The sequence below is a fragment of the Pseudoduganella aquatica genome, from assembly GCF_009857595.1.
Classification (GTDB): domain Bacteria; phylum Pseudomonadota; class Gammaproteobacteria; order Burkholderiales; family Burkholderiaceae_D; genus Rugamonas; species Rugamonas aquatica_A.
The window spans coordinates 278,225-334,627 of sequence record NZ_WWCU01000001.1; the positions used below are offsets into that span (position 1 = coordinate 278,225).

At 64.7% G+C, this 56,403-nt stretch carries 56 protein-coding genes (2 of these 56 only partly in view); 41 read left to right on the plus strand and 15 right to left on the minus strand.

The features are described 5' to 3' along the window. Together dacB and GTP77_RS01355 are read right to left on the minus strand one after the other, a co-directional pair. Window positions 1-498, minus strand: partial view of a D-alanyl-D-alanine carboxypeptidase/D-alanyl-D-alanine endopeptidase gene (gene dacB, locus GTP77_RS01350; RefSeq protein ID WP_161070359.1) — the 5' end (the start) only. 1,119 nt of this gene lie to the left of the window's left edge; the window shows 498 of its 1,617 coding nt (coding positions 1-498); the start codon lies at window positions 496-498; its stop codon lies off the left edge, out of view. A gap of 2 nt (window positions 499-500) precedes the next feature. Continuing rightward, window positions 501-1,745 carry a spore maturation protein gene (locus GTP77_RS01355; protein ID WP_161070360.1) on the minus strand — a complete coding sequence of 415 codons (1,245 nt, stop codon included), beginning with the start codon at window positions 1,743-1,745 and terminating at the stop codon, window positions 501-503. A gap of 208 nt (window positions 1,746-1,953) precedes the next feature. On the opposite strand from GTP77_RS01355, the gene GTP77_RS01360 reads away from it, so the two are divergent. The 4 genes from GTP77_RS01360 (at window position 1,954) to GTP77_RS01375 (ending at window position 8,849) form a co-directional block, all read left to right on the plus strand. Then, the gene (locus GTP77_RS01360) at window positions 1,954-3,759 is read left to right on the plus strand and encodes an ABC transporter substrate-binding protein (RefSeq protein ID WP_161070361.1); all 1,806 of its coding nucleotides are present in this window, start codon (window positions 1,954-1,956) and stop codon (window positions 3,757-3,759) included. A gap of 215 nt (window positions 3,760-3,974) precedes the next feature. Then, entirely contained in the window at window positions 3,975-6,674 is a 2,700-nt protein-coding gene (locus tag GTP77_RS01365; protein WP_228894135.1) for a TonB-dependent receptor, read from the plus strand. Between the two features lie 10 nt (window positions 6,675-6,684). Next, on the plus strand, window positions 6,685-7,785 hold the full coding sequence (locus tag GTP77_RS01370; protein ID WP_228894134.1) for a S66 peptidase family protein: 1,101 nt from the start codon (window positions 6,685-6,687) through the stop codon (window positions 7,783-7,785). A 146-nt stretch (window positions 7,786-7,931) separates the two neighbouring features. Beyond that, entirely contained in the window at window positions 7,932-8,849 is a 918-nt protein-coding gene (locus GTP77_RS01375; RefSeq protein WP_161070364.1) for a YihY/virulence factor BrkB family protein, read from the plus strand. On the opposite strand, the gene GTP77_RS01380 is transcribed toward GTP77_RS01375, so the two are convergent. After that, window positions 8,830-10,131 (minus strand): ATP-binding protein, encoded by a 1,302-nt coding sequence (locus GTP77_RS01380; RefSeq protein ID WP_161070365.1) that lies wholly within the window; start codon window positions 10,129-10,131, stop codon window positions 8,830-8,832. The genes GTP77_RS01375 and GTP77_RS01380 overlap by 20 nt on opposite strands. A 132-nt stretch (window positions 10,132-10,263) precedes the next feature. Between GTP77_RS01380 and GTP77_RS01385 the strand changes: the two genes are divergently transcribed. From GTP77_RS01385 to GTP77_RS01395, 3 genes are read left to right on the plus strand one after another with little or no spacing between them, the layout of a single operon-like run. Further along, a complete protein-coding gene (locus GTP77_RS01385; RefSeq protein ID WP_161070366.1) occupies window positions 10,264-11,184 on the plus strand; it encodes a hypothetical protein in 921 nt (306 codons plus the stop codon). 9 nt (window positions 11,185-11,193) lie between these two features. Beyond that, complete coding sequence (locus GTP77_RS01390; protein ID WP_229202026.1) at window positions 11,194-12,078, plus strand: MipA/OmpV family protein; 885 nt, start codon at window positions 11,194-11,196, stop codon at window positions 12,076-12,078. A gap of 26 nt (window positions 12,079-12,104) precedes the next feature. Next, on the plus strand, window positions 12,105-12,773 hold the full coding sequence (locus GTP77_RS01395) for a hypothetical protein (RefSeq protein ID WP_371869306.1): 669 nt from the start codon (window positions 12,105-12,107) through the stop codon (window positions 12,771-12,773). Here the strand turns inward: GTP77_RS01395 and GTP77_RS01400 are convergent, their stop codons facing one another. From GTP77_RS01400 to GTP77_RS01430, 7 genes are all read right to left on the minus strand, one after another. Continuing rightward, window positions 12,774-13,487 (minus strand): response regulator, encoded by a 714-nt coding sequence (locus tag GTP77_RS01400; RefSeq protein WP_161070368.1) that lies wholly within the window; start codon window positions 13,485-13,487, stop codon window positions 12,774-12,776. Then, the gene (locus tag GTP77_RS01405) at window positions 13,487-14,614 is read right to left on the minus strand and encodes an acyl-CoA dehydrogenase family protein (protein WP_161070369.1); all 1,128 of its coding nucleotides are present in this window, start codon (window positions 14,612-14,614) and stop codon (window positions 13,487-13,489) included. Before GTP77_RS01405 ends, GTP77_RS01400 begins: the two co-directional genes overlap by 1 nt. 119 nt (window positions 14,615-14,733) lie before the next feature. After that, entirely contained in the window at window positions 14,734-15,429 is a 696-nt protein-coding gene (locus tag GTP77_RS01410; RefSeq protein ID WP_161070370.1) for an SDR family oxidoreductase, read from the minus strand. Window positions 15,430-15,431: 2 nt separating this feature from the next. After that, on the minus strand, window positions 15,432-16,631 hold the full coding sequence (locus GTP77_RS01415) for an acetyl-CoA C-acyltransferase (RefSeq protein ID WP_161070371.1): 1,200 nt from the start codon (window positions 16,629-16,631) through the stop codon (window positions 15,432-15,434). Further along, the gene (gene aceK / locus GTP77_RS01420; protein ID WP_161070483.1) at window positions 16,624-18,456 is read right to left on the minus strand and encodes a bifunctional isocitrate dehydrogenase kinase/phosphatase; all 1,833 of its coding nucleotides are present in this window, start codon (window positions 18,454-18,456) and stop codon (window positions 16,624-16,626) included. The genes GTP77_RS01415 and aceK overlap by 8 nt, the downstream gene beginning before the upstream one ends. A 34-nt stretch (window positions 18,457-18,490) precedes the next feature. Continuing rightward, window positions 18,491-19,675, minus strand: coding sequence for an isovaleryl-CoA dehydrogenase (locus GTP77_RS01425; RefSeq protein WP_161070372.1), 1,185 nt, complete (start codon window positions 19,673-19,675; stop codon window positions 18,491-18,493). A 69-nt stretch (window positions 19,676-19,744) separates the two neighbouring features. Continuing rightward, window positions 19,745-20,143, minus strand: coding sequence for a MerR family transcriptional regulator (locus GTP77_RS01430; protein WP_161070373.1), 399 nt, complete (start codon window positions 20,141-20,143; stop codon window positions 19,745-19,747). 377 nt (window positions 20,144-20,520) lie between these two features. Here GTP77_RS01430 and GTP77_RS01435 point away from each other — a divergent pair, with 377 nt between their 5' ends. Both GTP77_RS01435 and GTP77_RS30160 read left to right on the plus strand, forming a co-directional pair. Continuing rightward, entirely contained in the window at window positions 20,521-20,928 is a 408-nt protein-coding gene (locus GTP77_RS01435) for a hypothetical protein (RefSeq protein WP_187358568.1), read from the plus strand. A 189-nt stretch (window positions 20,929-21,117) separates the two neighbouring features. After that, window positions 21,118-21,285 (plus strand): hypothetical protein, encoded by a 168-nt coding sequence (locus GTP77_RS30160; protein WP_187358569.1) that lies wholly within the window; start codon window positions 21,118-21,120, stop codon window positions 21,283-21,285. 6 nt (window positions 21,286-21,291) lie between these two features. Here the strand turns inward: GTP77_RS30160 and GTP77_RS01440 are convergent, their stop codons facing one another. Beyond that, a complete protein-coding gene (locus GTP77_RS01440) occupies window positions 21,292-21,870 on the minus strand; it encodes a UbiX family flavin prenyltransferase (RefSeq protein ID WP_161070374.1) in 579 nt (192 codons plus the stop codon). Further along, window positions 21,863-22,174 (minus strand): Grx4 family monothiol glutaredoxin, encoded by a 312-nt coding sequence (gene grxD, locus GTP77_RS01445; protein ID WP_132134412.1) that lies wholly within the window; start codon window positions 22,172-22,174, stop codon window positions 21,863-21,865. The genes GTP77_RS01440 and grxD overlap by 8 nt, the downstream gene beginning before the upstream one ends. A 146-nt stretch (window positions 22,175-22,320) precedes the next feature. Between grxD and GTP77_RS01450 the strand changes: the two genes are divergently transcribed. Beyond that, a complete protein-coding gene (locus GTP77_RS01450; protein WP_161070375.1) occupies window positions 22,321-22,656 on the plus strand; it encodes a PadR family transcriptional regulator in 336 nt (111 codons plus the stop codon). Beyond that, window positions 22,653-23,195 (plus strand): DUF2812 domain-containing protein, encoded by a 543-nt coding sequence (locus tag GTP77_RS01455; protein WP_161070376.1) that lies wholly within the window; start codon window positions 22,653-22,655, stop codon window positions 23,193-23,195. Before GTP77_RS01450 ends, GTP77_RS01455 begins: the two co-directional genes overlap by 4 nt. Before the next feature lie 5 nt (window positions 23,196-23,200). Here GTP77_RS01455 and GTP77_RS01460 read toward each other — a convergent pair whose 3' ends face one another. After that, on the minus strand, window positions 23,201-25,549 hold the full coding sequence (locus tag GTP77_RS01460) for a Tex family protein (RefSeq protein ID WP_161070377.1): 2,349 nt from the start codon (window positions 25,547-25,549) through the stop codon (window positions 23,201-23,203). A gap of 187 nt (window positions 25,550-25,736) precedes the next feature. On the opposite strand from GTP77_RS01460, the gene GTP77_RS01465 reads away from it, so the two are divergent. From GTP77_RS01465 to GTP77_RS01495, 7 genes are all read left to right on the plus strand, one after another. After that, window positions 25,737-28,865 carry a DEAD/DEAH box helicase gene (locus tag GTP77_RS01465; RefSeq protein WP_161070378.1) on the plus strand — a complete coding sequence of 1,043 codons (3,129 nt, stop codon included), beginning with the start codon at window positions 25,737-25,739 and terminating at the stop codon, window positions 28,863-28,865. 3 nt (window positions 28,866-28,868) lie between these two features. Beyond that, entirely contained in the window at window positions 28,869-29,912 is a 1,044-nt protein-coding gene (locus GTP77_RS01470) for a PAS domain-containing sensor histidine kinase (RefSeq protein ID WP_161070379.1), read from the plus strand. Window positions 29,913-30,002: 90 nt separating this feature from the next. Further along, complete coding sequence (locus GTP77_RS01475) at window positions 30,003-30,683, plus strand: response regulator transcription factor (RefSeq protein ID WP_161070380.1); 681 nt, start codon at window positions 30,003-30,005, stop codon at window positions 30,681-30,683. Window positions 30,684-30,816: 133 nt separating this feature from the next. Further along, a complete protein-coding gene (locus tag GTP77_RS01480) occupies window positions 30,817-32,400 on the plus strand; it encodes a methyl-accepting chemotaxis protein (protein ID WP_161070381.1) in 1,584 nt (527 codons plus the stop codon). Between the two features lie 104 nt (window positions 32,401-32,504). Continuing rightward, window positions 32,505-33,215, plus strand: coding sequence for a transposase (locus GTP77_RS01485; protein ID WP_161070382.1), 711 nt, complete (start codon window positions 32,505-32,507; stop codon window positions 33,213-33,215). A 132-nt stretch (window positions 33,216-33,347) separates the two neighbouring features. After that, complete coding sequence (locus GTP77_RS01490) at window positions 33,348-38,069, plus strand: glutamate synthase-related protein (protein ID WP_161070383.1); 4,722 nt, start codon at window positions 33,348-33,350, stop codon at window positions 38,067-38,069. A 24-nt stretch (window positions 38,070-38,093) separates the two neighbouring features. Next, a complete protein-coding gene (locus GTP77_RS01495) occupies window positions 38,094-39,557 on the plus strand; it encodes a glutamate synthase subunit beta (RefSeq protein WP_161070384.1) in 1,464 nt (487 codons plus the stop codon). A 66-nt stretch (window positions 39,558-39,623) separates the two neighbouring features. On the opposite strand, the gene mazF is transcribed toward GTP77_RS01495, so the two are convergent. Together mazF and GTP77_RS01505 are read right to left on the minus strand one after the other, a co-directional pair. Further along, the gene (gene mazF, locus GTP77_RS01500) at window positions 39,624-39,965 is read right to left on the minus strand and encodes an endoribonuclease MazF (RefSeq protein ID WP_371869308.1); all 342 of its coding nucleotides are present in this window, start codon (window positions 39,963-39,965) and stop codon (window positions 39,624-39,626) included. Beyond that, the gene (locus tag GTP77_RS01505; RefSeq protein WP_161070385.1) at window positions 39,962-40,204 is read right to left on the minus strand and encodes an AbrB/MazE/SpoVT family DNA-binding domain-containing protein; all 243 of its coding nucleotides are present in this window, start codon (window positions 40,202-40,204) and stop codon (window positions 39,962-39,964) included. The genes mazF and GTP77_RS01505 overlap by 4 nt, the downstream gene beginning before the upstream one ends. 239 nt (window positions 40,205-40,443) lie before the next feature. On the opposite strand from GTP77_RS01505, the gene GTP77_RS01510 reads away from it, so the two are divergent. From GTP77_RS01510 to tatB, 23 genes are all read left to right on the plus strand, one after another. Further along, window positions 40,444-41,247 carry an ABC transporter ATP-binding protein gene (locus GTP77_RS01510; RefSeq protein WP_161070386.1) on the plus strand — a complete coding sequence of 268 codons (804 nt, stop codon included), beginning with the start codon at window positions 40,444-40,446 and terminating at the stop codon, window positions 41,245-41,247. Further along, window positions 41,244-42,026: a lipid asymmetry maintenance ABC transporter permease subunit MlaE gene (mlaE, locus tag GTP77_RS01515; protein ID WP_161070387.1), complete on the plus strand. Its 783-nt coding sequence runs from the start codon at window positions 41,244-41,246 to the stop codon at window positions 42,024-42,026. Before GTP77_RS01510 ends, mlaE begins: the two co-directional genes overlap by 4 nt. A 44-nt stretch (window positions 42,027-42,070) precedes the next feature. Then, window positions 42,071-42,541, plus strand: coding sequence for an outer membrane lipid asymmetry maintenance protein MlaD (gene mlaD / locus GTP77_RS01520; protein WP_161070388.1), 471 nt, complete (start codon window positions 42,071-42,073; stop codon window positions 42,539-42,541). Between the two features lies 1 nt (window position 42,542). Continuing rightward, window positions 42,543-43,358 carry an MlaA family lipoprotein gene (locus tag GTP77_RS01525; RefSeq protein WP_161070389.1) on the plus strand — a complete coding sequence of 272 codons (816 nt, stop codon included), beginning with the start codon at window positions 42,543-42,545 and terminating at the stop codon, window positions 43,356-43,358. A gap of 32 nt (window positions 43,359-43,390) precedes the next feature. Then, entirely contained in the window at window positions 43,391-44,053 is a 663-nt protein-coding gene (locus tag GTP77_RS01530) for an MlaC/ttg2D family ABC transporter substrate-binding protein (protein ID WP_161070390.1), read from the plus strand. A gap of 14 nt (window positions 44,054-44,067) precedes the next feature. Beyond that, window positions 44,068-44,409, plus strand: a complete 342-nt coding sequence (locus tag GTP77_RS01535; RefSeq protein ID WP_161070391.1) for an STAS domain-containing protein — start codon at window positions 44,068-44,070, stop codon at window positions 44,407-44,409. Window positions 44,410-44,596: 187 nt separating this feature from the next. Next, on the plus strand, window positions 44,597-45,508 hold the full coding sequence (locus tag GTP77_RS01540; RefSeq protein WP_161070392.1) for an ABC transporter ATP-binding protein: 912 nt from the start codon (window positions 44,597-44,599) through the stop codon (window positions 45,506-45,508). Next, the gene (locus tag GTP77_RS01545; RefSeq protein ID WP_161070393.1) at window positions 45,505-46,266 is read left to right on the plus strand and encodes an ABC transporter permease; all 762 of its coding nucleotides are present in this window, start codon (window positions 45,505-45,507) and stop codon (window positions 46,264-46,266) included. The genes GTP77_RS01540 and GTP77_RS01545 overlap by 4 nt, the downstream gene beginning before the upstream one ends. Window positions 46,267-46,279: 13 nt before the next feature. Continuing rightward, window positions 46,280-46,516 carry a BolA family protein gene (locus GTP77_RS01550; protein WP_056400003.1) on the plus strand — a complete coding sequence of 79 codons (237 nt, stop codon included), beginning with the start codon at window positions 46,280-46,282 and terminating at the stop codon, window positions 46,514-46,516. An 11-nt stretch (window positions 46,517-46,527) separates the two neighbouring features. Beyond that, window positions 46,528-47,778, plus strand: a complete 1,251-nt coding sequence (gene murA, locus GTP77_RS01555) for a UDP-N-acetylglucosamine 1-carboxyvinyltransferase (protein ID WP_161070394.1) — start codon at window positions 46,528-46,530, stop codon at window positions 47,776-47,778. A 10-nt stretch (window positions 47,779-47,788) separates the two neighbouring features. Further along, window positions 47,789-48,466 carry an ATP phosphoribosyltransferase gene (gene hisG / locus GTP77_RS01560; protein ID WP_161070395.1) on the plus strand — a complete coding sequence of 226 codons (678 nt, stop codon included), beginning with the start codon at window positions 47,789-47,791 and terminating at the stop codon, window positions 48,464-48,466. Then, window positions 48,463-49,782 (plus strand): histidinol dehydrogenase, encoded by a 1,320-nt coding sequence (gene hisD / locus GTP77_RS01565; protein WP_161070396.1) that lies wholly within the window; start codon window positions 48,463-48,465, stop codon window positions 49,780-49,782. Before hisG ends, hisD begins: the two co-directional genes overlap by 4 nt. Next, window positions 49,782-50,738, plus strand: coding sequence for a DNA-methyltransferase (locus tag GTP77_RS01570; RefSeq protein ID WP_161070397.1), 957 nt, complete (start codon window positions 49,782-49,784; stop codon window positions 50,736-50,738). Before hisD ends, GTP77_RS01570 begins: the two co-directional genes overlap by 1 nt. A gap of 18 nt (window positions 50,739-50,756) precedes the next feature. Next, entirely contained in the window at window positions 50,757-51,848 is a 1,092-nt protein-coding gene (gene hisC, locus GTP77_RS01575) for a histidinol-phosphate transaminase (RefSeq protein ID WP_161070398.1), read from the plus strand. 19 nt (window positions 51,849-51,867) lie between these two features. Then, window positions 51,868-52,458: an imidazoleglycerol-phosphate dehydratase HisB gene (hisB, locus tag GTP77_RS01580; protein WP_056399982.1), complete on the plus strand. Its 591-nt coding sequence runs from the start codon at window positions 51,868-51,870 to the stop codon at window positions 52,456-52,458. A 58-nt stretch (window positions 52,459-52,516) separates the two neighbouring features. Next, entirely contained in the window at window positions 52,517-53,155 is a 639-nt protein-coding gene (hisH, locus tag GTP77_RS01585; RefSeq protein ID WP_161070399.1) for an imidazole glycerol phosphate synthase subunit HisH, read from the plus strand. A 39-nt stretch (window positions 53,156-53,194) separates the two neighbouring features. Further along, on the plus strand, window positions 53,195-53,974 hold the full coding sequence (gene hisA, locus GTP77_RS01590) for a 1-(5-phosphoribosyl)-5-[(5-phosphoribosylamino)methylideneamino]imidazole-4-carboxamide isomerase (protein ID WP_161070400.1): 780 nt from the start codon (window positions 53,195-53,197) through the stop codon (window positions 53,972-53,974). A gap of 7 nt (window positions 53,975-53,981) precedes the next feature. Beyond that, a complete protein-coding gene (gene hisF / locus GTP77_RS01595; protein ID WP_161070401.1) occupies window positions 53,982-54,743 on the plus strand; it encodes an imidazole glycerol phosphate synthase subunit HisF in 762 nt (253 codons plus the stop codon). A gap of 36 nt (window positions 54,744-54,779) precedes the next feature. Further along, entirely contained in the window at window positions 54,780-55,217 is a 438-nt protein-coding gene (gene hisI, locus GTP77_RS01600; RefSeq protein WP_161070486.1) for a phosphoribosyl-AMP cyclohydrolase, read from the plus strand. Continuing rightward, window positions 55,214-55,552, plus strand: coding sequence for a phosphoribosyl-ATP diphosphatase (locus GTP77_RS01605; protein WP_161070402.1), 339 nt, complete (start codon window positions 55,214-55,216; stop codon window positions 55,550-55,552). The genes hisI and GTP77_RS01605 overlap by 4 nt, the downstream gene beginning before the upstream one ends. 16 nt (window positions 55,553-55,568) lie before the next feature. Continuing rightward, on the plus strand, window positions 55,569-55,940 hold the full coding sequence (locus GTP77_RS01610; RefSeq protein ID WP_161070403.1) for a histidine triad nucleotide-binding protein: 372 nt from the start codon (window positions 55,569-55,571) through the stop codon (window positions 55,938-55,940). A 129-nt stretch (window positions 55,941-56,069) separates the two neighbouring features. Continuing rightward, window positions 56,070-56,306: a Sec-independent protein translocase subunit TatA gene (gene tatA, locus GTP77_RS01615; protein WP_161070487.1), complete on the plus strand. Its 237-nt coding sequence runs from the start codon at window positions 56,070-56,072 to the stop codon at window positions 56,304-56,306. Window positions 56,307-56,323: 17 nt separating this feature from the next. Beyond that, a protein-coding gene (gene tatB / locus GTP77_RS01620) for a Sec-independent protein translocase protein TatB (RefSeq protein WP_161070404.1) crosses the window boundary here: on the plus strand, window positions 56,324-56,403 show its beginning. Its footprint extends 412 nt past the window's final position; the window shows 80 of its 492 coding nt (coding positions 1-80); its start codon is at window positions 56,324-56,326; its stop codon lies beyond the right edge, outside the window.

Below are 56,403 nucleotides of genomic sequence, written 5' to 3' on the forward strand. Positions count from 1 at the left end.
GATGATGTTGTAGTAGGCCTCGGGCGATTCGTCGAACGGCGCCACGCCCAGGTCCGTGCGGGCCGGCTGGAACAGCTGGCGGTCCAGCACCAGGTCACCCCGGATCTTGCGGATGCCCTGGGTGCGCAGCTTCTCCAGCATGTGCACCAGCACGTCCTCGTTGAAATCCGGGTCGGCGCCGCCGCGCAAATAGAGGTCGCCTTGCAGCACGCCGTTCACCACCTCCGCGCTGCTGCGCAGTTCGGTGCGCGCCTTGAACACCGGCCCCAGCTGGTCCAGGCCCACCATGGTGGTGACCAGCTTCATGGTGGAGGCCGGCTGCATGGGGCGGTCCGGGTTGTGCGACACCAGCGGCGTGCCGCCGCGCAGCACAATGGCGCCCATCGCGCTCTCGGGAATGCCGGCTGCCTGCAGCGCGCGCGCCACCGGCTCCGGCAGCTGGGCGTGGACAGCGCCGGCGGCGGCCAGCAGGGAAACCAGGATCAGGCGACGTAACATAATTATCCTTGATGGAAGAATACGTAAGACACGCCGATGGCGGTGAGCACACCGGCCAGGTCGGCAATCAGGCCGCAGGAAATAGCATAGCGCGTCTTGCGGATGCCAACCGAGCCGAAGTACAGCGCCACGATGTAGAAGGTGGTGTCGGCCGAGCCCTGGAACACGCAGGCCAGGCGGCCGACGAAGGAGTCCACGCCGTAGGTGTTCATGGCGTCTATCATCATGGCTTTCGAGCCGCTGCCGCTGAGCGGTTTCATCAGCGCGGTGGGCAGCGCCGGCACGAAGTCGGTGTTGACGCCGATGGCGCTGAAGATCCAGTTGAAGCCGCTCATGACAAAGCCGAACACGCCCGCGTTGCGGATCACGCTGATGGCCACCAGCATGCCCACCAGGTAGGGAATCACGGTGAGCGAGGTCTGGATGCCGCCCTTGGCGCCCTCGATAAAGGCTTCGTACACATTCACCTTCTTGCGCAGCGCGCCGACGATGAAGATGGTGATGACCCCGATCAGCACGGCGTTGCTCACCACCTTGGAGACGGTGGCGATCTCGGCCTTGCTCAGATACTGCGTGAAGTACCAGATCAGCGCGACGATGGCCGAGGTCATGCCGCCCAGCCAGGACAGCACCACGCTGTCGAACAGGTTGATGCGCTGGCGGATGGACACGGCGATAATGCCCGCCACCGTGGCCACATAGGTTGCGATCATGCAGGGAATAAAGATGTCGGCCGCGTCCGCCGCGCCGAGGATGGAGCGCTGCGCCATGATGGCCAGCGGGATCAGGGTCAGGCCGGAGGTGTGCAGCACCAGGAACATGATCTGCGCGTTGGTCGGCTCGTCCTTGCTGGGGTTGAGCGTCTGCAGGCTTTCCATGGCCTTCAGGCCGAAGGGCGTGGCGGCGTTGTCCAGGCCCAGCAGGTTGGCGGAAAAATTCATCACCATGTGGCCGTTGGCCGGGTGGTCTTTCGGCACTTCCGGGAAGATGCGCGAGAAGAAGGGCGCGATCACTTTCGCCAGCCAGCCCACCACGCCGGCTTTTTCGCCGATGTTCATAATGCCCAGCCACAGCGTCATCACGCCGGCCAGCGGCAGGGCGATGTCCATCACGCCCATCTTGGCCGAGTCGAAGGTGCCGTCGATGACTTTCTTGAAGATCTCGTTATCGCCCAAAAACAGCCACTGCGCCAGGGCGGCGGCAAAGCCCACCAAAAAGAAGCCGGACCAGATGTAATTAAGCGACATGGGCGATATTTCCGATAACAAGGTAACAGGATGATTTTGCAGGCAAAGTATAGAGCTACGGCATTATGCTGCGATGAAAGAATGCACGCCGCGCATGCAAAAAAGTTATAAGCGGCGGGTCCGATTTCATGGTCAGCCAGCCGTGCGATGCCGTATCCTGTGGCCGAACGGGGAATCACCCAGGGAATCACCAGGAACGAGGGAATACATGACGGGTAAATGGAAACTGGCGCTGGGCGCCGTGATGCTGGCGCTGGCTGGCGCCGCCGGTGCCGCTGCACCCGGCGCGGCCGGCGAGCCCAAGGTGCTGCACGCCTTTTTGTCCACCGGCGAAACCGGCCTGGACCCGGCCGTCGCGTCCGACATCGCCACCCTGGCCCTGCTGGAAAACCTGTACGACCCCTTGCTGCGCTACGACTACCTGGCCCGCCCCGTCAAGCTGCAGCCCAACACCCTGCGCGCCATGCCGCAGGTGGACGCCGCCGGCCTGACCTACACCTTCCAGCTCATCCCCGGCATCCACTTCACGCCCGACCCCGCCTTCAAGGGCAAGCAGCGCGAAGTCACCGCCGAGGACTACGTCTACAGCCTGAAGCGCCTGTACGACCCGGAACTGAAGTCGCCCTGGTTGTTCCTGCTGGAAGGCAAGCTGGCGGGCGACGAGGCCCTGAAAGCCAAATTCAGCTACGCCACCGCCATTCCCGGCCTGCAGGCGGTGGACAAATACACCCTGCGCATCCGCCTGAGCGCGCCCGACCCCAATTTCCTCTACTACCTCGCCATGCCCGCCACCGCCGTGGTGGCGCGCGAAGTGGCCGAAGCCTATGGCGCCCAGATGGGCAACCACCCGGTCGGCACCGGCCCCTTCGTGGTGGGCGAGTGGAAGCGCAGCGACAAGATCACCCTGCAGGCCAACCCGGACTTCCGCGCTACCGTTTTCCACGCCGGTCCCGAAGTGGCGCCCGAGTTCCGCGCCACCGCCGCCGCGCTGGAAGGCAAGCGCCTGCCGCTGGTGGACCGCATAGAAGTGAAGATCATGGAGGAGTACCAGTCGCGCGTGCTGGGCTTCCTGAACGGCGAATTCGACTATATCGAGCAAGTGCCGGAGTCGATGAAGGACATGGTGCTGCGCGCGGACTCCACCGCGCCCGCGCTCAAGCCCGAGCTGGCGAAAAAAGGCATGCAGCTGTCGCCCTTCCCGGTGCTGCAGACCTACTACATGTGGATGAATATGGAAGACCCGGTCATCGGCGGCTACAGCAAGGACAAGGTGGCGCTGCGGCGCGCCATTGCGCTGAGCTACAACAGTCCGGAGGACGTGGCGCTGCTGAAGAAAGGGCTGGCGCTGCCGGCCCAGTCGCCGCTGCCGCCCAATGTGCTGGGCTATGACCCCAATTACCGCAGTCCCATCAGTTACAACCCGGCCCTGGCGCGCGCGCTGCTGGACCGCTACGGCTACCGCACCGGCAAGAACGGCTACCGCACCCTGCCCGGCGGCCAGCCGCTGCTGCTGACCATGCATTCCGAGCCGTCCATGGTGGGCCGGCTGCGCGACGAGCTGTGGCGCAAGAGCCTGAACGCCATCGGCCTGCAGGTGCAGTTCAAGAGCGACAAGAAGACCGAGATCATCAAGGCTTCGCGCCTGGGCAAGGTGATGATGTTCGAAACCAACTGGATCGCCGACTTCCCCGATGGCGACAACTACTTGCAATTGTTGTACGGCCCCAACAGTGGCCGCGCGAATTATGCCCGCTTCAACCTGCCGGACTACAACCGCCGCTACGAGCAGGCGCGCAAGCTGGGTGACACGCCGGAGCGCCGCGTGCTGTACCGCGAGATGAACCAGCTGATCCACGCCTATAACCCCTGGGTGCTGCTGACCCATCCGATTTCGGCCGATATCCAGCAACCGTGGCTAAAAAACTACAAGCGCCACCCGGTGGAGTTCACAAATTGGCGTTATGTGGATTTGGACATTGCAGAGCGGAATCAGCTCACTAAAATGGCGCCCTGATTGAAAATATCTTATTCATTCCTAAAAGTTATGGTTAAGTGAGGTATTTTCATTGGATAGCGTGGAGTGCAAAGCGCTACTCTGAATTTTCAATGCGGCGCGCAAGACGCCGTGCCCGGTGCGGGCGGTCAAGAGTTTGTTTAAATAGGGAGAGTACGGTGAAGGTTAAAAAACTCGCGCAGATGATTGCGCTGATAGGTGTAGTAGGCCCTGTGATGGCTCAGGAAGCTGCCCCGCAGCAAATCCAGCGGGTGGAAATCACCGGCTCCAGCATCAAGCGCGTGGCCAAGGAAGGCGCGCTGCCGGTGCAGGTGCTGACTTACGACGCGATTGAAAAAGCCGGCATCACCGATACCGAGCAGCTGCTGCGCACCATTTCGGCCAGCGGCACCGGCGCCGACAATATGACTTCCGGTAATAACGTGTTCGGCGCCGACGCCGACCGCGTCTCCGGCGGCGCTTCCTTCGCCTCGCTGCGCGGCCTCGGCCCGAACGCCACGCTGGTGCTGCTGAACGGCCGCCGCGTGGGCAACCACGGCGCCTCGGGCAAGGCGGTCGACCTGAACTCGATCCCGCTGGGCGCCATCCAGCGCGTGGAAATCCTGAAAGACGGCGCCTCGGCCATCTACGGCACCGACGCCATCGGCGGCGTGGTCAACTTCATCCTGCGCACCGACTACAAGGGCCTGGAACTGTCCACCACCCTGAACGGCACCGAGCACGGCGGCGGCATGAACCGCCGCGTCTCCGCGCTGGGCGGCCTGGGCGACCTGCAAAAAGACGGCTGGAACATCATGGTGTCCGCCACGCACGACAACAACGACAAGCTGAGCTCCAAGCAGCGCGACTTCGCCAACGGCTTCCAGCCATCGCGCGGCCTGTCTCCGGACACCACCGGCACCCCGTTCGCCAACATCCTGACCGGCGCCGGCACCGCGCTGGGCACCGGCTTCAAAATGCCGGGCGACGCCACCACCTATCTGCAGGCCGGCCTGCTGAGCCTGCAAGGCAAGTGCGATTCCATTCCCGGCATGTCGCAGTACCAGAGCGACCTGTGGAAGGACGTTACCGCCGTCACCCGCTCCAAGTATTCCTGCGCCTACGACTACGGCGCCGACTACGTGATCAGCTTCCCGGTCGAGCGCACCAACGCCGTGTCGCGCGGCACGCTGAAGATCAACGACGACCACAAGGTCTTCTTCGAAGTGCTGGGTTCGCGCACCGAAGCCACCGCCTCGCTGACCCCGGTGCAGATCTCCACCAGCCTGGCCAACGGCAACGCCTACCCGGTCAACGGCCCGTACTACCAGGACCTGTCGCAGTACATTCCGACCTACGACAAGACCAAGCCCATCATCTACAAATGGCGCAGCACCCCGTGGGGCGACCGCACCCAGAACAACGTGACGGAAAACTTCCGCGTGCTGCTGGCCGCCGAAGGCCAGATCATGGGCAAGTGGGACTACAAGCTGGGCCTGTCGCGCGCCGAGAGCACCACCAAGACCGCGCTGATCGACGGCTACGGCTACACCGACAAGATCTACGCAGCCCTGGGCACCGGCAAGATCAACCCATGGCTGGCGCCTGGCCAGAGCCAGACCGCCGAAGCCATGCAGCTGATCGAGTCGACCAAGTACATCGGCGCCTTCCAGCACGGCAAGACCACCATGACCCAGTTCGACGGCTCGGTCTCGGGTGAAATCTTCCAGCTGCCCACCGGCGCCGTGTCGATGGCGGCCGGCTTCGACCTGCGCAAGGAAACCTATGACTTCGGCCAGGACGTGGACGCCACCAAGATCCTGCTGTCGCCGGGCAATGCCGCGCTGAGCGGCGCCTCGCGCGACGTGCGCGCTTTCTACGCCGAGATGCTGGTGCCGGTGATGAAGGACCTGGAAGTGCAGCTGGCCGTGCGCCGCGACGATTACAGCGTGATCGGCGCCACCACCAACCCGAAAGTGTCGTTCCGCTACCAGCCGACCAGCAACCTGGTGCTGCGCGGTTCGGCCAACAAGGGCTTCCTGGCGCCGAGCTTCACCCAGCTGTACGCCGGCCGCCTGTCGCAGGAACTGCCGAACGGCATTATCGACCAGGAAGGCTGCGCCAAGAATCCGGGCAATCCGCTGTTCTGCGCGATTCCTCGCCTGAACTACAACACCGGCGGCAATCCGAACCTGAAACCGGAAACCTCCAAACAGGGTACCCTGGGTATCGTGGTGGAACCGGTGCGCGGCTTCTCGGCCTCGCTGGACTTCTGGGCCATCAACATCCAGGACCGTATCCTGAACCGTACGCCGCAAGTGGTGCTGGCCAACTGGCAATATCTGCCTGAGTACATCATCCGCAACTCGGCCGGCGTGATCGACCACGTGGAAGCGGGCTGGATCAACGCTGCCGGCCTGAAAACCCGCGGCGCCGACCTGGGCCTGCAGGCCGACGGCAAATACGACGGCTACAAATGGGTTGCCAAGCTGGACGGCACCTACATGAAGAGCTTCAAGTTCGCCGAGTTCGAAGGCCAGCCGTTCAAGGAGAACGTCGGCATCTTCAACAGCCGCGACATCTACCTGCGCTGGAAGCACAACGCCAGCATCAGCGTAGCGAAGGGCGACTGGAGCGCGCTGTTCACGCAGAACTTCTCCACCGGCTACAACGACCAGGTACCGAACGGCGGCAAGGGCACCCCGCCGGCCGGCTTCGTGCCGCGCGTGAAGCACTACGAGAAGTATGACCTGAGCGGCACCTACACCGGCTACAAGAACACCACCATCACGGTGGGCATCTTGAACCTGTTTGACAAGACTCCGCCGTTCACCGCGCACAACGTGGATGAAGTAGTGGGCGCAGGCTGGGATCCACGCGTGGCGGATGCACGCGGCCGTTCCCTGTCGGTCAACCTCAAGTACAAGTTCATGTAAGTGCATAGCGGTGCCGACTAATTCCTCCCTCAGCCGGCGCCGCTTTGGCGGCCTGGTGGCCTCGGCCGCCGGGGCCGCTTTTGCCGCCGTGTCGCTCCCCGCCACGGCGGCTACCCGCCGCCGCCCCCCCTCGCAAGGAAACAACGCCATGACCAAGCCGCAGCTGACCAAGCCGCCGCGCCTGGAGCCGGGCGACCTGGTCGGCATCATCGCGCCAGGCGGCCACACCAGTCCCAAGTCCATAGAAAAAGCCGTGCGCAACATCGAGTCGCTGGGCCTGCGCGTCAAGCTGGGCGAGCACATCAACGCGGTGCACGGCAACTACGGCGGCACGGTGGAGCAGCGCCTGGAAGACCTGCACGGCATGTTCGCCGACCCGCAAGTGAACGCCATCTGGGCCATCCGCGGCGGCTCGGGCTGCATTTCGCTGCTGCCCCATATCGACTACCAGCTGATACGCGCCAATCCCAAGGTGCTGATCGGCTATTCCGACATTACCGCCCTGCACCTGGCCATCAACAAGCATGCCGGGCTGGTGACTTTCCACGGGCCTGTGGCCTCGTCCACCTTCTCCGAATACGCGGTGACGCAGCTGAAAAACGTGCTGATGACGCCGCACCAGCGCTACACCATCTCCATGTCGCAGGACAACGCCCACAAGGCGGTGGCCGAGCCGCAGTACACGGTGCGCACGGTGCACGGCGGCCAGTGCACCGGCCATCTCACCGGCGGCAATATGTGCCTGGTGACGGCGCTGGAAGGCACGCCGTATGCGGCCGACATCAAGGGCAGCATCCTGTTCCTGGAAGAAGTGAACGAAGCGCCCTACCGCATCGACCGCATGCTGATGCAGTTGCAGCTGAGCCAGGGCCTGAAGAACACCGCCGGCGTGATGCTGGGCATCTTCGAGAACTGCGAAAACCAGGACGACGATATTTCGCTCACGCTCAACGAGACGGTGGACCAGCATTTGCTGCCGCTGGAGCAGACCGCCGTGGCCGGCTATTCCTTCGGCCACATCCGCCACCAGTTCACCATCCCCATGGGCGTGCGCGCCACGCTGGACGCGGAGCAGCAGACGCTGACCCTGCTGGAGCCGGCGGTCAGCTGAGATGGCGGGTTACGGTGCTCCGCGCCTAACCCGCCCTACGGCTGCCGCCTTGTTCGTAGGGCGGGTTAGGCGCATGGCGCCGTAACCCGCCGCCGCGCCGCCGCTGTTGCGCGCCAGCCATTGCAGCTCGTGCGTAGAATGGCCCCATGCGCATCCTCACAAGCAAGGCCGCCGCCTGGGTGGCCAGCCATCCCCTGGACTTCGCGCTGCAATGCATCCGTGGCTTCCGCGCCAACCAGGGGCTGCTGCTGGCGGGCGCCGTCGCCTATTACTCCCTGCTGTCCATCGTACCGCTGCTGATGCTGGTGGTGGTGGTGCTGTCGCACTGGCTGGACCCGGCCGAACTGCTCGACACCATAGGCCACTACCTCGAATGGCTGGTGCCCGGCCAGTCGCGCGCCATCGTGGCGGAAGTGGGCCAGTTCCTGGCGCAGCGCAGCGTGATCGGCTGGCTGCTGGCGCTTACCATGCTGTTCTTCAGCTCGCTGGCCTTCACGGTGCTGGAAAACGCCATGTGCGTGATCTTCCTGCACCGGGTGGCGGTGCGGCGCCGCCATTTCCTCATCTCCGCCATCCTGCCCTACTGCTACATCCTGTCGCTGGGCATCGGCATTTTGCTGGTCACGCTGGTGGCCGGCAGCCTGCAGGTGATAGGCGAGGAGGAGCTGCAGTTCCTCGGCTACCGCTGGTCGCTGCACGGCGTGTCCGGCGTGCTGCTCTATATGCTGGGCGTGATCGGCGAAGTGCTGATGCTCAGCTCGATCTACCTGGTGATGCCGGTGGGCCGCCTGTCCTATGCGCATGCGCTGATCGGCGGCGTGACGGCTGCGCTGCTGTGGGAAGCGGCGCGCCATGTGCTGGTCTGGTACTTCAGCACCCTGTCCCAGGTCAATATCGTGTACGGCTCGCTGACGACCGCCATCGTCGTCATGTTCAGCCTGGAGATTGCCGCCGCGCTGCTGCTGTTCGGCGCCCAGGTGATTTCGGAATTCGAGCGGGTCGGGCGCAACGAGCAGGACGAGGCGGAGCGGCCGCTGCGCACCTTCAGGCCGGCAGGCAAATAAGGAAGCGGGCGCCGCCCAGTTCGCTGTCCTCGACGCGCACCGCGCCGCCATGCAAAGCCACGGCCTTGCGCGCGATGGCCAGGCCCAGGCCGAAGCCGCCGCTGGCGCGGCCGCGGCTGCGGTCCAGCCGGTAGAAGGGCTCGAACACGCGCTCGCGTTCGGCCACGGGTATGCCGGGGCCGTCGTCCTCCACCGCAATGACGATGGCGCCGCCTTCGCGCGCGGCGCTGAGCCGCACCTGGCCGGCGCCGTATTTGGCCGCGTTGGCGAGCAGGTTCGCCACCGCGCGCAGCAGCAGGCGGCTGTCGCCGTCGAGCTGGCCCAGGCTGTCGTCGCTGATGCGCAGGGCAATGCGCGCGCTGTCCGGCTGGGCGGCCACGCAGCTGCGCAGTGCGGGCGCCAGTTCGAAGGGCTGGCGCTGCATGGCCTGGCCGCTGTCCAGCCTGGCCATGCCGAGCAGCTCGCCGATCAGCGCGTTCAGTTCCCGCAGATCCAGCTCCATGGCGGCGATGCGCGGCTCCAGCGCCGGATCATCCGCCGCCGCGCGCAGCAGCTCCAGGCCGAATTCCAGCCGCGCGATGGGCGTGCGCACCTCGTGCGACACCGAATGCAGCAGCGCGCGCTGCGCCTCCATCAGCTGCTCGATGCGGTCCGCCATCAAATCCATGCGTTCGGCCAGCGGATAGATGCTGGCGCTGGCCGGCATGCGCGCCCGCGCCGACAGCTGGCCGGCGCCGAAGTCGTCCGCCACGCGCGCCAGCGCCTGCATGCCGCGCCAGTGCGCGCGCGACCACAGCGCAATCGGCACCAGCAAGGCCAGCGCCACGATGGCGTAGCGCAGCGCCTCCTGCTGCAAGGCCTGCGCGATATTGATCGGCAGGCCCTCGGCGCGCAGCACGTCCGCCTCGCTGCCGATGTAGCGCGCGCCGGCCAGGTCCACGCGGCGCAGGAAGGCCTTGTCCGCCACCCGGAACACCATGCCGCCACGCTGCAGCAGGGCCGCCTCTGCGGACGACAGCGCCGCGCTCGCGTCGTCCAGCGGCAGCAGTTCGTAGCGCACCGTGGACACCTCGCGCACCTTGTTCAGCCTCACCAGCCATTCGTCGGCCGGGGCCTGGTCGATATAGTGCTCCAGCAGGAATACCTCGGCCGCCGCCTGGCGCCGGGCGATGTCCTCCAGCGGATCGCCGTACAGGCGGCTGATCGCGAAATAGATGGCAAAGGTCGCCGCCGTGATGGCCAGCATGACCAGCACGAAGAAGCGGAAGAACAGGCGGTTCATGGTCTTAGTTTATAGGCAATGCCGCGACGCAGCCCGCGTGCTTACAAATTGATGACAATTGACCGACATGGCAAGGAGGAAGCAAACCGGCGGCTTGCCTAAGATGGCATTATTACCAATCAAGGAGCCACCATGAACAAATTGTTGAGCACAGCCGTCGTTGCCCTGGGCGCAGTCCTGCTGGCCGCGTGCGGCAGCGGCAGCGGCGGCGCGGAAGGCGCCCCGGCCGCCGGCCAGACCGCCCCCATCGCCGTGGGCGAACCGGCGCCCTCCGCCAGCCTCGGTTTTGAAATCCTGTGGCAGAACGCCTTTACCGCCATCGACGACGAACGCACCGTGGTGCTCTCCGACACGGCCTCCTTCGAAGCGCTGTGGAACGAAGGGCACAGGAACCTGAGCAGCCTGCACCCGCCGCCGAAGATCGATTTCAGCCGCAAGGTGGTGGTCGGCGTGTTCACCGGCAAGCAGCAGAACGGCTGCCGCTCCGTCACCATCAGCCGTACCGCGCTGGCGGACGGCAAACTGGCGGTGGAATACGACCTGGGTCGCCTGGTGACCATCGCGCTGTGCAAGCCGGAGTTCACCAGCCCAGGCGTGCTCGCCGTGCTGGACCGCAGCGACGCGCCCGCCAGCGCCAAGGTGCAGTTCACCCGCATCGAGCCGCAGCCGCTGGTCAACAGCCGCATCGCGCTCAGCCTGAACCCGGCCGTGACGGACCGCCAGCCGACCACCGTGGTGGTGAAGGACGCCGCAGCCTGGACCCAGCTGTGGACGCGCTACAGCGTACCCGGCACGCCGCTGCCGCCGGTGGACTTCGGCAAGTCCATGGTGCTGTTCGCCTTCTACGGCGTGGAGAGCGGCTGCGACGGCAACCAGCTGGAGGACGTCTCGCGCGTGAACGGCAAGCTGTACGTCACCAGCACCTACACGCCGCCGGGCCCCGCCGTGCTGTGCATCGCCGCTTTCACCGCGCGCGGCGCCGCAGTCACGGTGGACCGCAGCGACGAGCCGGTGGTGTTCATCAGCAAGCGCCTGCCCGCACCGACCATATAGAATGGCGGCATGCACGCGTCCATTTCCCCCACCCTGATCTCGGCAGCCATGCTGGCCGCCTGTGTTTGCAGCGGCGCGGCCGCGCAAACGCCTGTCGCCAATCCCATGCCGGACGGCAGCCGGGACATGTATGTGGGCCTGGGCCTGCAAAGCGCCAGCCGCTACGAGGGCGGCACGAGCCGCCACCTGATGCTGATGCCGGTGCTGCAGGCGGAATGGAGCAACGGCGTGTTCATTTCCGGCGCCACCGCCGGCATGCACTGGTCGGACCGCGCCGGCCTGGAATACGGGCCGCTGCTGTCGCTGCATCCGGGCCGCAGCGAGCGGGGACGCGCGCTCACCGGGGGCGGCTTGAGCGGCTCCGGCAGCAACACCGCCCTGCCGCCGCTGGCCATGGGGCCGGACGGCCGCCTCACGCGCCTGAGCGGCATGCCGGACGTGCCGAGGCGGCTGGAGGCGGGCGCTTTCCTCACCTGGTATCTGTCGCCCGAGTGGCGCCTGGCCAACAGCGTGCTGTACGGCGCCGGCCAGGAGCGCGACGGCCTGCGCGCCACGCTGGACGTGCAGCGCATCGCCACCACCGTCGCGCCCTACCACACGCTGTCCTTCACCGCCGGCGTCACGCTGGCGGACGCCAGCTACAACCGCGCGCTGTTCGGCGTCAGCCCGGCGCAAGCGCTGGCCACCACGGCGCTGACGCGGCCGGCCTATGCGCCGGGCGGCGGCGTCAAGGACGTCCATGCCGGCGTGCGCTGGAACTGGGCGCTGGCGCCGTCCTGGATGCTCACCAGCGGCGCGCATGCCGTGCGGCTGACGGGCGACGCCAAAGCCAGCCCCGTGGTTGAGCGTCCCGCCACCGTCACGGTGTGGTCGGCGCTGGCCTACCGCTTCTGAATATGAACCCCAGGCGACTCCTGTGCGTGTGCGCGCTGCTGCTGCCGGCCTGGCTGGCGGCGCAAGTGCCGGACGGCGAATGGTTCAGCTACCGCGACGCCTACCGCAGCATGGTGGTGTTCGAGAAGTACGGCAAGCCCAAGCACTTCCTGCAAAACCACTTCCAGATTAGTCCCAGGGACGGCGCCGGCACGCTGGACGGCCTGCGCCTGACGCTGAACGCCAGGGGCAGCCAGCTCAATCTGCCGCTGGACCCGCTCGGGCGCACCGTGTTTCCGCTGCTGAAGGCGGCCTATGACGACAACGCGGTGCTGGTGCTGAACCGCAAGCTGTCCGGCTATGTGCTGCGGCCGCGCGTCTCCATCGTGGTGCGTGCGGACGGCGTCTACGAAGCGGCAGACCTGCGCGCCGCCTGCGAGCAGGCGCAGGCCTACCAGCGCGCCACGGACGCTGCGTTCCGCGGCGGGCAGTGCGTGGGGGTGAGGTTTGTTTTTGCGCGCAAGGGCGAGGCGCAATTGCGGCTGCGGCAAGGCGCGCAGGACAGCGCACCGCTGCCGGTGAGCGACGGCCCGGCATTCCCCGACGAAGCCGGCGCCGGCTTCAGCGTCGTCAACTACCGCTTCGATGCGGCGCCGGCCCAGGGCCAGGTGGTCAGCGCCAGCGCGCCGCTGGCGATCGTGCCGCTGTACCAGTAGCTAGATCCAGGCGGACGGCGAGAACAGATAGCCCTCGCCGCGCACCGTCTTGATTCTTTCCGCGTCGTGGTCGTCGAAGCGGCGGCGCAGCTTGGAGATGCTGTTGTCTATGCTGCGGTCCATGCCGTCGAACTCCAGGCCGCGCAGTTTTTTCAGCAGCGCGTCGCGCGACAGCACCGTGCCCGCCGCCTCGGCCAGCACCAGCAGCAGCTTGTATTCGCTCCCGCTCAGCAGCACCGGCGTGCCGCGCCAGCGCACCTCGCGGTCGCTGGTGGCGATGCACAGCGCGCCGAATTGCAGCGTGCCCGGCGCGGCGGCTGGCAGCGCCGCGCCAACGCCGTTGGCCGCAGACCCGGCGCGCCGCAGCAGCGCGCGCAGGCGCGCCAGCAGCACGCGCGGCTGCACCGGCTTGTTGATGAAATCGTCGGCGCCGTGTTCCAGCAGCGCCACCTGGTCGTAGTCATCCTCGCGCGCCGTCAGCACCAGGATGGGCGTGGCGCCCAGTGCGCGCAGCTGGCGGCACACGTCGGCGCCGTCCATGCCGGGCAACATCAGGTCCAGCACCACGATGTCGGGCGCGAAGGCGTGGAAGCGCGGCAGCGCCTGGTCGCCGCGCGCCACCACCTCCACCTCGAACTCATACGCGGCCAGGTACTCCGCCACGAGGGACGACAGGCGCGCGTCGTCCTCCACCAGCAGCAGCCGCGTCGCCATTACAGCGCCCGCGCGATCAGCAGCTTCTGGATGTCGCTGGTGCCTTCGTAGATCTGGCACACGCGCACATCGCGGTAGATGCGCTCGACCGGGAAGTCGGACACATAGCCGTAGCCGCCGTGCACCTGGATCGCATCCGAGCACACGCGCTCCGCCATTTCGGAGGCGAACAGTTTGGCCATGGCCGCCTCTTTCAGGCAGGGCTGGCCGGCGTCCTTGAGCGAGGCCGCGTGCAGGATCAGCTGGCGCGCCGCTTCGATCCGGGTCGCCATGTCGGCCAGCTTGAACTGCACCGACTGGTGCTCGAAGATGGTCTTGCCGAAGGTCTCGCGTTCGCGCGCATACTTCAGCGCCGCCTCGTAGGCCGCGCGCGCCATGCCCACCGACTGCGAAGCGATGCCGATGCGGCCGCCCTCCAGGCCGGACAGGGCGATCTTGTAGCCCATGCCCTCCTCGCCGATCAGGTTCGCGGCCGGGATGCGGCAATTCTCGAACAGGATCTGCGCCGTGTCCGAGGAGTGCTGGCCCATCTTCTGCTCCAGGCCCGCGACGATGTAGCCGGGCGCGCTGGTCGGCACCCAGAAGGCGCTGATGCCCTTTTTGCCGGCCGCCTTGTCGGTGACGGCCATGACGATGGCCACGTCGGCGTATTTGCCGCTGGTGATGAACTGCTTCACGCCGTTGATCACGTACTCGTCGCCGTCGCGCGTGGCCGTGGTGCGCAGCGCCGCCGCGTCCGAGCCGGTGTGCGGTTCGGTCAGGCAGAACGCGCCCAGCATGTCGCCTTGCGCCAGGGGCCGCAGCCACTGCTGCTTCTGCTGCTCGTTGGCGTACATCATGGCGATGCTGCACACCGGGCAGTTGTTGACCGAGATGACGGTGGACGTGCCGCCGTCGCCGGCCGCGATTTCCTCCAGCACCAGGGCCAGGGACACGTAGTCCAGTCCCGCGCCGCCCAGTTCTTCGGGCACCGCCACGCCGAAGGCGCCCAGCGCCGCCAGCTCCTTCAGTTCCTCTTTCGGAAAGTGGTGCTCCTTGTCCCAGCGCGCCGCGTTGGGCGCCAGGCGTTCCTGCGAAAAGCTGCGCAGGGCGTCTCGTATCATTTGGTGTTCTTCGCTCAGTATCATTCTGTGCTTTCGTTGTTGGCGGGTTACGCGCTGCGCGCTAACCCGCCCTACATATTGGTTGTTGAATGTGGAGAAAGCGTAGGGCGGGTTAGGCGGCACGCCGTAACCCGCCATGCGTGCTACCAGGCGATAGGCGTGCCATCGTAATTGCGGAACACGGCTTGCGTGGAGCCCTGCAGCGTATCGAGCGTGTGGCGGATGCCGCTGGCGCTTTCTTCAACGGCGATGTCCGCGCCGCCGCCGCCCATCTCGGTGCGCACCCAGCCCGGATGCAGGGCCACGCAGGTGCAGCCCTTGTTGCCGAAGGTGAGCGCGGTGTCGATCAGCACGGAGTTCAGCGCCGCCTTGCTGGCGCGGTACAGCGAGCCGCCCGCGCTGCCGCGTTCCGCCAGGGAGCCCATGCGCGAGGACAGCACCGCCAGCTTGCCGCCGGCCGGCTTGCCCGCAGTTCGCTTCCCTGCGGCGCACACCAGCGGCGCCAGGATGGGCAGCAGCCACATCGCCGCCAGCACATTGGTGTGCATCACCATGTCGAAGTCGGTCTGGACCGGAAAGCCGTCATGGCGCGGGCCGTACACGCCCGCGTTCAGGATGGCCACGTCCAGCTGCTCGCCGTCCAGCTTCCAGCCCAGGCCGGCCACCGCTTCCACATCGGTCACGTCCAGCGTGTGCGTTTCCGCACCCATGCCGGACAGCTCCGCGACGTCGTCCGGCTTGCGGGCGGTGGCGATCACGCGCCAGCCGTCCGCCAGGTACTGGCGCGCCAGCTCGTGGCCTATGCCGCGCGAAGCGCCGATAATGAGTACGGCCGGCATGCTTACACCAGCTCGATGGCCATGGCGGTGGCTTCGCCGCCGCCTATGCACAGCGCCGCCACGCCGCGCTTGCCGCCGGTGCGCTTGAGCGCGCCGATCAGCGTGACCACGATGCGCGCGCCGGAAGCGCCGATAGGGTGGCCCAGCGCGCAGGCGCCGCCGTGCACGTTCACCTTGCTGTGCGGGATGTCCAGGTCGCGCATGGCGGCCATGGGCACGGCCGCGAAGGCTTCGTTGATCTCGAACAGGTCCACGTCCCTGGCGCTCCAGCCGGTCTTCTTGAACAGCTTCTCGATGGCGCCGATCGGGGCCACCGTGAACTGGTCCGGCGCCAGCGCGTTGGTGGCGTGGCCCAGCACCTTGGCGATCGGGGTCAGGCCCTGCGCCTTGGCGGTCGATTCGCGCATCATCACCAGCGCGGCGGCGCCGTCGTTGATGGACGAGGACGAGGCGGCGGTGATGGTGCCGTCCTTCTTGAAGGCGGTGCGCAGCGTCGGGATCTTGTCGATCTTGGCTTTCAGCGGACCTTCGTCTTTTTCAATCACGGTGTCGCCTGCGCGGCTGGTCACGGTGACCGGCGCCATTTCCCACTTGAACCAGCCCTCATTGGTGGCGGCCTGCGCGCGCTTGACCGATTCGATGGCGAAGGCGTCCTGCTCTTCGCGCGAGAACTGGTACTTGGCCGAGCACTCTTCGGCGAAAGTGCCCATGGAGCGGCCTTCGCCGGTCTTGTCGTTGCGCGAGTAGGCGTCTTCCAGGCCGTCGTACATCATGTGGTCGAACATCATGCCGTGGCCGATGCGGTAGCCGCCGCGCGCCTTGGGAATGAGGTAGGGCGCGTTGGTCATGGACTCCATGCCGCCCGCCACGATCACGTCGGCGCTGCCGGCCGCCAGCGCGTCATAGGCGTAGATGGCGGCCTGCATGGCCGAGCCGCACATTTTCGACAGCGTGACCGCGCCGGTGGACGTGGGCAGGCCCGCTTTCAGCAGCGCCTGGCGCGCAGGCGCCTGGCCCTGGCCCGCCATCAGGCAGTTGCCGAAGTAGACGTGTTCGACGGCGGCAGGCGCCACGCCGGAACGCTCGACGGCGGCCTGGATGGCGACCGCGCCCAGGTCGTGCGCGCTCTTGGCCGAGAAGTCGCCCTGGAAGGCGCCCATGGGGGTGCGGGCTGCGCCCACGATAACGATAGAATCATTCATTTTCACTGGTCTCCAGTAAGGTCGGCGCAACATGCGCCGCGGATGGGATGGCAGGGGTGCCCTGATAAGAAAAACGGATGTGCTGCGGATAGGGGAATACGTCTTCCACGATGCCGGCCTGGATGCGCTCCTTGCGCCGCTGCCAGAACTCGCGCGTGAACAGGTCGGCGTGGTGCAGCATGAAATACTTGCGGATCTTCGCGTTGCCCAGCAAGAAGCGGCCGAACTGCTCGGGGAACACGTCGTGCGGGCCGACGTGGTACCACGGCTCGGCCGCCATCTCCTCCTCCTCGGTGCGGGCCTCGGGGATGTCGCGGAAATTGCAGTCGGTGATGTACTCGATTTCGTCGTAATCGTAGAACACCACGCGCTTGTGGCGGGTCACGCCGAAGTTCTTGTACAGCATGTCGCCGGGGAAGATATTGGCCGCCACCAGCTCCTTGATGGCGTTGCCGTATTCCAGCACGCCGTGCTCGATGCGGGCGTCGTCGCCCTGCTGCTCGGCGTGCGTCAGCCAGATATTGAGCGGCACCATGCGGCGCTCGATGTACAGGTGCTTGATGACGATGTTGTTACCGTCCTCCTCCAGCAGCGACGGCGCGTGCTGGCGGATCTCGGCGATCAGCTCCTCCTTCATGCGGTGGCGCGGGAAGGCCACGTTGGAGTACTCCAGCGTGTCGGCCATGCGGCCCACGCGGTCGTGGTGCTTCACCAGCAGGTATTTTTCCTTCACCAGCGCGCGCGTGGTGTCCTTGGGCGCCGGGAAGAAATCCTTGATCAGCTTGAACACATAGGGGAAGGACGGCAGCGCGAACACCAGCATCACCAGGCCGCGTATGCCGGGCGCCGCGCCGAACTGGTCGGACGAATGCTTGAGGTGCTGCAGGTAGTCGCGGTAGAACAGCGTCTTGCCCTGCTTCTGCAGGCCGAGGATGGTGTAGATCTCGCTGCGCGGCTTGCGCGGCAGCAGGGTGCGGATGAACTGCACATAGGCCGACGGCACTTCCATGTCCACCATGAAGTAGGCGCGCGTGAACGAGAACAGGATGATGATCTGCTCCTGGTCGAACAGCACGGTGTCCAGTATCAGCTCGCCGTTGCGGTTGTGCAGGATGGGCACCACGAAGGGATATTCGCGCGCCCCGTTGATGCCCTTGCCGACGATGTAGGCGCCCTTGTTGCGGAAGAACAGCTTGGACAGCACCTGGATCTGGTGGTTGGGCTCCAGCGCCTCGGCGCCGAACAGCTGGCGCAGGCGGGCTTCGACCTGTTCCACGTCGCGGTCCAGGTTGGCGAAGCGCGCGTCCAGGCTGAAGTCGGTGACGATGCGCCGCAGCGTGCCGCTCAGGCCGTCCGTGCCGGGGTAGTACATGCGGTAGGTGGGCGCCGCTTCCTCGGTTTCGATGTACTCGGTGGACACCACCGGCCGCACAAAGATGAACTCGTTGTGGAAATAGCTGCGGTGCAGGATGTTGCAGCACACCGAGTTGAAGAAGGTCTCGGCCAGCTCCGGCTGCTTGTGGCCGGACAGCAGGCCGATAAAGTGCAGCTTGCATTCGCGCCACACCTCGTCGGTCAGGTCTTCCGGCGCGTACTCGTCCTCCAGCATGTGCACGCACTCCTGCACCCGCTTGTCGTAGAAGCCGATGCGCTCGCGCGCCGCCTGCTGCGCCACTTTCCATTCGCCGCGCTCGAAATGCAGCTTGGCCTGCTGGCTGGTGGCGCGGAACAGGCGGTAATGCTTGTCGAAGCCGTCGCGGATGGTGAGCGCGATGTCGAACGCTATCTGGGAAGACAGCAGTTTCGGGAATGCAGCCTGGTTCATCATGGACGGGCCGGCAACATCGCGCTCTGGCAGCTTACTTGGTTTCCGCGAACAGTTCGCGGCCGATCAGCATGCGGCGGATTTCGCTGGTGCCCGCGCCGATCTCGTACAGCTTGGCGTCGCGCCACAAACGGCCGACCGGATACTCGTTGATGTAGCCGTTGCCGCCCAGGGTCTGGATCGCCTCGCCGGCCATCCAGGTGGCTTTCTCGGCGCTGTACAGGATGGCGCCGGCGGCGTCCTTGCGCAGCTGGCGCACCGCTTCCGGCGACTTGGCGCGGTCGCAGGCCTGGCCCACGGCGTAGACATAGGCCTTGCAGGCCATCATGGTCGAGTACATATCGGCGAGCTTGCCCTGCATCAGCTGGAATTCGCCGATAGGCTGGCCGAACTGCTTGCGGTCGTGGATGTAGGGCACGACGGCGTCCATGCAGGCCTGCATGATGCCCAGCGGGCCGCCGGACAGCACGGTGCGCTCGAAGTCCAGGCCGGACATCAGCACGTTCACGCCCTTGCCCAGGCCGCCCAGCACGTTCTCGGCCGGCACTTCGCAGTCCTCGAACACCAGCTCGCCGGTGTGCGAACCGCGCATGCCCAGCTTGTCCAGTTTCTGCGCCACCGAGAAGCCCTTGAAGCCTTTTTCGATCAGGAAGGCCGTCATGCCGCGCGGGCCGGCTTCCAGGTCGTTCTTGGCGTACACCACCAGCACGTCCGCGTCGGGGCCGTTGGTGATCCACATCTTGGTGCCGTTCAGCACCCAGCGGTCGCCCTTCCAGTCGGCGCGCAGTTTCATGCTCACCACGTCGGAACCGGCGTTCGGCTCGGACATGGCCAGCGCGCCCACGTGCTCGCCCGAGATCAGCCTGGGCAGGTATTTCTGCTTCTGCTCTTCGGTGCCGTTGCGCTTGATCTGGTTCACGCACAGATTGGAATGCGCGCCGTAGGACAGGCCCACCGAGGCGGACGCGCGCGAAATCTCCTCCATCGCCACGATATGGGCCAGGTAGCCCATATTGGCGCCGCCGTATTCCTCGCCCACGGTGATGCCCAGCAGGCCCAGGTCGCCCATCTTGCGCCACAGGTCCATGGGGAACTGGTCGCTGCGGTCGATCTCGGCGGCGCGCGGCGCGATTTCGGCGGCGGCGAACTCCTGCACGGCGGAGCGCAGGGCGGCGATGTCTTCGCCGTGGTCAAAGGTCAGGCCTGGGAGATGGAGCATGTCGTCCTCATTCTTCTGGTTGGAGTGGTGAAGCGCCCATGATACGCCGATGTGACGTTAACGTAAACGTCAAGTGGCCTGGGGTTCCGTGATGGCGGCCAGCAGGCGCCGGCATTCGTCCTCGTGGGCGGTCAGCTCGGACAGCGCCATTTCGATGTCCTCGCGCTGCTGTTCCAGCGTCACGCGGTGCTGGTTCAGCACGCCCAGGAAACGGTGCATCTGGGCGCTGGTGTCCTTGGGCGACTCATACATGTCGACCAGGCTCTTGATTTCGGACAGCGACAGGCCGAGGCGCTTGCCGCGCAGCGTCAGCTTGAGGCGGGTGCGGTCGCGCGGCGTGTAGACGCGGTTGCGGCCGCCGGCGCCTTCGCGCGAGGGGCTCAGCAGGCCCTGGTCTTCGTAAAAGCGGATGGCGCGCGCCGTGATGTCGAATTCGCGGGCCAGTTCGGTGATGGTGTAGGTTGGCATTTTAATAAAATCGGCTTCAACTTCCGTTTACGTAACGTCAAATACATTGTAGCCCATCGCGGCACGTACAGTCGGTGGCAATTGACGACTGCTTATGGCGTATCGTGCGACGGCCTAAATCGCGTGTCGTCATGATATGTTACAAAGCAAGCGCCAAGACCGGGTAAGATCCGTGTCGAACGAACGTTCAATCTATAAATTCAACGTCTAAATTCAATTTGCCGTATCATTCGTTATCACAAATTAAATTTGGACAATATGCGGGCGCCCCTGGCGCCAATGAATGAGCAATGTTAAATTTCAAGTTCTCTGTTGACACAGTTCGTCTGACATGTCGAGAGACTGACTTTCATTGCATGATATGAAATAGTGCAACTATGAATTCTTCTAACGAACGCGAAAGTTTTAGCCAGCGCTTGCAGCAGGCTCTGAAAAACGCCCACTACTCTCCCGACAGCCCAACCCGTCTGGCCCGCGAATTTAACATTCGTTTTGACGGACGCCCCATAACGGTGCACGCAGCGCGCAAATGGCTGGTTGGCGAAGCCATCCCCACTCAGGAAAAGCTGCGCATGATCGCCCAATGGCTGGGTGTGCCGGCCGACTGGCTGCGTTTCGGCGGCCCGGAAGCGGCGGCCCCCGCCAGCGACAGCGGCAGCGGCCTGTCCCGTTTCGAGTCGGCCGACGTGAAACTGATCGCCGATTTGCAGCGCCTGGACGAGCATCACCGCCAGATCGCGCGTGAATTTATTCGCATGCTGGTGCGGGTGAACTACCAAAAGTAACAAAACGGCGCGCCGTTCTTGATAGATTCATAAATTAAAGAACGAGTGTGCCACAATCAAGCGTATCCGTGCGTTTCCACCGAATGTTCGGGCTCCGATAGCGAATTGTCACAGTTTCGAAACGGAATTGGTGCACAATAGGGCTGCGCAATGCACGCGCTATTTCAGGAGTCCGGATTGAGCCGCTTGATGAGAAACAACTACAGCAATGTAGCGCAGCTGAAAGACCTGATGACCGCCCCGCCGATGACGGCCGCCCGCCATGCCGAACTGATGCGTAAGCGCATCGCGCAGCGGCGCATGCTGGAAGAAGCGAGGGAATTGAAGCGTGCCAGCGGCAGCTTCGAGAAGAGTTAAAGCAGGCTAGCTCAAGCCGCCCCAGCGCGGCGCCAGCTGGTGTTCCAGGCCGAACAGGTCGAGCACGCGGGCCACCGTGTGGTCCACCATGTCGGCGATGCTCTGCGGCTGGTGATAGAAACTGGGCAGGGGCGGGAAGATAATGCCGCCCATTTCAGTGACGGCCGTCATATTGCGCAGGTGCGCCAGGTTGAACGGCGTTTCGCGCACCATCAGCACCAGGCGGCGGCGCTCCTTGAGCACCACGTCCGCCGCGCGCGCGATCAGATTGTCCGACAGGCCGTGCGCCACCGACGCCAGCGTCTTCATCGAGCATGGCGCGACTATCATCCCATCCGACTGGAAAGACCCGCTGGCGATGGACGCGCCGATATTGTGCTGCTTGTGCACCACGTCGGCCAGCGCCTCCACTTCCTTGCGCTGCAAGCCGGTTTCCTGGTGCAGGGTCAGCACGGCCGCGTCCGATACCACCAGGTGGGACTCCACCTGGGGCAATTCCTTCAACACTTGCAGCAGCCGCACCCCATACACGGCGCCCGTGGCGCCGGTGATGGCGATGACCAGCCGCCGCCGGCGATCAGGCATCCAGCAGGGCCTTCAGTTCGCCCGACTCAAACATCTCGTTCATGATGTCCGAACCGCCGATGAACTCGCCCTTCACGTAGAGCTGCGGAATGGTAGGCCAGTTCGAGTATTCCTTGATGCCCTGGCGGACTTCAGGATCGTCCAGCACGTTCACGGTGGCGATATTCTCCACGCCGCAAGCTTTCAGGATCTGGATGGCGCGGCCGGAAAAGCCGCACTGCGGGAACTGGGCGGTGCCCTTCATGAACAGGACCACAGGCGTGTTGGTCACGGTTTCTTTGATCCAGGTTTGTACGTCGCTCATTGCTGCCTCGGGGGAAATTGAATAGATGCCGACATTTTATAAGAAATGCGGCCCCCGCGTGCTTGACACGGCGAAATTCCGCGCTATTATGTCGTTAATCGCTATATCGATAGTCGATATAGCGAAATACGATACAAGGACTGGCGATGCCGGACATTCATTATTCGAAGTATCTGCCCCTGTCGGAAGCGACTTTCTACGTGATGCTGGCGCTCAACGAACCTTTGCACGGCTACGCCATCATGCAGAAGGTGGAAGCGATGAGCGGCGGCAGCGTCACGCTGGGGCCGGGCACGCTGTACGGCGTGTTCGGCACCCTGGAAAAGCAGGCGCTGATCGTCAAGGTGGCGGAGGAGGAGCGGCGCAAGGTGTACGCGCTGACGGAACTGGGCAGGGCCGTGCTGGCGGAGCAGGTGCGGCGCCTGGAAATCATGGTGGGCAATGCACGCGCATTGCTGGACGCGGCTGGGGAGACGAAATGAGCGCAAGCATCGTACGGAAGTACAAACTGTGGTTCGTGTGGCAGGACGAGGAGCACCAGCAGTGGCTGGAGCAGATGGCGCGCGAGGGCCTGCACCTGCGCGACACCAACGCCATCGGCATGCACACCTTTGTGCGCGGCGCGCCGGCCGACATGGTCTACCGCTGGGACGTGCGGAAGGGCACGCCGGACTACCTGCAGCTGTTCCGAGACGCGGGCTGGGAGCACGTGGCCAGCACGGTGGGCTGGCACTGCTGGCGCAAGGCGCGCCAGCCGGGCGCGACGCCCGAAATCTTCACCGACACGGCCGGCAAGCTGGCCAGGAACGGCCGCATCCTGCTGCCGCTGGGCCTGGCGCTGATTGCGCAAGTGCCGATGATCGCTTCCCACCGCAACTATCTGGCGGCGCTGGCCGGCCAGGACGCCGCCTTCCAGGGCACCGCCCTGGCGGCGCTGTGGGTGGGCGCCGCCGCCGCGCTGCTATGCCTGTTCGGCTGCATCAAGCTCGGCCTGCGCATGGCTGCGCTCAAGCGCCTGTAAAGCGCCTAGCCGCGCAGCTTGGCGAAGGCGGCGGCCATGGAGCCGGCGATCGCCGGTTCGCGGCTTTGGTTCTTCTGCTGCTGCCCCATGGCGCGGCGGTCGCCGCGGTCGGCGCGCTGCTCGGGCTTGCTGCCGGCGGCCGGCGCGCTGTCGCTCAGCCGCATGGTCAGCGCGATGCGCTTGCGCTTGGGGTCGACTTCCAGCACTTTCACCTTCACCACCTGGCCGGCTTTCACCACCGTGTGCGGGTCTTTCACGAAGGTGTTGGACAGCGCGGAGATGTGCACCAGGCCGTCCTGGTGCACGCCGATGTCGACGAAGGCGCCGAAGGCGGCCACGTTGGTGACCACGCCTTCCAAAATCATATCCGGACGCAGATCGCTGATTTCCTCCACGCCGTCTTTAAAGGTGGCGGTGGTGAACTCGGGGCGCGGGTCGCGGCCGGGCTTTTCCAGTTCCTTCAGGATGTCGGTCACGGTCGGCACGCCGAATTTGTCGTCCGCGTACTTGGCCGGGTTCAGCGACTTGATCAGGCCGCTGTCGCCGATCACGCCCTTGATGTCTTTCTTGATATCGCCCAGGATTTTTTCCACCAGCGGGTAGGATTCCGGGTGCACCGCCGAGGCGTCCAGCGGGTTGTCGCCGCCCACCACGCGCAGGAAGCCGGCCGCCTGTTCAAAGGTCTTGTCGCCCAGGCGCGGCACGTTCTTCAGGCCGGCGCGCGAGGTGAAAGCGCCCTTGCTGTCGCGGTAGGTGACGATGCTTTGCGCCACGCTGGCCGACAGGCCGGACACGCGCGCCAGCAGCGGCGCCGAGGCCGTGTTGACGTCCACGCCCACCGCGTTCACGCAGTCCTCCACCACGGCGTCCAGCGAGCGCGCCAGCTGGGACTGGCTCACGTCGTGCTGGTACTGGCCCACGCCGATGGATTTCGGGTCGATCTTCACCAGCTCGGCCAGCGGGTCCTGCAGTCGGCGCGCAATCGACACGGCGCCGCGGATGGACACGTCCAGGTCCGGCAGCTCGCGCGAGGCGAATTCGGAGGCCGAGTACACCGACGCGCCCGCTTCGGACACGACGATCTTGGTCAGCTTCTGTTCCGGCAGCATCTTGATCAGATCCTGCGCCAATTTGTCGGTTTCGCGCGAGGCGGTGCCGTTGCCGATGGAGATCAGCGACACATTGTGCTTGGCGGCCAGCTTGCTCAGCGTATGCAAGGCGCCATCCCAGTCGTTGCGCGGCTGATGCGGGTAGATGGTGGCATGTTCGACGACTTTGCCGGTGGAATCGACCACGGCCACCTTCACGCCGGTGCGCAGGCCGGGGTCCAGGCCCATGGTGGCGCGCTGGCCGGCCGGGGCCGCCAGCAGCAGGGCTTTCAGGTTGGTGGCGAAGACATTGATGGCGTCGGTCTCGGCACGTTCGCGCAGCGCGCCCATCAGTTCGCTTTCCAGGTGCATAAAGCTCTTCACGCGCCAGGTCCAGCGCGCCGTGTCGGCCAGCCATTTGTCGGCCGGGCGGCCGGCGTTCTTGATGCCGAAACGGGCCGAGATGCGGCTTTCGCAGGGATTGTGCGGCGCGTCCCACTTCGGTTTCTCGGCTTCCGTGTCCAGGCGCAGGGTCACATCCAGAATGCCTTCGCGGCGGCCGCGCAGCAGCGCCAGGGCGCGGTGCGAGGGCACGGTGCCTATGGTTTCCGAGTAGTCGAAGTAATCGGCGAATTTTTCGCCTTCCTCCTGCTTGCCTTCCACGACTTTGGACTCAACTATACCGTGATCGGTCACATATTCGCGCAGCGACTGCAGCAGCGTGGCGTCCTCGGCGAAGCGCTCCATCAGCACCTGGCGCGCGCCGTCCAGCGCCGCCTTGGTGTCGGCCACGCCCGGATTGTTGCCGTCCGGCGTGGTGAACGGCTCGCGCAGATAGGCGGCGGCTTCCGTTTCAGGCGTCAGTTCCGGGTTGGCCAGCAGGGCGTCGGCCAGCGGCATCAGGCCCGCTTCGATGGCGATCTGGGCCTTGGTGCGGCGTTTTTGCTTGTAGGGAAGATACAAGTCTTCCAGGCGGGTCTTGTCCTCGGCGTGCATGACGGCGTCCAGCAGGGCCGGCGTCATTTTGTTCTGCTCGGTGATCGAGGCCACGATGGCGGCGCGGCGGTCCTCCAGCTCGCGCAGATAGCGCAGGCGCTCCTCCAGCAGGCGCAGCTGGATATCGTCCAGGCCGCCGGTGGCTTCCTTGCGGTAGCGCGCGATAAAGGGCACGGTGGCGCCTTCGTCCAGCAGGGCGACGGCGGCGGCAACCTGGGCCGGCTTGGCGGCCAGTTCGATGGCAAGGCGTTGTTCGATGGTAGGCAGCATGAGCGGATTCCTGTGGTGACCAGGCCGGAATCATACTCAAACCCGGCCCATGCGCCAAATGCTACGCCCTATGTTGGAAGAAACACAAACAAGAGTTCGGCTAAACCGGATAATATTGCATGTTGCAGTTTTTGAACCGCCTTCAAACCGTCATCGATCAGTAATATTTGTACAGATAATGCGCACTATGGATTTGACCCGCGACGAAACCCGCGAAACCCCCACCGCTCCCGCCCCGGCCCCCGCTCCGGCATCGGCGCCTGCTCCGCAGCTGCCCTATGCCGTGGCCACCTGGCTGCAGCGGGTGGACGCTGCTGCGCATCCGAAAGCCAAGCTGCTGGCCGCCGAACCCGATCCCAAGCAGGCGCAGCCCCAGTACAAACTGATTTACGTGCTGGCGCCCACCAGCGGCGGCCGCCACGTGGCGCTGTGCCTGTACAAGGCGCGCCTGCGGCCTAACGGCGACGTGGCCGCCGCCACCCCGGTGAGCGAAGTGTTCTCGCTGCTGTCGGCCCCGCCCAGCTTCCTGGCGGCCGGCGATGACGATTTGATACGTTTCTTCGTTGCCATGCGCAGCGGCCCGAATTCCCAGACCGGCACCGCCACCGAGCCGCGCGGCAAGATAGGCGCGGCCCTGCTGACCATGCTGGCCGAGCAGGACAAGCTGCTGTGGGCCAATTCCTGGGCCGACGTGGGCAACGGCCTGGTCTATCCGATGAAGTTCGGCCCCCTGCGCCAGGCCAACCTGGCGTGGCGCGAGGAGGGCAAGGGCCTGCGCCTGGGCTGGGCGGTGGAGCCGCCCGAGGGCGCGCGCCACCACGGCGCCGACCAGATCGACTACATGCTGCCGACCGAACCGCCGTGGTATATCGACAACCTGTCGTGCGGCGAGCTGTTCCTGAACCAGGGCGGCGCCGAGATTCCGCTGGCCGAGCTGCAGGCGCTGGTGGCGCAGGCGCCATTGCTCACCAGTAACGACAAACTGCGCGTGTCCCAGCTGCTGCTGGCCCACGGCCTGCAGCAGCTGATGCCGCTGCCGCAGCCGCTGCCGCAGCGCATCCGCCAGGACGTCAAGCCGCGCCCCATCCTGGTGCTGGACGCGGCCATGCTGTCGGACGGCAGCACCCAGCGCTGGCACGACTACGCGGTGCTGTCCTATGACTACGACGGCGAGCGCGTCTCCTTCGACCCCTCGCAGCGCGTGGTGCGCCAGCGCGGCGAGGTCACCGAGGTGATACAGCGCGACGAGCAGGCCGAGGCGGACGCCCTGGCCACCTTGAACGCGCTCGGCTTCCGCAAGCCCGGCGCGCTGCCGCTGTCGAGCGTGCGCGGCGGCCTGTTGCTGGCCGGCCAGGCCGACTGGCTGCGCTTCGCCGCCGACGGCGTGGACGAGTTGCTGGCCCAGGGCTGGCAGGTGGAAAAATCGGCCAAGTACCGCTATGACGTGAGCGCGGTGGACGGCTGGTACGCCGAGGTGGAGCCGGACGAGGCCGACGGCGGCAACGCCTGGTTCGACCTGGAACTGGGCATCACGGTCGACGGCGAGCGCATTCCGCTGCTGCCGGTGCTGGTGCACATGATACGCAACGCCCCGCTGGACTTCAGCCTGAAGACGCTGGCCGGCCATGCCGAGGAAGACCAGATGCTGGCCACGCTGCCCGACGGCACCCGCGTGGCGCTGCCGTGGAACCGGGTCAAGCCCATCCTGGCAACGCTGGGCGAGCTGTACTTCAACGACAAGATCAAGCATGCCGTCCACATGGCCACGCTGGACGCGGCCCGCCTGGACGAGCTGGCCCGCAGCGTCGACTTCGAGTGGACCGGCGGCGAGGAATTGCGCGACATGGGCCGCAAGCTGAACCAGTTCACCACGGTGAAGCGAGTGCCCACTCCGGCTGGACTGCGCGCCACGCTGCGCGATTACCAGGCCGACGGCCTGGCATGGATGCAGTTCCTGCGCGAATACAACCTGGCCGGCATCCTGGCCGACGACATGGGCCTGGGCAAGACGGTGCAGACCCTGGCCCACATCCTGGTGGAAAAAGAGGCCGGCCGGCTGACGCATCCGGTGCTGGTCATCGCGCCGACCAGCCTGATGGGCAACTGGCAGGACGAGGCCGCGCGCTTCGCGCCGGACCTGCGCGTGCTGCTGCTGCAAGGCAAGGACCGCATGCAGCAGTTCGAGCAGATCCAGCAGTCCGACCTGGTGCTGACCACCTACGCGCTGCTGCCGCGCGACGAGGAAAAGCTGCGCGAGCAGGAATTCCACATGGTGATCCTGGACGAGTCGCACTACATCAAGAACACCCGCTCCAAGGCGGCCCAGAGCGCCGGCCTGCTGAAGGCCAGGCACCGGCTGTGCCTGTCCGGCACGCCGCTGGAGAACCACCTGGGCGAGCTGTGGTCGCAATTCCATTTCCTGCTGCCAGGCCTGCTGGGCGACGAGAAATCGTTCAACGCCCAGTTCCGCCACCCCATCGAGCGCCAGGACGATCCGCAGCGCCGCGCGCTGCTGAACCGCCGCATCAAGCCTTTCCTGCTGCGCCGTACCAAGGACAATGTGGCCAAGGAACTGCCGGCCAAGACCGAGATGGTGCGCAAGGTGGAGCTGACCGGCGCCCAGCGCGACCTGTACGAGACCGTGCGCCTGGCCATGGACCAGAAAGTGCGCGAGGAAATCGACCGCAAGGGCGTGGCGCGCAGCCAGATCGTCATTTTGGAAGCGCTGCTCAAGCTGCGCCAGGTGTGCTGCGACCCGCGCCTGGTGAAGTCGCTGCCGTCGAAAAAGCAGACCGCCGGTTCGGCCAAGCTGACCGATTTGATGCAGATGGTGGAGGATTTGCTGGAAGAAGACCGCAAGATCCTGGTGTTTTCGCAGTTCACCTCGATGCTGGAGCTGATCGAGGAGGAGCTCGAGCTGCGCGACATCCCGTATGCGCTGCTGACCGGCGAGACCAAGGACCGCAGCGCCCAGGTGGCCGCCTTCCAGCAGGGCGCGGTGCCGATCTTCCTGATCAGCCTGAAAGCCGGCGGCGTGGGCCTGAACCTGACGGCGGCCGACACCGTTATCCACTACGACCCGTGGTGGAACCCGGCGGCCGAGAACCAGGCCACCGACCGCGCCTGGCGCATCGGGCAGGACAAGCCGGTGTTCGTGTACAAGCTGATCGCCAAAGGCACGCTGGAGGAGAAGATCCAGGTGCTGCAGCAGAAAAAGTCCGACCTGGCGCAATCCATCCTGGCCGAGGGCGAATCGCAGAAGATGGCGCTGACGCAGGAAGACCTGCAGCAGATCTTCGCACCGCTGGCGGACTAGGCCATGGACAGCGCCGGCGAACTGCACAAACTCATACTCGACCACAGCAGCGAAGTCCACTTCCTGCTGGACCTGCGGGACGGCAGCCACGGCCGCATCCAGTACCTGAGTCCGGCGGCCGGGCGCCGCTTCGGCTACACGCTCGAGCAGGTACAGGCGCTGTCGGACCAGCTGGTGCACGACCTGCCGCTGCGCCTGGAGCGCTTTGCCGCCGGCGAGCGCAGCCGCGTGCGCGTCACGCGCGAGCTGGACCTGCCGCACGCGGACGGCCATCTGATCCCGGTGGAAATCGAGTCCGCGCTGGTGCTGGACCCGGTCGGCAGCCCCATCGCGCTGGCCGGCTCGGTGCGCGACGTGAGCGAGCGCCGGGACTGGCAGGCGCAGCAGAAGAAGTTCGCCTCCATGCTGTCGCACGAGTTCCGCACCCCGCTGTCCACCATAGACGGCGCCATCCAGCGCCTGGAGATGACGGGCGCGCACCACGACGAGGCCACCCGCAAGCGCTACACCAAGATCCAGTCGGCGGTCGACCGCCTGCTGGGCATGCTGGACGAATACCTGTCGCCCGAGCGCATGGCCAGCATAGGCCGCAAACGCCAGCCGAACGAGGTGTCGCCGCTGGCGCTGCTGGAGAATGCCGCCGAGCAGGCCAGTCCGCGCCGCGCCACCGTCCGCGTGGTGGACCAGGGCCTGCCGCAGTGGATGCGCTGCGATCCCGCCGGCATGCGCCTGGTGCTCGATATCTTGCTCGACAATGCTATTAAATACACGGAAGATGGCTGCGAGATAACGCTTGTCGGCAAAAAAGCAACAGAAGGCGGCATAGAGTTGTCGGTATCGGACCTGGGGGCTGGCATACCGGAGGACGAAGTCGGTAAGCTGTTCGAGAAGGGCTTCCGTGGCCGTGACGCCGCCGGCACGCCGGGCTCCGGCCTGGGCTTGTACATGGCGCGCGCGGTGGTGGAAGTCCATGGCGGCACGCTGACAGTGGAAAATTTTGCTGAAAGCGGCAAGAAATTTCGGATTTGGCTGCCTGTACCGGCGTGAGCCGGGAAAAACCTTGCGCCGCGCGATTGCAACCGTGATAATTCTCGCACGCAAGCTTCGGCTTGCAACCATTTTGAGATTGGCGCATCAATGACGCAAATACTGATCGTGGAAGACAATCTGGACTACGCCGAAGAAATGGCGGAGTTCCTGACTGAGCTTGAACACGAAGTCCACATCACCAACAACGCCGGCGACATGTGGTCGGCCCTCAGCCAAGGCAACGTTGGCGTGGTGGTGCTCGACCTGGGCCTGCCCGACGAGGACGGCTTCAACGTCATTCCGCGCATGCGCCAGCTATACCCGCACATCGGCCTGCTGGTGCTGACCGGCCGCGTGGCCTTCGACAACCGCATCCTGGGCCTGCGCCTGGGCGCCGACCATTATCTGACCAAGCCCATCAAGTTCCCGGAACTGGCCGCCCATATCGAGGCGCTGGACCGCCGCGTCGGCCCGCAAGAGCCCGCGCCCGTGATCAACAAGTGGACGCTGAAAGTCAGCGCCCGCCTGCTGGAGCTGCAGGGCCAGGCCATCACGCTGACTGAAAAAGAGTGCAACTTCCTGCACCTGCTGACGATTAACACCCGTCCGGTGCCGCGCCAGGTCATCGTGGCCGGCATAGGCGGCGACGATCCGGACGCCGGCCGCCGCGTGGACATGCTGGTGTACCGCCTGCGCAAGAAGGCGCGCAGCGGCCTGGGCGAGGACCTGCCCCTGCGCAGCGCCTACGGCGAAGGCTACAGCTTGTCCGCCAGCTTCAATCTCTCCTGAGTATGTGACGCCGCCGATGCGCGGCGTGACATTTCGATAGTTTCCAGTAGTCACTTTTCATCTACTATGGGTTTCCAGGCGCCGCCTGTGGTCCGGGTGTGGTTGCGGCGCGTCCTCACGGGAGACGGGTGTGATGAAACTACGGAATCTGAAAATCGGTACGCGCCTCGGCGGCGGCTTTGGCGTCGTCATGCTGATGATGCTGTTGATGGCGGCGGCGGGCATCTGGCGCCTGCAGACGGTGGGGCAGCTGAGCGAGGAGATGGTCGGCAGCGCCATGCTCAAGGAGCGCCTGACCGCCGAGTGGCACAACCTGATCAGCGTCAGCGGCGTGCGCGTCATCGCCTTTGCGCGCAATACCGAGCAGGTGGAATCGAAGGCCGAAGCCGATAAGGCCGCCGCCACCCGCGCGCGCGTCAACGCCATCCAGAAGCAATTGGAGCCCCTGCTGTCCAGCGGCGAGGAATTGCGCCTGCTCGAGGCCGTGGCGGTGGTGCGCAAGCGCTACGCCGCCACCCGCGACGCGGTGTTCGCCCTTAAAAAGGGCGGCGACGCCGACGGCGCCCGCAGCATGGTCGAGAGCCAGCTGGAGCCGCAGTTCGCGGCTTACCAGGAGGCCGTCGAGCGCATCGGCCAGCACGAGGCCGGGGTCGGCCGCGTGCTGGCGGCCCAGGTGCAGCAGCAGTTCCGCGACGGCCGCCTGTTCCTGCTGGTCACGGCCGGCGGCGTGCTGCTGCTGGGCAGCTGGTTCGCCGTCATGCTGACGCGTTCGATCACGGCGCCGCTGGGGCAGGCGGTGCGCGTGGCGCAAACCGTGGCGGCCGGCGACCTGAGCAGCGATATCGCGGTCGCCAGCCGCGACGAAACCGGCCAGTTGCTGCAGGCGCTGAAGGACATGAACGCCAGCCTGGTGCGCATCGTCGGCCAGGTGCGCGGCGGCACCGAGACCATCGCCACCGCGTCCGGCGAGATCGCCAGCGGCAACCTGGACCTGTCGGCGCGCACCGAGCAGCAAGCCAGTTCGCTGCAGCAGACCGCTTCCTCCATGGAGGAGCTGACCGCCACCGTCAAGCAGAACGGCGACAATTCGCGCCAGGCCCACACGCTGGCGCTGTCCGCCTCGGACGTGGCGCAGCGCGGCGGCGCAGTGGTCAGCCAGGTGGTCGACACCATGGGCTTGATCAACGCGTCCGCGCACAAAATCGTCGACATCATCGCCGTCATCGACGGCATCGCTTTCCAGACCAATATCCTGGCCTTGAACGCGGCGGTGGAAGCGGCCCGCGCCGGCGAGCAGGGCCGCGGCTTCGCCGTGGTGGCCTCCGAGGTGCGCAATCTGGCCCAGCGCAGCGCGGCGGCGGCGCGCGAAATCAAGGTGCTGATAGGCGATTCGGTGGAAAAAGTGTCCACCGGGGCGCGGCTGGTGAACCAGGCCGGCAGCACCATGGAGGAAATCGTGGTCAACGTGCAGCGCGTGAGCGACATCATCGGCGAGATCACGGCCGCCAGTGTGGAGCAGACCAGCGGCATCGAGCAGATCAACCGCGCCATTTCGCAAATGGACCAGGTGACGCAGCAGAACGCCGCCCTGGTCGAGGAAGCCGCCGCCGCCGCCGCCGCCCTGCAGGACCAGAGCCAGGCGCTGGCCTATGCCGTGAGCGTGTTCCGGCTGGCCGGGCAGCCGTCCCGCCAGCGCGCCCTGGCCGTGCCTTCATAAAAAGGGACAGAGTCGAGCCGATTTTTCCGCGTGGCGGAATAAATGGGGACATAGTGGAGGGAATGCGGTAGTATCGGGCTTCCAATACTACCTTCCTGCTTGTTATGGCCCGCTTACCCCGCCTTATCGTCCCTTTCCAGCCCCACCACGTGGTCCAGCGCGGCCTGAACGGCCAGGCCATGTTCCAGGACGCCGACGACTACACGGCCTTCCTCGGCTGGCTGCGCAGCGCCGCCAAAAACTGGAAAGTGGCCGTGCACGCCTATGTATTGACGCCGAACGAGCTGCATTTCCTGCTCACGCCCTGCGACGAGGACGGCCTGGGCCTGATGATGCAGTGGATAGGCCGCTACTACGTGCCCTACTTCAACCAGAAATACGGCCGCTCCGGCACGCTGTGGCAGGGCCGCTACAAAACCTCGGTCATCGACGCCGAGACCTATTTGATGAGCAATAGCCGCTATATCGAGTTCCTGCCGGTGCGCTGCGGGCTGGCGGGGCGGCCGGAGGACTATCCCTGGTCCAGCTACGCCCACCACACCGGCGTGCGCTCCGATCCGGTGGTGACCGACCATGCCCTGTACTGGGCGCTGGGAAATACCCCCTTCCAGCGCGAAGCCGCCTACCGGGAGCTGGCGGGCGCCGACCTGTCGGCCGAGCAGATCGCCATTGTGGAGGGGGCCGTGCTCAAAGGCTGGCCGCTGGGTTCGGAGCGCTTCAAGACCGAGCTGCAAAACCGCGTCAAACGCCAGGTATTGCCCGCCAAGCGCGGCCGCCCGTTCAAGAAAACCGTGCCTGCCGAGAGCGAGGATTGACTGTGTCCCTAATTAATTTTTAAAAGAAGGCATGGTAATTTAATTCGACTCCGACCCTAATTGTTCTTGTTGAGTTTTTTTGTGCATTGCACTACTCTGAGCTTTCGATAGTTATCAGCAGTGGAGAAACGCATGATTTCGCAAGGTTTGTACGACCCAGCCAATGAACATGATGCCTGCGGCGTCGGTTTTGTCGCCCACATCAAGGGCAATAAGAGCCACTCGATCGTGGAACAGGGTCTGCTGATCCTGAAGAACCTGGACCACCGGGGTGCGGTCGGCGCGGATGCGCTGATGGGCGACGGCGCCGGCATCCTGATCCAGATCCCGGACCAGTACTACCGCGACGAAATGGCCAAGCAGGGCGTGGAACTGCCGCCGCCAGGCGAATACGGCGTGGGCATGGTCTTCCTGCCCAAGGAAAACGCGTCCCGCATCGCTTGCGAACAGGAAATCGAGCGCGCCGTGCGCATCGAAGGCCAGGTCGTGCTGGGCTGGCGCAATGTGCCGGTGGACTACGACATGCCGATGTCGCCCACCGTGCGCGCCAAGGAACCCATCATCCGCCAGATCTTCATCGGCCGCGGCCCGGACATCATGGTCACCGACGCGCTGGAGCGCAAACTGTATGTGATCCGCAAATCGTCCGGCCACGCCATCCAGGCGCTGAAACTGATCCACGGCAAGGAATTCTTCGTGCCGTCGATGTCGGCCCGCACCGTGGTCTACAAAGGCCTGCTGCTGGCCGACCAGGTGGGCGTCTACTATAAAGACCTGCAGGATCCGCGCTGCATCTCGGCGCTGGCGCTGGTGCACCAGCGTTTCTCCACCAACACCTTCCCGGAATGGCCGCTGGCCCACCCTTACCGCCTGATCGCCCACAACGGCGAGATCAACACCGTCAAGGGCAACTTCAACTGGATGCGCGCCCGCGAAGGCGTGATGAAGTCGGCCGTGCTGGGCGAAGACCTGCAGAAGCTGTTCCCGCTGATCTATGAAGGCCAGTCGGACACCGCCTGCTTCGACAACGCGCTGGAACTGCTGCTGATGGCGGGCTACCCGCTGGCGCAAGCGATGATGATGATGATCCCCGAGGCGTGGGAAAACCACACCCTGATGGACGACAACCGCAAGGCCTTCTACGAATACCACGCGGCCATGATGGAACCATGGGACGGCCCGGCCGCCATGGCCTTCACCGACGGCCGCTACATCGGCGGCACGCTGGACCGGAATGGCCTGCGTCCTGCGCGCTACATCATCACCGACGACGATCTGGTGGTCATGGCTTCGGAATCCGGCGTGCTGCCGATTCCCGAGTCGAAAATCATCCAGAAATGGCGTTTGCAGCCGGGCAAGATGTTCCTGATCGACCTGGAAGCCGGCCGCATCATCGACGACAAAGAGCTGAAAGACACCTACGCCAACGCCAAGCCCTACAAAGCCTGGATCAACGCGGTGCGCATCAAGCTCAATGAAATCAAGCTGAGCGAAAGCCAGCAGGCGCACAACCGCATCAAGTACAGCGCCGCGCCGGGCGAGAAGGCCGTCGCGTCCGTGCTGGACCGCCAGCAAGCCTTCGGCTACACCCAGGAAGACCTGCGCTTCCTGATGGCGCCCATGGCCGCCGCCGGCGAGGAAGCCACCGGCTCCATGGGCAATGACTCGCCGCTGGCCGTCATGTCCAACAAGCTCAAGCCGCTGTACAACTACTTCAAGCAGCTGTTCGCTCAGGTGACCAACCCGCCGATCGACCCGATCCGCGAAGCCATGGTGATGTCGCTGGTGTCCTTCATCGGCCCGAAACCGAACCTGCTGGACACCAACAACGTGAACCCGCCCATGCGCCTGGAAGTGTCGCAGCCCATCCTGGGCTTCGACGACATGGCCCGCCTGCGCGGCATCTCCCTGCATACCGGCGGCAAGTTCAAGTCCTATGAGCTGAACATCTGCTATCCGCTGGCCTGGGGCAAGGAAGGCGTGGAAGCCTGCCTGGCCTCGCTGTGCGCGGAAGCCGTGGACGCGGTGAAATCCGGCCACAACATCCTCATCGTGTCGGACCGCTCCGTCGGCCCGGACCGCGTGGCGATCCCGGCGCTGCTGGCCACCTCCACCATCCATCAGCACCTGGTGTCGAAAGGCCTGCGCGCCTCGACCGGCCTGGTGGTGGAAACCGGCTCGGCCCGCGAGACCCACCACTTCGCGCTGCTGGCAGGCTACGGCGCGGAAGCCGTCCATCCCTACCTGGCGATGGAAACGCTGATGGAGCTGGCGCACGAAATGTCGGGCGACCTGTCCGGCGAGCAAGCCATCTACAACTACACCAAGGCCATCGGCAAGGGCCTGATGAAGGTCATGTCCAAGATGGGCATCTCGACCTATATGTCCTACTGCGGCGCGCAGATCTTCGAGGCTATCGGCCTGAACAAGTCGCTGGTGGACAAATACTTCAAGGGCACCGCCTCCAACGTGGAAGGCATCGGCGTGTTCGAAGTGGCGGAAGAAGCGCTGCGCCTGCACAACCTGGCCTTCGGCAACGATCCGCTGCTGAAGGAAGCGCTGGACGCGGGCGGCGAATACGCCTTCCGCATCCGCGGCGAAGACCACCTGTGGACCCCGGACGCGATCGCCAAGCTGCAGCACTCGACCCGCTCGAACAGCTACTCGACCTATAAAGAGTACGCGCAAATCATCAACGACCAGACCAAGCGCCACCTGACGCTGCGCGGCCTGTTCGAGTTCAAGCTGGACCCGACCAAAGCCATCCCGCTGGACGAAGTGGAGCCGGCCAAGGAAATCGTCAAGCGCTTCGCCACCGGCGCCATGTCGCTGGGCTCGATCTCGACCGAAGCGCACGCCACGCTGGCCGTGGCGATGAACCGCATCGGCGGCAAGTCGAACACCGGCGAAGGCGGCGAGGATCCGGCGCGCTACACCCGCGAACTGAAGGGCATCCCGATCAAGCAGGGCGAAACCATGGCGTCCGTGGTGGGCAAAGAGCAGATCGTGGTCGACATTCCGCTGCAGGAAGGCGACTCCATGCGTTCGCGCATCAAGCAGGTGGCGTCGGGCCGCTTCGGCGTTACCGCCGAGTACCTGAACTCGGCCGACCAGATCCAGATCAAGATGGCGCAGGGCGCCAAGCCGGGCGAGGGCGGCCAGCTGCCGGGCCATAAAGTGTCGGAATACATCGCCCAGCTGCGCTTCTCGGTGCCGGGCGTGGGCCTGATTTCGCCGCCGCCGCACCACGACATCTACTCGATCGAAGATCTGGCACAGCTGATCCACGACCTGAAGAACGTCAATCCGCGCGCGTCGATCTCGGTCAAGCTGGTGTCGGAAGTCGGTATCGGCACCGTTGCCGCGGGCGTGACCAAGGCCAAGGCCGACCACGTGGTCGTCGCTGGCCATGACGGCGGCACCGGCGCTTCGCCGCTGTCCTCGGTCAAGCACGCCGGCACCCCATGGGAGCTGGGCCTGGCTGAAACCCAGCAGACGCTGGTGCTGAACGGCCTGCGCAGCCGCATCCGCGTCCAGGCCGACGGCCAGATGCGTACCGGCCGCGACGTGGTCATCGCCGCCATGCTGGGCGCCGACGAGATCGGCTTCGCCACCGCGCCGCTGGTGGTGGAAGGCTGCATCATGATGCGCAAATGCCACCTGAACACCTGCCCGGTGGGCGTGGCCACGCAGGATCCCGTGCTGCGCGCCAAGTTCCAGGGCAAGCCCGAGTACGTGGTGAACTACTTCTTCTTCGTTGCCGAAGAAGCGCGCCAGCTGATGGCCCAGCTGGGCATCCGCAGCTACGACGAGCTGATCGGCCGCGTCGACCTGCTGGACAAGTCCAAAGCCATCACGCACTGGAAGGCGCAGGGCCTGGACTTCAGCAACATCTTCTACCAGCCGCAAGTGCAGAACAACCAGGCCATCCGCCACGTGGAAGACCAGGACCACGGCCTGGACAAGGCGCTGGACCACAAGCTGATCGCGCAAGCCAAGGCCGCGCTGGAGAAGGGCGAACGCGTGTCCTTCATCTCGCCGGTGAAGAACCTGAACCGCACCGTGGGCACCATGCTGTCGGGCGAAGTGGCCAAGCGCTACGGCCACGCCGGCCTGCCGGACGACACCATCCACATCCAGCTGCAAGGCACGGCCGGCCAGTCCGCCGCCGCCTTCCTGGCGCACGGCATTACGCTGGACCTGGTGGGCGAGGGCAACGACTACGTGGGCAAGGGCTTGTCGGGCGGCCGCATCATCGTGCGTCCAAACACCGAGTTCCGCGGCTGGGCCGTGAACAACATCATCATTGGCAACACCGTGCTGTACGGCGCGATTGCCGGCGAAGCCTTCTTCAACGGCGTGGCCGGTGAACGCTTCGCGGTGCGCAACTCCGGCGCCACCACGGTGGTCGAAGGCGTGGGCGACCACGGCTGCGAATACATGACCGGCGGCACCGTGGTGGTGCTGGGCGCCACCGGCCGCAACTTCGCGGCGGGCATGTCGGGCGGCATCGCCTATGTGTACGATCCGGACGGCGATTTCGCGCAGAAGTGCAACCCGTCCATGGTCAGCCTGGAAGCCGTGCTGCCTGCCTCCGAGCAGAAGCTGGACCAGAAGACCTGGCACGCGCAGCACCGCGACGGCGAGGCCGAGGCGGACGAGGTCATCCTCAAGCGCCTGATCGAGCGCCACTTCAAGCACACCGGCAGCACCCGTGCCCGCCTGTTGCTCGACAACTGGGCCGAAGGCCGCGCCAAGTTCGTGAAAGTGTTCCCGAACGAGTACAAGCGCGCGCTGATCGAGATGGCTGAGAACGCAGCCCTGGAAATGGAAACCCAGGCCATCGCTGCCTGATCTGGACAAGAATAAGGAAACATCGTGGGTAAAATCACCGGCTTCATGGAATTCAAGCGTCAGGAAGAGAGCTATCTGGCTCCCGAGGCGCGCCTGAAAAACTACAAGGAATTCGTGCTCCACCTGAGCAACGACCAGGCCAAAGTGCAGGGCGCGCGCTGCATGGACTGCGGCATCCCGTTCTGCAACAACGGCTGCCCGGTCAACAACATCATTCCGGACTGGAATGACCTGGTTTATCGCGGCAACTACCGCGACGCGCTGGACGTGCTGCACTCGACCAACAACTTCCCCGAGTTCACCGGCCGCATCTGCCCGGCGCCGTGCGAATCGGCCTGTACCCTGGGCATCAGCGACGATCCGGTCGGCATCAAGTCGATCGAGCACAAGATCATCGACGAAGGCTGGGCGCACGGCTGGGTTGTTCCCCAGCCGGCCGGCTTCAAGACCGGCAAGAAGGTGGCCGTGGTCGGTTCCGGTCCTGCCGGCCTGGCCGCTGCCCAGCAGCTGGCGCGCGTGGGCCATGCCGTGACGGTGTTCGAAAAGAGCGACCGCATCGGCGGCCTGCTGCGCTACGGCATTCCCGACTTCAAGATGGAAAAGTCGCATATCGACCGCCGCGTCGAGCAGATGCAAGCCGAAGGCGTGACCTTCCGCACCAGCGTGCTGATCGGCAAGGACTTCCCGGCCAACGTCAACAACTGGGCCAAGGAAACCATCTTCCCTGAAGACCTGGAAAAAGAATTCGACGCCGTCATCCTGGCCGGCGGCGCGGAGCAGCCGCGCGACCTGCCGGTGCCTGGCCGCGAGCTCAAGGGCGTGCATTTCGCCATGGACTTCCTGCCGCAGCAGAACAAGGTCAACGCCGGCGACAAGGTGAAAGACCAGATCAAGGCCACCGGCAAGCACGTGGTGGTGATCGGCGGCGGCGACACCGGTTCCGATTGCGTGGGCACCTCCAACCGCCAGGGCGCAGCCTCGGTGAACCAGTTCGAGCTGATGCCCATGCCGCCCGAGCAGGAAAACAAGCCCCTGGTCTGGCCATACTGGCCGACCAAGCTGCGCACCTCGTCCTCGCACGACGAAGGCTGCGAGCGCGACTGGGCGGTGGCCACCAAGCGCCTGGAAGGCAAGGGCGGCAAGGTCGAGAAGCTGATCGCCTGCCGTGTGGAGTGGAAGGACGGCAAGATGACCGAAGTGCCGAATTCCGAATTTGAAATGAAGGCCGACCTGGTGTTCCTGGCCATGGGCTTCGTGTCGCCGGTGCAGAACATCCTGGACGCCTTCAGCGTCGACAAGGATGCGCGCGGCAACGCCAAGGCCGCCACCGAGGGCGACAACAGCTACAAGACCTCGGTCCCGAAAGTGTTCGCAGCGGGCGACATGCGCCGTGGCCAGTCCCTGGTGGTCTGGGCCATCCGCGAAGGCCGCCAGTGCGCCCGCGCAGTCGACGAATTCCTGATGGGCTCGTCCGACCTGCCGCGCTGATTCCCAAGTAGTGGTTTTCACTCCCACCGGAGCACGACGGGCGATCCTCGTTGGCTCCGGTTTTTTTTATAGCCGCAGCAGGGTTTTGATTTTGGCGCGGATCTGGCCCATCTCGGCGGCGCTGGCCTTGCCTTTATGTTCCGCCTTGCGGGTCTGCCAGTCCACGTTTTTTACCTGGTCCGCCAGTGCGGCGCCGGTTGCGCCCATGCCGGTCAGGGCGACTTCAAATGGATAGCCTTTGATTTGACTGGTGACCGGCACGCAGACCAGCAAGCCGGCGCGCAGATTGTAGGATTTTGGCGACAGGACGACGGCAGGGCGGCGGCCGGCCTGTTCGTGGCCGCTTTGCGGGGTGAAGTTCATCCAGACGATGTCGCCTTCGTCCGGGACGTAGGCGGTGCCGGTCACAGCAGCTCTTTGCCTTGCGGCGCGCCGGTATCGACCTCGCCGTGGCGGTTTTCCGGCGTGATGCCTTCAAGCAGGTCATCAAGCAGATAGATGGGCGCCGCCGCTTCGATAATGACGCGCCCATGCTCAGCGCGCACGTCAACGGCTTGGTCGACTGCCAGATTGGCGGCTTCCATCACCGCTGCGGGCAACCGGACCGCCGTGCTGTTGCCCCACTTCTTGAGTACTTGCCTTGCCATGGCATCGCTCCTGTAGAAACAGATGTAGATACTTCAGTGTAGGCCATGGCCGCAGCGAGATCAAACAGCGCTCGCTGTTGCTGCGTTGCAGCAATTCACATGCCTTTCCAGATGTGTTGCTGACTTTCTGGTTATTAATGTTGTATTATTTGCCTCTTGTCTCCCTCTCCCGGAGGAGCTCTCAGCAGAGGTTGGCGTTTCTGCACTACAATACGGGATTCAAAAAAGTGAGCGTGGTCGTGCCGAATCTAGTCGAAATCCGTGATTTACACTTCTCCTATGGAAAAAGGTCCATCCTGTCGGGCCTCCAGATGGACTTCCCGCGCGGGAAGGTGGTGGCGGTGATGGGCGGCTCCGGCAGCGGCAAAACCACGGTGCTGCGCCTGATCGGCGGCCAGATCCGCCCGTCCAAGGGCCACGTGTCGGTGGACGGCCAGATTGTTCACAAACTGAAGACCGACGACCTGTATCTGCTGCGCCGCAAAATGGGCATGCTGTTCCAGCACGGCGCGCTGTTTACCGACCTTTCCGTGTACGAAAACGTGGCCTTCCCGCTGCGCGAGCACACCGACCTGCCGGAAGAACTGATACGCGACCTGGTGCTGATGAAGCTGCACGCCGTGGGCCTGCGCAACGCCGCCAAGCTCAAGCCGGGCGAGATCTCCGGCGGCATGGCGCGCCGCGTGGCCCTGGCGCGCTCCATCGCGCTGGACCCGCAACTGATTATGTACGATGAGCCGTTCGCCGGCCTGGACCCGATATCGATGGGCGTGACCGCCAACCTGATCCGCAACCTGAACGACGCGCTCGGCTCGACCACCATCCTGGTCTCGCACGACGTGAAGGAATCCTTCCACATCGCCGACCACGTGTATTTCCTGTCGCAAGGCAAAATCGTCGCGCACGGCACGCCGGACGAGATGATGGCCTCCTCCGACCCCTACGTGAAGCAGTTCGTGCACGCCGAGGCCGACGGCCCCGTGCCCTTCCACTACCCGGGCAAGTCCCTGGCGGCCGATCTCGGCCTGAAGGAGCGCGCATGATCGCCGGCCTGCTGGAGCGCCTGGGCATCTGGGTACGCGAACACATCGAAGGCGTCGGCTACGCGACACGCACCTTCTTCTACATGCTGGGCGTGTCGCCCGGCCTGCTGCGCCGTCCGCGCCTCATCATCGAGCAATTGCACTTCATCGGCAATTATTCCATGCTCATCATCACGCTGTCCGGCCTCTTCGTCGGCATGGTGCTGGGCCTGCAGGGCTATTACACGCTGAACAAATACGGCGCCGAGCAGTCGCTCGGCCTGCTGGTGGCGCTGGGCCTGACGCGCGAACTGGGGCCGGTCATCACCGCGCTGCTGTTCGCCGGCCGCGCCGGCACCTCGCTGACGGCGGAGATCGGCCTGATGAAGGCCGGCGAGCAGCTGTCGGCCATGGAAATGATGGCGGTCAACCCCGTGCAGCGCGTGCTGGCGCCCCGTTTCTGGGCCGGCGTGATCGCCGTGCCGGTGCTGGCGTCCATTTTCAGCGCCGTGGGCATCTTCGGCGGCTACCTGGTCGGCGTGCAGCTGATCGGCGTGGACGAAGGCGCGTTCTGGTCGCAAATGCAGGGCGGCGTGGATATCTGGAAAGACGTGTTCAACGGTTTCGCCAAGAGCATCGTGTTTGGCGTGGCCATCACCTTCATTTCGCTGTACCAGGGCTATGAGGCCCGCCCCACGCCGGAAGACGTGGCCGGCGCCACCACCCGCACCGTGGTGATTTCGTCCCTGATGATCTGGTGGCTGGACTTCATGCTGACGGCTTTGATGTTTAGCAAATAACGGCACCGTGCGCCGAAGAAATAAAAACAAGTTAGGATAGTGTTATGCAACGTAAATCTCTGGATCTGTGGGTGGGTTTGTTTGTCGTGCTGGGCGTGGCCGCACTGGCCTTCCTGGCGCTCAAGGCCGGCAATGCGAGTTCGCTGTCGTTCGCCCCGACATATGAAGTGACCGCCAAGTTCGACAATATCGGCAGCCTGCGCGAGCAGGCCGCAGTCAAGGCGTCCGGCGTGGTGGTGGGCCGCGTGGCCCGCATCCGCTTCGACGACAAGTCCTATAAAGCGCTGGTGACCCTGAATATGGAAACCGGCTACGCCTTCCCGAAAGACAGCTCGGCCAAGATCCTGACGGCCGGCCTGCTGGGCGAGCAATATATCGGCATCGAAGCCGGCGGCGACACCAACAACCTGGTGGCGGGCGACAAGATCGCGCGCACCCAGTCGGCCGCCGTGCTGGAAGACCTGATCAACCAATTCATCTACAGCAAAGCAGCTGAAGGAAAGGATGGCAAATAATATGAGCGCATCGACCAAGTTCCGTCACCTGGCATTGACTGTAGCGGCTGCCGCAGTGCTGACCGGCTGCGCCGGCCCCAACCCGCGCGACCCCTACGAGGGCTTCAACCGCAGCATGTTCAAGTTCAACGACACGGTGGACCAGGCCGCGCTGAAACCGGCCGCCACCGCCTACAAGAACGTGCTGCCGTCCTTCGTGCAGACCGGCGTGAGCAACTTCTTCGGCAATCTGTCGGACGTGTGGACCGCCGCCAACGGCTTTATGCAAGGCAAGGGCGAGCAGGGCATGTCGGACGTGATGCGCGTGGCGCTGAACTCCACCTTCGGGCTGCTGGGCGTGCTCGACATCGCTTCCGAAGCGGGCCTGAAGAAGCATAACGAAGATTTCGGCCAGACCCTGGGCTACTGGGGCGTGCAATCCGGTCCCTACCTGATGCTGCCGCTGCTGGGTCCGTCCACCGTGCGCGACACCGTGGCGCTGCCGCTGGACATCAAGGCCGACCCATGGGGCTACAAAGATCCTGTCAACGTGCGCAACATCGGCAGCGTTACCCGCGTGATCGACAAGCGCGCCAGCCTGCTGGATGCCACCAGCCTGATGGAAGAAGCCGCGCTGGACCGCTATGAGTTCGTGCGTGATAGTTTCCTGCAGGCACGTGAAAGCAAGGTCAACGACGGCGACGGTCCGCGCGGCGGCAAGGATAAGGACAAGGCCAAGCCGGCCGCCGCCGATGCCGAAAACGGCAACGAAGCGGCGCCTGCCACTGGCGAGGCTATAATGGCGGCACCGGCTGCGGATAAGAACGCCAGCCTGTGAGCCCGAAGCAAACACTATAAGGTTAAACAGAGATGAAATTGATTAAACAACTTTTCGCCTTCGCCACGGTCGCTTTCGCGTCCGCGGCCTTCGCCGCCGCTGCGCCCGCGGCCGCCCCGGCCGGCAATGAAGCGCCGGACGTGCTGGTCAAGCGCATCAGCCAGGACGTGCTGGACACCGCCAAGGCCGACAAGGAAATCCAGGCCGGCAACCAGAAGCGCGTGATGGACCTGGTGGAAACCAAGATCCTGCCTTACGTCGACTTCCAGCGCATGACTTCGCTGGCCGCCGGCCGCTACTGGCGCGAAGCGAGCCCGGAACAGCAGAAGCAGCTGTCCACCGAGTTCCGTTCGCTGCTGATCTTCACCTACTCGGGCGCCCTGTCCCAGGTGAAAAACGAAACCATCGAATTCAAGCCCCTGCGCGCCGATCCTAGCGACACCGAAGTGGAAGTGCGTTCCCAGGTCAACGTGGCCCGTGGCGAGCCGATTCCGCTGAACTACCGCGTGGCCAAGTCGCCTACCGGCTGGAAGATCTACGACATCAACGTGCTGGGCGCGTGGCTGGTCGAGACCTACAAGAGCACCTTCGCCTCGGAAATCACCAAGGGCGGCATCGACGGCCTGATCAAGACCTTGTCCGAAAAGAACAAGAAGCTGGCCAGCCGCCCGATCAAGGCTGCTTCCGCTAAATAATCGACCGAAAAACCATGTCCGCATCCACCGACACCATGCAATCCCTCACGTCCCTGACCGTGTCCAACGCCACCGTGGCGCTGGAGCAGGGCGTGGCGGCGATCCGCGCCGGCCAGGCCGTGTTCGACCTGAGCAAGGTGGAGGCGGTCGATTCGGCCGCCGTGTCGGTGCTGCTGGCGTGGCAGCGCGCCGCGCAGGAAGCGGGCCTGGCGCTCGAGCTGAAAAACCTGCCGGCCAACCTGAAAAGCCTCACCAAGCTGTACGGCGTGTGCGCGCTGGTATCGCCCTCGCTGGCCGAATGCGGCCCAAGCAGCAGCCCGGCGGCCGACGTGCCGCAGCATCACCACCATCATTGACCCCCGCCATACCCCCGCGCAGTACCGCAGCACCCGTATCAGCAGTTTCCCGGTCCGTCGTGGCCGAGTCCATTTTCCAATATAATTGACCGTTGCCGTTGCCTGAGTGCCACGGCATATCGCACCTCCGGGTCTCGTGCCCTTCCCGCGACGGTCACCGTGCCGTAGCCAAAACATAAAGCCAAGCATGACAGCAATCCAAATCAGCAATGTCGAAAAGCGCTACAAGTCGCTGCAGGCACTGGGCGGCGTCTCCCTCACCATCGAGGAGGGCGAATTCTTCGGCCTGCTCGGCCCCAATGGTGCCGGAAAAACCACACTTATCTCCATCATCGCGGGCCTGATCCGTCCCGACGCGGGCAAGGTCAGCATCCACGGCCACGACGTCACGGGCGACTTCCGCGCCGCGCGCAAGAAGCTCGGCGTGGTGCCGCAGGAACTGGTGTTCGACCCCTTCTTCACCGTGCGCGAAACGCTGCGCCTGCAGTCCGGCTACTTCGGCCTGCCGAACAACGACAAGTGGATCGACGAGGTGATGGAAAACCTCGACCTGACCGGCAAGGCCGACGTGAATATGCGCGCCCTGTCCGGCGGCATGAAGCGCCGCGTGCTGGTGGCGCAGGCGCTGGTGCACAAGCCGCCCGTCATCGTGCTCGACGAGCCGACCGCCGGCGTGGACGTGGAACTGCGCCAGACGCTGTGGAAATTCATCTCGCGCCTGAACCGCGAAGGCCACACCGTGGTGCTCACCACCCACTACCTGGAAGAGGCGCAGGCCATGTGCAAGCGCGTCGCCATGCTGAAGACCGGCAAGGTGGTGGCGCTGGACACCATGTCCGCGCTGATACGCCGCATTTCCGGCTCCTCGCTGATCCTGCACCTGAAAAACGGCACGCTGCCGGAAGACTTGCGCCACCTGGTCACGCACCCTGAAGAAGCGGCTCTGGGCAAGTACAGCCTGCGCATCAACGAAGTGAGCGAAGTGGAGCCCATCCTGGCGCGCGTGCGCGAGAGCGGCGCCGCCATCGACGAGATGCAGCTGCAGAACGCCGACCTGGAAGACATCTTCCTGCAAATTATGGACAAGGGCGCACTATGATTTCGACCGGCTTCCGCACCCTCGTTTATAAAGAGACGCTGCGCTTCTACAAGGTCGCCACGCAAACCGTGGCCGCGCCCATCCTCACCGCCATGCTTTACCTGCTGATCTTCGGCCATGTGCTCGAAGGCCGCGTGCAGGTGTATCCGGGCGTGAGCTACACGGCCTTCCTGATTCCCGGCCTGGTGATGATGAGCGTGCTGCAGAACGCCTTCGCCAACTCCTCGTCCTCGCTGATCCAGTCCAAGATCACCGGCAACCTGGTGTTTGTGCTGCTCACGCCCCTGTCGCACTGGGAGATCTTCTCGGCCTACGTGATCGCGGCCATGGTGCGCGGCATCGTGGTGGGCGCGGGCGTGTTCATCGTCACCGCCTGGTTCGCCAATATGAGCTTCGTGGCGCCGCTGTGGATACTGGTGTTCGCGCTGCTGGGCGCCGCCATCCTGGGCACCATGGGCCTGATCGCCGGCATCTGGGCCGAGAAATTCGACCAGCTGGCCGCGTTCCAGAACTTCCTGATCATGCCGCTGACCTTCCTGTCCGGCGTGTTCTACTCGATCCACTCGCTGCCGCCGTTCTGGCTCACCGTGTCGCACCTGAACCCGTTCTTCTACATGATAGACGGCTTCCGCCACGGCTTCTTCGGCCAGAGCGACGTCAACCCCTTCATCAGCCTCGGCATCGTCGGCGCCTTCCTGGCCGTGCTGTCGATGCTGGCTATACGTTTATTGAGCAGCGGTTACCGCCTGCGCCACTGATAGGACCAACACCATGACCACGACTCCAGAAGCAATCCACGGCTACATCAAGGCCGGCCTCGAATGCACCCACCTCGAAGTGGAGGGCGACGGCCAGCACTTCCAGGCCGTGATCGTCTCGCCGGCGTTTGCCGGCAAGCGCCCCATCCAGCGCCACCAGCTGGTGTACGCGGCGCTGGGCGACCGCATGCGCGAAGAAATCCACGCGCTGTCGATGAAAACGCTGACCCCGGAAGAATACAAAGGCTAAGGACACACACCATGGACAAACTCCTCATCACGGGCGGCAAGCGCCTGGTCGGCGACGTCACCATCTCCGGCGCCAAGAACGCGGCGCTGCCCATCCTGTGCGCCGGCCTGCTCACTTCGGGCGACGTGGTGCTGGACAATGTGCCGCATCTGCACGACGTGGCCACCATGCTCAAGCTGCTGGGCCAGACTGGCCTGAAAGTGGCGCAGGACGGCGAGAAGGTCACGCTGAACGGCAGCGCCATCGACAAGCTGGAAGCGCCGTACGAGCTGGTGAAAACCATGCGCGCCTCCATCCTGGTACTGGGTCCGCTGCTGGCGCGCTTCGGCGAAGCGAAGGTGTCGCTGCCGGGCGGCTGCGCCATCGGTTCGCGTCCGGTGGACCAGCACATCAAGGGCCTGCAGGCGCTGGGCGCCGAGATCACCATCGACGCCGGCTATATCTACGCCAAGTGCAAAAAACTGAAGGGCGCCCGCATCGTCACCGACATGATCACGGTGACCGGCACCGAGAACCTGCTGATGGCCGCCACCCTGGCCGAAGGCGAGACCATCCTGGAAAACGCCGCGCGCGAGCCGGAAGTGACCGACCTGGCCAACCTGCTGGTGGCCATGGGCGCCAGGATCGAAGGCATCGGCACCGACCGCCTGGTGATCCAGGGCGTGCCGGAACTGCACGGCGCATCGCACTCCGTGATCTCGGACCGCATCGAAGCGGCCACCTTCCTGTGCGCCGTCGCGGCCACCGGCGGCGACATCACGCTGCGCAACACCCGCACCGACATCATGGACGCGGCGCTCGACAAGCTGCGCGAAGTCGGCCTGCAAATGACCATAGGCAAAGACACCATCCGCGCGCAAATGGATGCGCGCCCGAACCCGGTGACTTTCCGTACCACCGAATACCCTGGCTTCCCGACCGATATGCAGGCCCAATTCATGGCGGTGAACACCATCGCCAATGGCCCCAGCCGCGTGACCGAAACCATTTTCGAGAACCGCTTCATGCACGTCCAGGAGATGAACCGCCTGGGCGCGGCAATTGAAACCGACGGCAACACGGCCTTTATCAAAGGCGTGGATCAGCTGGTGGGCGCGCCCGTGATGGCGACCGACCTGCGCGCTTCGGCTTCGCTGGTGATCGCAGGCCTGGCCGCCAAGGGCGAAACGCTGATCGACCGCATCTACCACCTCGACCGCGGCTACGACCGCATGGAAGTGAAGCTGCAGGCGATCGGCGCCAACATCAGCCGAATCAAGTAAAGAGACCATCATGAGCGGATTTAACAGCGACGCCAATTCCCAGCTGATCCTTGCGCTGTCGAAGGGCCGTATTTTCGAAGACACCTTGCCGCTGCTGGAAGCAGCCGGCATCACCGTCACCGAGAATCCGGAAACTTCGCGCAAGCTGATCCTGGCCACCAACGACCCCAATGTGCGCGTGCTGATTGTGCGCGCCACCGACGTGCCGACCTATGTGCAGCACGGCGCGGCGGACTTCGGCGTGGCCGGCAAGGACGTGCTGATCGAGCACGGCGGCGAGGGCTTGTACCAGCCCGTGGATTTGAACATCGCGCAGTGCCGCATGTCGGTCGCTGTGAAATCCGGCTTCGACTACGAAGCTGCCGTGCGCCAGGGCGCGCGCCTGCGCGTGGCCACCAAGTTCACCACCACCGCGCGCGAGCACTTCGCCGCCAAGGGCGTGCACGTGGACCTGATCAAGCTGTACGGCTCGATGGAGCTGGCGCCGCTGGTGGGCCTGTCGGACGCCATCGTCGACCTGGTGTCGACCGGCAGCACGCTGCGCGCCAACAACCTGGTGGAAGTCGAAGAGATCATGGACATCTCCTCGCGCCTGGTGGTGAACCAGGCGGCGCTCAAGCTCAAGCGCCAGCGTCTCCAACCGATTATCGAAGCCTTTGAGCGTGCCTCGAAAAAGGTGAAGCAATGACGATACAGATCCGCAAACTCGATTCGTCCGCCATTGATTTTAAAGCGACCCTGGACGCGCTGCTGGCCTTTGAAGCATCCACCGACGACGCCATCGAAACCGCTGTCGCCAAGATCCTGGCCGACGTGAAGGCGCGCGGCAACGCCGCCGTGCTGGAATACACCAACCGCTTCGACCGCCTGCCCAATGGCGGCGCCGCCTCGGTGGACACGCTGGACCTGCCGCAGGCCGAACTGCAAGCCGCGCTGGACGTGCTGCCCGCAAGCCAGCGCGCCGCGCTGCAAGTGGCGGCTGACCGCATCCGCGTATTCCACGAGCGCCAGAAGCAGGAGCTGCAAGGCTTCACCTACACCGAGCCTGACGGCACCGTTCTGGGCCAGCGCATCACGCCGCTGGACCGCGTGGGCATCTACGTCCCGGGCGGCAAGGCCGCCTACCCATCGTCCGTGCTGATGAACGCGATTCCCGCGCAAGTGGCGGGCGTGGGCGAAATCATCATGGTGGTGCCCACGCCGGACGGCGTGAAGAACCAGATGGTGCTGGCCGCCGCCGCGCTGGCAGGCGTTACCCGCGTCATCACCATCGGCGGCGCGCAGGCAGTCGGCGCGCTGGCCTACGGCACCGAGACCATCGCCGCCGTGGACAAGATCGTCGGCCCCGGCAACGCCTACGTGGCCGCCGCCAAGCGCCGCGTGTTCGGCACCGTCGGCATCGACATGATCGCCGGTCCGTCCGAGATCCTGATCGTGTGCGACGGCACCACGGACCCGGACTGGGTGGCCATGGACCTGTTCTCGCAGGCCGAGCACGACGAGCTGGCCCAGGCCATCCTCCTCTGCCCGGACGCGGACTACATCGCGCAAGTGGAGGCCAGCATAGCAAAGTTACTGCCCCAGATGCCGCGCCAGGAAGTGATACGCACCTCGCTGAACGACCGCGGCGCGCTGGTAAAGGTGCGCGACATGGACGAAGCCTGCGCCATCGCCAACGGCATCGCCGCCGAGCACCTGGAGATCTCCGCCGCCGAGCCGCAGCAATGGGCCGACAAGATCCGCCACGCGGGCGCCATGTTCCTGGGCCGCTACTCGTCCGAATCGCTGGGCGACTACTGCTGCGGCCCGAACCACGTGCTGCCGACTTCGCGCACCGCGCGCTTCTCGTCGCCGCTGGGCGTGTACGACTTCCAGAAGCGCTCGTCCATCATCTACGTGTCCGAAGCCGGCGCGCAAACGCTGGGCAAGGTCGCGGCCGAACTGGCCTACGGCGAAGGCCTGCAGGCGCACGCCCGCAGCGCGGAACTGAGGATCAAAGACTGATGAGCGACTGGCTCAACCAGGTCTTCTGCGAGGATGCGCTGGCCGGACTGGCGCGCATCCCGGACGGTTCCGTCGATCTGATCCTGACCGATCCGCCCTACAACCTGGGCAAGGACTACGGCAATGCGTCGGACCAGCAAACGGTGGAGGAATACCTGCGCTGGACCGAGCAGTGGATAGACGCGGCGCTGCCCAAGCTCAAGCCCAACGGCAGCCTGTACATCTTTTTGACCTGGCGCTTTTCGCCGGAAATTTTCGTCATGCTGAAGCAGCGCATGACGATGATGAATGAAATCATCTGGGACCGCCGCGTGCCGTCCATGGGCGGCAGCGTGCGCAGCTACTCGTCGGTGCACGACACGGTGGGCTTCTTCGTCGGCCGCAAGGACTACTACTTCGACCTGGACGCAGTGCGCATTCCCTACGACGCCGAAACCAAGAAGGCGCGCTCGCGCTCCATCTTCATCGGCGCCAAGTGGCTGGAAGTGGGCTACAACCCGAAGGACGTGTGGAGCGTGTCGCGCCTGCACCGCGAGCATCCGGAGCGCGCCAACCACCCGACGCAGAAGCCGCTCGAGATTATCGAGCGCATGGTCAAGGCCTCTTGCCCGCCGGGCGGCGTGGTGCTGGACCTGTTCATGGGCAGCGGCACCACCGCGCTGGCCGCGCGCCGCTGCGGGCGCCAGTTTGTCGGCTTCGAGCTGAACCCGGAATACTGCGCCATCATCGGCGAGCGGCTGGCGGCGTTGGAAACCATCGAGGCGCTGGCGCTGGCTGCCGCGCCCGATGCGCCGGCCAAGCCCAAGGCCAAGCCGAAGGCCAAGGCCAAGGCCAAGGCCAAGGCCGCCGCGCCGAAAAAGAAACCCGCAGCCAAGAAAGCCGCCGCGCCCAAGCCGGCGGCGCCGAAACGATCACGCGCCATAAAAAAGGCGCCCCCCGAAGAAGTTACCATTTAACTTAAGGAGTGCAGCAAGATGTCCATCGACAGTCTCATCCGCAACACCATCCGTTCCGACGTATTGGCCATTCCCGGCTACCACGTGGCAGATGCAAGCGGTTTTATCAAACTGGACGCGATGGAAAATCCTTACCCGCTGCCCGAGCATCTGGCCACCGAGTTGGCCACCCGCCTGGCCAACGTGGCGCTGAACCGCTACCCCGTGGCCTCCTACGCCAGCGTGAAAGAGCGCATCTGCAAGCAGCTCGGCGTGCCGGCCGGCTACGACGTCCTGCTGGGCAATGGCTCCGATGAGCTGATCTCCATCCTGGACATGGCCTGCGCCCGCCAGGATCGCCGCGCCGTGGTGCTGGCGCCGCTGCCCACCTTCGTCATGTACGCCCGCTCGGCGCAATTCGCCGGCATGGACTTCGTCGGCGTGCCGCTGAAGGACGACCTGACGCTGGACCTGCCCGCCATGCTGGCCGCCATCGCCCAGCACAAGCCGGCGCTGGTCTACCTGTCGTATCCGAACAACCCCACCGGCAACCTGTTCAGCGAGCAAGACGTGGTTGCCATCATCGAGGCGCTGGGCGACACCGGCCTTGCCGTGGTGGACGAGGCCTACGAGCCCTTCGCCCAGCAGAGCTTCATGGGCCGCCTGCCCGAGTTCGACAACCTGGTGGTGATGCGCACCGTGTCCAAGCTGGGCCTGGCCGGCATCCGCCTCGGCTATATGTCGGCCGCGCCGAAACTGCTGGAGCAGTTCGACAAGGTCCGTCCGCCGTATAATGTGAACGTGCTGACGCAAGTCGCCGCCGAATTTGCACTCGACAACATCGACGTGCTCAACCAGCAAGCCGCCATCCTGCGCGAACAACGCGCCCTGCTGGCCGAGGCCTTGGCCGCCGTACCCGGCGTGCAAGTGTTCCCCTCCGCCGCCAACTTCATCCTCGTCCGGGTGCCCGACGCCGACGCGGCCAATGCCTATCTGCTGTCACGCAAGGTGCTGGTCAAAAATGTGGGTAAAATGCACAGTGTGCTGGCCAATTGCCTGCGCATCACGGTCAGTACCCCGGACGAGAACGCCGCTTTCCTCGAAGCATTTAAAGCCTCGCAGGCAGCCTAAGACCAACGTAGAGCTTTCCATGAACCGCACCGCAGAAATCACCCGCAACACCAACGAGACCCAGATCCGTGTCGCCATCAACCTGGATGGCACCGGCGTGCAGAAGCTGAACACGGGCGTTCCTTTCCTGGACCATATGCTGGACCAGATCGCCCGCCACGGCCTGTTCGACCTGGAAGTGGAAGCCACCGGCGACATCCATATCGACAACCACCACACGGTGGAAGACGTGGGCATCACGCTGGGCATGGCCTTCGCCAAGGCCATCGGCGACAAGAAGGGCATCGTTCGCTACGGCCACTCCTATGTGCCGCTGGACGAGGCGCTGTCGCGCGTGGTGATCGATTTTTCCGGCCGCCCAGGCATCGAATACCACATCCCGTTCACGCGCGCCATGATAGGCGGCTTCGACGTGGACCTGACGCTGGAATTCTTCCGCGGCTTCGTCAACCACGCGCTGGTGACCTTGCATATCGACAACTTGCGCGGCACCAATGCGCACCATCAATGCGAAACCGTGTTCAAGGCCTTCGGCCGCGCGCTGCGCATGGCCACCACGCTGGACGAACGCGCCGCCGGCACCATACCGTCGACCAAAGGTAGCTTGTAATCAATCGCAGCGCGGATTGCCCTTGCGCGGGCCGCGCTGTCTCTGCTTGAATGGCATTATGAAGAAAATTGTTGTTGTGGATTACGGCATGGGCAATCTGCGCTCGGTGGCGCAAGCCCTGCGCGCCGTGGCGCCGGAAGCCGACATCGTCATCTCCGGGCAAGTGGCCGACATCGAGAATGCCGACCGCATCGTGCTGCCCGGCCAGGGCGCCATGCCGGACTGCATGCGCAGCCTGCGCGAATCCGGCGTGCAGGACGCGCTGCTGCGCGCGGCCGAGACCAAGCCGCTGATGGGCGTGTGCATCGGCGAGCAGATGCTGTTCGACTCGTCCGAAGAGGGCGACGCGCAAGGCCTGGGCTTGCTGCCGGGCAAAGTCGTGCGCTTCCAGCTGGACGGCCAGCTGCAGGAAGACGGCTCGCGCTTCAAAGTGCCGCAAATGGGCTGGAACCAAGTGCGCCAGCGCGCGTCTCATGCCATGTGGGCCGGCATTCCGGACAACAGCTACTTTTATTTTGTACACAGCTATTACGTGCAGCCGGGCGACGCCGCGCACAGCGTGGGCGAAACCGTGTACGGCACGCCTTTCTGCTGCGCCGTGGCGCGCGAGAACGTGTTCGCCACCCAGTTCCACCCGGAGAAAAGCGCCGCCGTGGGCCTGCAGCTGTATAAGAATTTCGTGCATTGGCAACCTTAAGCCCATCCCAACCTTAAACTCACCTCACCTACACTGACTATGCTGCTCATTCCTGCCATCGACCTCAAAGACGGTCACTGCGTGCGCCTGAAACAAGGCGACATGGAACTTGCCACCGTATTTTCCGACAACCCGGCCGACATGGCGCTGCACTGGCTGAAGCAGGGCGCGCGCCGCCTGCACCTGGTGGACCTGAACGGCGCCTTCGCCGGCAAGCCGAAAAACGAAGGCGCGATCAAGGCCATCCTGAAAGTGGTGCAGGAGTTCGCCGAAGAGAACGACATCGACGAGATCCCCGTGCAGCTGGGCGGCGGCATCCGCGACCTCGACACCATCGAGCGCTACCTGGACGCCGGCATCAGCTACGTCATCATCGGCACCGCCGCCGTGAAAGAGCCGGGCTTCCTGCATGACGCCTGCGGCGCCTTCCCCGGCCACATCATCGTCGGCCTGGACGCCAAGGACGGCAAGGTCGCCACCGACGGCTGGAGCAAGATGTCCGGCCACGAGGTGATCGACCTGGCGCAGAAATTCGAAGCCTACGGCGTGGAATCCATTATCTACACCGACATCGGCCGCGACGGCATGATGGGCGGCGTGAACATCGAAGCGACGGTGAAACTGGCGCAGGCGGTGAAGATACCCGTGATCGCCTCCGGCGGCCTGCACAACCTGGCCGACGTGGAAGCGCTGTGCGCGGTGCAGGACGAAGGCATTGAAGGCGTGATCTGCGGCCGCTCGATCTACGAAGGCACGCTGGACCTGAACTCGGCCCAGCTGCGCGCCGACGAACTGACGGAAGGCAGTCTGGAAGACTGATCCCACCATGCTTGCAAAACGCATCATTCCTTGCCTGGACGTGACCGATGGCCGCGTCGTCAAAGGCGTCAACTTCACCGAGCTGCGCGACGCCGGCGACCCGGTGGAAATCGCCCGCCGCTACGACGAGCAGGGCGCCGACGAGCTGACCTTCCTCGACATCACGGCCTCGTCCGACAACCGCGGCCTGATCCTCGACATCATCGAGGCGGTGGCGTCCCAGGTCTTCATTCCGCTGACGGTGGGCGGCGGCGTGCGCGAGGTGGCCGATGTGCGCCGCCTGCTCAACGCCGGCGCCGACAAGGTCAGCATGAACACCTCGGCCGTGACCAATCCGCAGCTGGTGTTCGACGCCTCGCAGAAGCACGGTTCGCAGTGCATCGTGGTGGCGATCGACGCCAAGCAGGTGCAGCCGGGCCGCTGGGAAGTGTTCACGCACGGCGGCCGCAAGGCCACCGGCCTGGACGCGGTCGAGTGGGCCAGGAAAATGGAATCGTTGGGCGCGGGCGAGCTGCTGCTCACCAGCATGGACCGCGACGGCACCAAGTCCGGCTTCGACCTGGGCCTGACCCGCGCCGTGTCGGACGCGGTGGGCATCCCGGTGATCGCCTCGGGCGGCGTAGGCGGCCTGCAGGACCTGGCCGACGGCGTCAAGCTGGGCCGCGCGGACGCGGTGCTGGCGGCCAGCATCTTCCACTACGGCCAGCACACCGTGCAGGAAGCCAAGCGCTTCATGGCGCAGCAGGGCATTCCAATGCGCCTGGCCTGAGGCCCGCTGCTTACACATAAGGAAAATCTCATCATGATGCCGACCCAGACGCCCAGCGTGGCGAAAGCCAAATGGCTGAACAAGATCAAGTGGGACGAACACGGCCTGGTGCCGGTGATCGCCCAGGAGGCGGGCAGCAACGACGTGCTGATGTTCGCCTGGATGAACCGCGACGCGCTGTATAAAACCGTGGAGCTGGGCGAAGCGGTGTACTGGAGCCGTTCGCGCAAGAAGCTGTGGCACAAGGGCGAGGAGTCCGGCCATGTGCAGAAGGTGCTGGAAATGCGCCTGGACTGCGACGAGGACGTGGTGCTGCTGAAGATCGAGCAGGCCGGCGGCATCGCCTGCCACACCGGCCGCCATTCCTGCTTCTTCAACAAGTTCGACGGCGACGCCAAGGACGGCGACTGGCAGGCCAGCGAGCCGGTGCTGAAAGACCCGGACACGATTTACACGGAAGCGAAAAGCAAATGAGCACCATCCTGGACCGCGTGGCGGCCACCATCGAATCGCGCAAGCCGGTCAACGGCGGCGACCCGGCCACCTCCTATGTGGCCAAGCTGTTCGCCAAGGGCGACGACGCCATCCTGAAAAAGGTCGGCGAGGAGGCCACCGAGTTCGTGATGGCGTCGAAAGACGCGCGCCACGGCGGCGATGCCTCCAAAGTGCTGTACGAATGCGCCGACTTGTGGTTCCATTCGATGGTGATGCTGGCCCAGTTCGGTTTGACGCCGCAACAGGTGCTCGACGAGCTGGCGCGCCGCGAAGGCGTGTCCGGCATCGAGGAAAAAGCGTCCCGCAAAGAATAAATCTACTGGAGTTGTTGTGGAAAACTGCCTGTTCTGCAAAATTGCTAAGAAACAAATTCCATCGACCATCGTGTATGAAGACGAGGAATTGCTCGCCTTCAAGGATATTCATCCGCACGCGCCGGTGCACCTGCTGGTGATACCGAAAACCCACATCAGCACCTTGTCCGACTGCAACGCCGGCCACGCGCCGCTGCTGGGCAAGATGCTGGCGCTGGCGCCCCGCCTGGCCGAAGAGCACGGCGTGGCCGTGGGCTACGACGAGGACGGCGCGCCGCAGCGCGGCTACAAGACGCTGATCAACAGCGGCCCGGACGGCGGCCAGGAGATCTACCACCTGCACCTGCACATCATCGGCGGCCCGCACCCGTGGCGCACCGAGCGCTGAGGGCGCTATACTGGTAGCAAGAAATATTGCTACTTCTTCATGACAAGCACATGACAGGCGCGCTTCGCGTATACTGTCCGCACTAACCGCAATTTTTTGGGGCGCGTTGCGTTCCGCAAGGGGAATATGATGGGTTCGATGAGCATCTGGCACTGGCTGGTGGTACTGGTAATTATCATGCTGGTCTTCGGCACCAAAAAACTGGGCAATATCGGCTCGGACGTGGGCAAGGCTGTCAAAGGCTTCAAGGACGGCGTGAAGGGCAGCGAAGAAGAGAACAAGGCTCCCGGCGCGACCGGCTCGACCCAGCAGGTTGCCGACAAGTCCACCATCGACGTGGAAGCCAAAGAGAAAAACAAGCTGTAATGCGTGGTTAAGCGCTTATGATCGATCTCGGTCTTTCCAAACTAGCCATCATCGGCGTGGTCGCGCTGATCGTCATCGGTCCTGAGAAGCTGCCCAA

Bases quoted from the DNA above. Each gene is read 5' to 3' on its own strand.
- GTP77_RS01355 (WP_161070360.1), bottom strand. From the start codon at position 1,745: ATGTCGCTTAATTACATCTGGTCCGGCTTCTTTTTGGTGGGCTTTGCC.
- GTP77_RS01360 (WP_161070361.1), top strand. From the start codon at position 1,954: ATGACGGGTAAATGGAAACTGGCGCTGGGCGCCGTGATGCTGGCGCTG.
- GTP77_RS01365 (WP_228894135.1), top strand. From the start codon at position 3,975: ATGGCTCAGGAAGCTGCCCCGCAGCAAATCCAGCGGGTGGAAATCACC.
- GTP77_RS01375 (WP_161070364.1), top strand. From the start codon at position 7,932: ATGCGCATCCTCACAAGCAAGGCCGCCGCCTGGGTGGCCAGCCATCCC.
- GTP77_RS01380 (WP_161070365.1), bottom strand. From the start codon at position 10,131: ATGAACCGCCTGTTCTTCCGCTTCTTCGTGCTGGTCATGCTGGCCATC.
- GTP77_RS01385 (WP_161070366.1), top strand. From the start codon at position 10,264: ATGAACAAATTGTTGAGCACAGCCGTCGTTGCCCTGGGCGCAGTCCTG.
- GTP77_RS01390 (WP_229202026.1), top strand. From the start codon at position 11,194: ATGCACGCGTCCATTTCCCCCACCCTGATCTCGGCAGCCATGCTGGCC.
- GTP77_RS01400 (WP_161070368.1), bottom strand. From the start codon at position 13,487: ATGGCGACGCGGCTGCTGCTGGTGGAGGACGACGCGCGCCTGTCGTCC.
- GTP77_RS01405 (WP_161070369.1), bottom strand. From the start codon at position 14,614: ATGATACTGAGCGAAGAACACCAAATGATACGAGACGCCCTGCGCAGC.
- GTP77_RS01410 (WP_161070370.1), bottom strand. From the start codon at position 15,429: ATGCCGGCCGTACTCATTATCGGCGCTTCGCGCGGCATAGGCCACGAG.
- GTP77_RS01415 (WP_161070371.1), bottom strand. From the start codon at position 16,631: ATGAATGATTCTATCGTTATCGTGGGCGCAGCCCGCACCCCCATGGGC.
- aceK (WP_161070483.1), bottom strand. From the start codon at position 18,456: ATGAACCAGGCTGCATTCCCGAAACTGCTGTCTTCCCAGATAGCGTTC.
- GTP77_RS01425 (WP_161070372.1), bottom strand. From the start codon at position 19,675: ATGCTCCATCTCCCAGGCCTGACCTTTGACCACGGCGAAGACATCGCC.
- GTP77_RS01430 (WP_161070373.1), bottom strand. From the start codon at position 20,143: ATGCCAACCTACACCATCACCGAACTGGCCCGCGAATTCGACATCACG.
- GTP77_RS01435 (WP_187358568.1), top strand. From the start codon at position 20,521: ATGAATTCTTCTAACGAACGCGAAAGTTTTAGCCAGCGCTTGCAGCAG.
- GTP77_RS30160 (WP_187358569.1), top strand. From the start codon at position 21,118: ATGAGAAACAACTACAGCAATGTAGCGCAGCTGAAAGACCTGATGACC.
- GTP77_RS01440 (WP_161070374.1), bottom strand. From the start codon at position 21,870: ATGCCTGATCGCCGGCGGCGGCTGGTCATCGCCATCACCGGCGCCACG.
- grxD (WP_132134412.1), bottom strand. From the start codon at position 22,174: ATGAGCGACGTACAAACCTGGATCAAAGAAACCGTGACCAACACGCCT.
- GTP77_RS01450 (WP_161070375.1), top strand. From the start codon at position 22,321: ATGCCGGACATTCATTATTCGAAGTATCTGCCCCTGTCGGAAGCGACT.
- GTP77_RS01455 (WP_161070376.1), top strand. From the start codon at position 22,653: ATGAGCGCAAGCATCGTACGGAAGTACAAACTGTGGTTCGTGTGGCAG.
- GTP77_RS01460 (WP_161070377.1), bottom strand. From the start codon at position 25,549: ATGCTGCCTACCATCGAACAACGCCTTGCCATCGAACTGGCCGCCAAG.
- GTP77_RS01465 (WP_161070378.1), top strand. From the start codon at position 25,737: ATGGATTTGACCCGCGACGAAACCCGCGAAACCCCCACCGCTCCCGCC.
- GTP77_RS01470 (WP_161070379.1), top strand. From the start codon at position 28,869: ATGGACAGCGCCGGCGAACTGCACAAACTCATACTCGACCACAGCAGC.
- GTP77_RS01475 (WP_161070380.1), top strand. From the start codon at position 30,003: ATGACGCAAATACTGATCGTGGAAGACAATCTGGACTACGCCGAAGAA.
- GTP77_RS01480 (WP_161070381.1), top strand. From the start codon at position 30,817: ATGAAACTACGGAATCTGAAAATCGGTACGCGCCTCGGCGGCGGCTTT.
- GTP77_RS01485 (WP_161070382.1), top strand. From the start codon at position 32,505: ATGGCCCGCTTACCCCGCCTTATCGTCCCTTTCCAGCCCCACCACGTG.
- GTP77_RS01490 (WP_161070383.1), top strand. From the start codon at position 33,348: ATGATTTCGCAAGGTTTGTACGACCCAGCCAATGAACATGATGCCTGC.
- GTP77_RS01505 (WP_161070385.1), bottom strand. From the start codon at position 40,204: ATGGCAAGGCAAGTACTCAAGAAGTGGGGCAACAGCACGGCGGTCCGG.
- mlaE (WP_161070387.1), top strand. From the start codon at position 41,244: ATGATCGCCGGCCTGCTGGAGCGCCTGGGCATCTGGGTACGCGAACAC.
- mlaD (WP_161070388.1), top strand. From the start codon at position 42,071: ATGCAACGTAAATCTCTGGATCTGTGGGTGGGTTTGTTTGTCGTGCTG.
- GTP77_RS01525 (WP_161070389.1), top strand. From the start codon at position 42,543: ATGAGCGCATCGACCAAGTTCCGTCACCTGGCATTGACTGTAGCGGCT.
- GTP77_RS01530 (WP_161070390.1), top strand. From the start codon at position 43,391: ATGAAATTGATTAAACAACTTTTCGCCTTCGCCACGGTCGCTTTCGCG.
- GTP77_RS01535 (WP_161070391.1), top strand. From the start codon at position 44,068: ATGTCCGCATCCACCGACACCATGCAATCCCTCACGTCCCTGACCGTG.
- GTP77_RS01540 (WP_161070392.1), top strand. From the start codon at position 44,597: ATGACAGCAATCCAAATCAGCAATGTCGAAAAGCGCTACAAGTCGCTG.
- GTP77_RS01545 (WP_161070393.1), top strand. From the start codon at position 45,505: ATGATTTCGACCGGCTTCCGCACCCTCGTTTATAAAGAGACGCTGCGC.
- GTP77_RS01550 (WP_056400003.1), top strand. From the start codon at position 46,280: ATGACCACGACTCCAGAAGCAATCCACGGCTACATCAAGGCCGGCCTC.
- murA (WP_161070394.1), top strand. From the start codon at position 46,528: ATGGACAAACTCCTCATCACGGGCGGCAAGCGCCTGGTCGGCGACGTC.
- hisG (WP_161070395.1), top strand. From the start codon at position 47,789: ATGAGCGGATTTAACAGCGACGCCAATTCCCAGCTGATCCTTGCGCTG.
- hisD (WP_161070396.1), top strand. From the start codon at position 48,463: ATGACGATACAGATCCGCAAACTCGATTCGTCCGCCATTGATTTTAAA.
- GTP77_RS01570 (WP_161070397.1), top strand. From the start codon at position 49,782: ATGAGCGACTGGCTCAACCAGGTCTTCTGCGAGGATGCGCTGGCCGGA.
- hisC (WP_161070398.1), top strand. From the start codon at position 50,757: ATGTCCATCGACAGTCTCATCCGCAACACCATCCGTTCCGACGTATTG.
- hisB (WP_056399982.1), top strand. From the start codon at position 51,868: ATGAACCGCACCGCAGAAATCACCCGCAACACCAACGAGACCCAGATC.
- hisH (WP_161070399.1), top strand. From the start codon at position 52,517: ATGAAGAAAATTGTTGTTGTGGATTACGGCATGGGCAATCTGCGCTCG.
- hisA (WP_161070400.1), top strand. From the start codon at position 53,195: ATGCTGCTCATTCCTGCCATCGACCTCAAAGACGGTCACTGCGTGCGC.
- hisF (WP_161070401.1), top strand. From the start codon at position 53,982: ATGCTTGCAAAACGCATCATTCCTTGCCTGGACGTGACCGATGGCCGC.
- hisI (WP_161070486.1), top strand. From the start codon at position 54,780: ATGCCGACCCAGACGCCCAGCGTGGCGAAAGCCAAATGGCTGAACAAG.
- GTP77_RS01605 (WP_161070402.1), top strand. From the start codon at position 55,214: ATGAGCACCATCCTGGACCGCGTGGCGGCCACCATCGAATCGCGCAAG.
- tatA (WP_161070487.1), top strand. From the start codon at position 56,070: ATGGGTTCGATGAGCATCTGGCACTGGCTGGTGGTACTGGTAATTATC.